At 65.1% G+C, this 55594-nt stretch carries 53 protein-coding genes and 1 tRNA gene (1 of these 54 cut by a window edge); 24 read left to right on the top strand and 30 right to left on the bottom strand.

The window, feature by feature from the left end:
• The coding region (locus OJJ21_RS05610; protein ID WP_297683991.1) for a methyl-accepting chemotaxis protein at window positions 1-1678 on the bottom strand (1678 nt) is incomplete at its 3' end.
• A gap of 546 nt (window positions 1679-2224) precedes the next feature.
• Here OJJ21_RS05610 and OJJ21_RS05615 point away from each other — a divergent pair.
• Window positions 2225-2683, top strand: coding sequence for a helix-turn-helix domain-containing protein (locus OJJ21_RS05615; RefSeq protein ID WP_297683994.1), 459 nt, complete (start codon window positions 2225-2227; stop codon window positions 2681-2683).
• A gap of 193 nt (window positions 2684-2876) precedes the next feature.
• Complete coding sequence (locus OJJ21_RS05620; RefSeq protein ID WP_297683996.1) at window positions 2877-3695, top strand: hypothetical protein; 819 nt, start codon at window positions 2877-2879, stop codon at window positions 3693-3695.
• Window positions 3696-3756: 61 nt separating this feature from the next.
• On the opposite strand, the gene OJJ21_RS05625 is transcribed toward OJJ21_RS05620, so the two are convergent.
• On the bottom strand, window positions 3757-4632 hold the full coding sequence (locus OJJ21_RS05625) for a hypothetical protein (protein WP_297683998.1): 876 nt from the start codon (window positions 4630-4632) through the stop codon (window positions 3757-3759).
• A gap of 258 nt (window positions 4633-4890) precedes the next feature.
• Here OJJ21_RS05625 and hslV point away from each other — a divergent pair, with 258 nt between their 5' ends.
• Complete coding sequence (gene hslV / locus OJJ21_RS05630) at window positions 4891-5427, top strand: ATP-dependent protease subunit HslV (protein WP_297684000.1); 537 nt, start codon at window positions 4891-4893, stop codon at window positions 5425-5427.
• Window positions 5424-6740 (top strand): ATP-dependent protease ATPase subunit HslU, encoded by a 1317-nt coding sequence (gene hslU / locus OJJ21_RS05635; protein WP_297684002.1) that lies wholly within the window; start codon window positions 5424-5426, stop codon window positions 6738-6740. The genes hslV and hslU overlap by 4 nt, the downstream gene beginning before the upstream one ends.
• 3 nt (window positions 6741-6743) lie before the next feature.
• On the opposite strand, the gene OJJ21_RS05640 is transcribed toward hslU, so the two are convergent.
• Entirely contained in the window at window positions 6744-7889 is a 1146-nt protein-coding gene (locus OJJ21_RS05640) for a PepSY-associated TM helix domain-containing protein (protein WP_297684004.1), read from the bottom strand.
• Window positions 7890-7897: 8 nt separating this feature from the next.
• A complete protein-coding gene (locus tag OJJ21_RS05645; protein ID WP_297684006.1) occupies window positions 7898-10021 on the bottom strand; it encodes a TonB-dependent siderophore receptor in 2124 nt (707 codons plus the stop codon).
• A 216-nt stretch (window positions 10022-10237) separates the two neighbouring features.
• Here OJJ21_RS05645 and OJJ21_RS05650 point away from each other — a divergent pair, with 216 nt between their 5' ends.
• Window positions 10238-11026, top strand: a complete 789-nt coding sequence (locus tag OJJ21_RS05650; RefSeq protein WP_297684008.1) for an SDR family NAD(P)-dependent oxidoreductase — start codon at window positions 10238-10240, stop codon at window positions 11024-11026.
• A 96-nt stretch (window positions 11027-11122) separates the two neighbouring features.
• Here OJJ21_RS05650 and OJJ21_RS05655 read toward each other — a convergent pair whose 3' ends face one another.
• From OJJ21_RS05655 to OJJ21_RS05665, 3 genes are all read right to left on the bottom strand, one after another.
• Window positions 11123-11902, bottom strand: coding sequence for an endonuclease/exonuclease/phosphatase family protein (locus tag OJJ21_RS05655; RefSeq protein ID WP_297684010.1), 780 nt, complete (start codon window positions 11900-11902; stop codon window positions 11123-11125).
• A complete protein-coding gene (locus tag OJJ21_RS05660; protein ID WP_297684012.1) occupies window positions 11883-14090 on the bottom strand; it encodes a VTT domain-containing protein in 2208 nt (735 codons plus the stop codon). The genes OJJ21_RS05655 and OJJ21_RS05660 overlap by 20 nt, the downstream gene beginning before the upstream one ends.
• A 135-nt stretch (window positions 14091-14225) precedes the next feature.
• Complete coding sequence (locus OJJ21_RS05665) at window positions 14226-14576, bottom strand: helix-turn-helix domain-containing protein (RefSeq protein ID WP_297684014.1); 351 nt, start codon at window positions 14574-14576, stop codon at window positions 14226-14228.
• A gap of 88 nt (window positions 14577-14664) precedes the next feature.
• Between OJJ21_RS05665 and OJJ21_RS05670 the strand changes: the two genes are divergently transcribed.
• The gene (locus tag OJJ21_RS05670; protein WP_297684016.1) at window positions 14665-15480 is read left to right on the top strand and encodes a transporter substrate-binding domain-containing protein; all 816 of its coding nucleotides are present in this window, start codon (window positions 14665-14667) and stop codon (window positions 15478-15480) included.
• Between the two features lie 12 nt (window positions 15481-15492).
• Here the strand turns inward: OJJ21_RS05670 and OJJ21_RS05675 are convergent, their stop codons facing one another.
• The 7 genes from OJJ21_RS05675 to OJJ21_RS05705 form a co-directional block, all read right to left on the bottom strand.
• Window positions 15493-16581, bottom strand: coding sequence for a M14 family metallopeptidase (locus OJJ21_RS05675; RefSeq protein WP_297684018.1), 1089 nt, complete (start codon window positions 16579-16581; stop codon window positions 15493-15495).
• An 88-nt stretch (window positions 16582-16669) separates the two neighbouring features.
• On the bottom strand, window positions 16670-17272 hold the full coding sequence (locus OJJ21_RS05680) for a Smr/MutS family protein (protein ID WP_297684020.1): 603 nt from the start codon (window positions 17270-17272) through the stop codon (window positions 16670-16672).
• Entirely contained in the window at window positions 17262-17963 is a 702-nt protein-coding gene (locus OJJ21_RS05685) for an LUD domain-containing protein (protein WP_297684022.1), read from the bottom strand. The genes OJJ21_RS05680 and OJJ21_RS05685 overlap by 11 nt, the downstream gene beginning before the upstream one ends.
• A gap of 1 nt (window position 17964) precedes the next feature.
• Complete coding sequence (locus OJJ21_RS05690; protein ID WP_366092459.1) at window positions 17965-19404, bottom strand: LutB/LldF family L-lactate oxidation iron-sulfur protein; 1440 nt, start codon at window positions 19402-19404, stop codon at window positions 17965-17967.
• Window positions 19405-19414: 10 nt separating this feature from the next.
• On the bottom strand, window positions 19415-20185 hold the full coding sequence (locus OJJ21_RS05695) for a (Fe-S)-binding protein (RefSeq protein ID WP_297684024.1): 771 nt from the start codon (window positions 20183-20185) through the stop codon (window positions 19415-19417).
• A 20-nt stretch (window positions 20186-20205) separates the two neighbouring features.
• Entirely contained in the window at window positions 20206-20892 is a 687-nt protein-coding gene (locus tag OJJ21_RS05700; RefSeq protein ID WP_297684026.1) for a FadR/GntR family transcriptional regulator, read from the bottom strand.
• Between the two features lie 74 nt (window positions 20893-20966).
• Window positions 20967-21863: a LysR substrate-binding domain-containing protein gene (locus tag OJJ21_RS05705; RefSeq protein WP_297684028.1), complete on the bottom strand. Its 897-nt coding sequence runs from the start codon at window positions 21861-21863 to the stop codon at window positions 20967-20969.
• A gap of 105 nt (window positions 21864-21968) precedes the next feature.
• Here OJJ21_RS05705 and OJJ21_RS05710 point away from each other — a divergent pair, with 105 nt between their 5' ends.
• Window positions 21969-22172, top strand: a complete 204-nt coding sequence (locus tag OJJ21_RS05710; RefSeq protein WP_297684030.1) for a DUF1127 domain-containing protein — start codon at window positions 21969-21971, stop codon at window positions 22170-22172.
• 6 nt (window positions 22173-22178) lie between these two features.
• Here OJJ21_RS05710 and OJJ21_RS05715 read toward each other — a convergent pair whose 3' ends face one another.
• Window positions 22179-22745 (bottom strand): GNAT family N-acetyltransferase, encoded by a 567-nt coding sequence (locus OJJ21_RS05715; protein WP_297684032.1) that lies wholly within the window; start codon window positions 22743-22745, stop codon window positions 22179-22181.
• A gap of 156 nt (window positions 22746-22901) precedes the next feature.
• Here OJJ21_RS05715 and OJJ21_RS05720 point away from each other — a divergent pair, with 156 nt between their 5' ends.
• A complete protein-coding gene (locus tag OJJ21_RS05720) occupies window positions 22902-23426 on the top strand; it encodes a PAS domain-containing protein (RefSeq protein ID WP_297684034.1) in 525 nt (174 codons plus the stop codon).
• 6 nt (window positions 23427-23432) lie between these two features.
• Here the strand turns inward: OJJ21_RS05720 and OJJ21_RS05725 are convergent, their stop codons facing one another.
• Complete coding sequence (locus tag OJJ21_RS05725) at window positions 23433-24638, bottom strand: MltA domain-containing protein (protein WP_297684036.1); 1206 nt, start codon at window positions 24636-24638, stop codon at window positions 23433-23435.
• 11 nt (window positions 24639-24649) lie between these two features.
• Window positions 24650-25318: a Tim44/TimA family putative adaptor protein gene (locus tag OJJ21_RS05730; protein ID WP_297684038.1), complete on the bottom strand. Its 669-nt coding sequence runs from the start codon at window positions 25316-25318 to the stop codon at window positions 24650-24652.
• Between the two features lie 258 nt (window positions 25319-25576).
• Here OJJ21_RS05730 and secB point away from each other — a divergent pair, with 258 nt between their 5' ends.
• Together secB and OJJ21_RS05740 are read left to right on the top strand one after the other, a co-directional pair.
• Window positions 25577-26053, top strand: coding sequence for a protein-export chaperone SecB (gene secB, locus OJJ21_RS05735; RefSeq protein WP_297684040.1), 477 nt, complete (start codon window positions 25577-25579; stop codon window positions 26051-26053).
• Window positions 26054-26161: 108 nt separating this feature from the next.
• Entirely contained in the window at window positions 26162-26695 is a 534-nt protein-coding gene (locus OJJ21_RS05740) for a PAS domain-containing protein (RefSeq protein ID WP_297684042.1), read from the top strand.
• On the opposite strand, the gene OJJ21_RS05745 is transcribed toward OJJ21_RS05740, so the two are convergent.
• From OJJ21_RS05745 to OJJ21_RS05770, 6 genes are all read right to left on the bottom strand, one after another.
• Window positions 26692-28806: a hybrid sensor histidine kinase/response regulator gene (locus OJJ21_RS05745; protein ID WP_297684044.1), complete on the bottom strand. Its 2115-nt coding sequence runs from the start codon at window positions 28804-28806 to the stop codon at window positions 26692-26694. The two genes, OJJ21_RS05740 and OJJ21_RS05745, sit on opposite strands and share 4 nt — an antisense overlap.
• 127 nt (window positions 28807-28933) lie before the next feature.
• Window positions 28934-29620 (bottom strand): DNA polymerase III subunit epsilon, encoded by a 687-nt coding sequence (gene dnaQ, locus OJJ21_RS05750; RefSeq protein WP_297684046.1) that lies wholly within the window; start codon window positions 29618-29620, stop codon window positions 28934-28936.
• Window positions 29620-30222 carry a dephospho-CoA kinase gene (gene coaE / locus OJJ21_RS05755; protein WP_297684048.1) on the bottom strand — a complete coding sequence of 201 codons (603 nt, stop codon included), beginning with the start codon at window positions 30220-30222 and terminating at the stop codon, window positions 29620-29622. Before coaE ends, dnaQ begins: the two co-directional genes overlap by 1 nt.
• Window positions 30223-30229: 7 nt before the next feature.
• Window positions 30230-31099 carry a shikimate dehydrogenase gene (locus OJJ21_RS05760; RefSeq protein ID WP_297684050.1) on the bottom strand — a complete coding sequence of 290 codons (870 nt, stop codon included), beginning with the start codon at window positions 31097-31099 and terminating at the stop codon, window positions 30230-30232.
• 10 nt (window positions 31100-31109) lie between these two features.
• Window positions 31110-31703: a Maf family protein gene (locus OJJ21_RS05765; protein WP_297684052.1), complete on the bottom strand. Its 594-nt coding sequence runs from the start codon at window positions 31701-31703 to the stop codon at window positions 31110-31112.
• Window positions 31704-31728: 25 nt separating this feature from the next.
• On the bottom strand, window positions 31729-32595 hold the full coding sequence (locus tag OJJ21_RS05770; protein WP_297684054.1) for a pyruvate, water dikinase regulatory protein: 867 nt from the start codon (window positions 32593-32595) through the stop codon (window positions 31729-31731).
• A gap of 394 nt (window positions 32596-32989) precedes the next feature.
• On the opposite strand from OJJ21_RS05770, the gene hemE reads away from it, so the two are divergent.
• Together hemE and OJJ21_RS05780 are read left to right on the top strand one after the other, a co-directional pair.
• On the top strand, window positions 32990-34075 hold the full coding sequence (hemE, locus tag OJJ21_RS05775) for a uroporphyrinogen decarboxylase (protein ID WP_297684056.1): 1086 nt from the start codon (window positions 32990-32992) through the stop codon (window positions 34073-34075).
• An 81-nt stretch (window positions 34076-34156) separates the two neighbouring features.
• Window positions 34157-34942: an alpha/beta hydrolase gene (locus tag OJJ21_RS05780; protein ID WP_297684058.1), complete on the top strand. Its 786-nt coding sequence runs from the start codon at window positions 34157-34159 to the stop codon at window positions 34940-34942.
• Between the two features lie 7 nt (window positions 34943-34949).
• Here the strand turns inward: OJJ21_RS05780 and OJJ21_RS05785 are convergent, their stop codons facing one another.
• Entirely contained in the window at window positions 34950-35444 is a 495-nt protein-coding gene (locus tag OJJ21_RS05785; RefSeq protein WP_297684060.1) for a hypothetical protein, read from the bottom strand.
• Between the two features lie 150 nt (window positions 35445-35594).
• Here OJJ21_RS05785 and hemH point away from each other — a divergent pair, with 150 nt between their 5' ends.
• The 4 genes from hemH to OJJ21_RS05805 all read left to right on the top strand — a co-directional run bounded on the left by hemH (window position 35595) and on the right by OJJ21_RS05805 (window position 41754).
• Window positions 35595-36635 carry a ferrochelatase gene (gene hemH, locus OJJ21_RS05790; RefSeq protein ID WP_297684062.1) on the top strand — a complete coding sequence of 347 codons (1041 nt, stop codon included), beginning with the start codon at window positions 35595-35597 and terminating at the stop codon, window positions 36633-36635.
• Between the two features lie 15 nt (window positions 36636-36650).
• Window positions 36651-37076 (top strand): protoporphyrinogen oxidase HemJ, encoded by a 426-nt coding sequence (gene hemJ, locus OJJ21_RS05795; RefSeq protein ID WP_297684064.1) that lies wholly within the window; start codon window positions 36651-36653, stop codon window positions 37074-37076.
• A 234-nt stretch (window positions 37077-37310) separates the two neighbouring features.
• Window positions 37311-38531: an efflux RND transporter periplasmic adaptor subunit gene (locus tag OJJ21_RS05800; RefSeq protein ID WP_297684066.1), complete on the top strand. Its 1221-nt coding sequence runs from the start codon at window positions 37311-37313 to the stop codon at window positions 38529-38531.
• A gap of 43 nt (window positions 38532-38574) precedes the next feature.
• Window positions 38575-41754, top strand: coding sequence for a multidrug efflux RND transporter permease subunit (locus OJJ21_RS05805; protein WP_297684068.1), 3180 nt, complete (start codon window positions 38575-38577; stop codon window positions 41752-41754).
• A gap of 78 nt (window positions 41755-41832) precedes the next feature.
• On the opposite strand, the gene OJJ21_RS05810 is transcribed toward OJJ21_RS05805, so the two are convergent.
• Together OJJ21_RS05810 and OJJ21_RS05815 are read right to left on the bottom strand one after the other, a co-directional pair.
• The gene (locus OJJ21_RS05810; RefSeq protein ID WP_297684070.1) at window positions 41833-43050 is read right to left on the bottom strand and encodes an adenylate/guanylate cyclase domain-containing protein; all 1218 of its coding nucleotides are present in this window, start codon (window positions 43048-43050) and stop codon (window positions 41833-41835) included.
• An 88-nt stretch (window positions 43051-43138) separates the two neighbouring features.
• Complete coding sequence (locus OJJ21_RS05815; protein WP_297684072.1) at window positions 43139-44197, bottom strand: DUF2332 family protein; 1059 nt, start codon at window positions 44195-44197, stop codon at window positions 43139-43141.
• Window positions 44198-44321: 124 nt separating this feature from the next.
• On the opposite strand from OJJ21_RS05815, the gene OJJ21_RS05820 reads away from it, so the two are divergent.
• From OJJ21_RS05820 to OJJ21_RS05830, 3 genes are all read left to right on the top strand, one after another.
• Window positions 44322-44408 (top strand) — tRNA-Leu (locus OJJ21_RS05820).
• Window positions 44409-44521: 113 nt separating this feature from the next.
• Entirely contained in the window at window positions 44522-45208 is a 687-nt protein-coding gene (locus tag OJJ21_RS05825; protein WP_297684074.1) for a PadR family transcriptional regulator, read from the top strand.
• A gap of 31 nt (window positions 45209-45239) precedes the next feature.
• Entirely contained in the window at window positions 45240-45596 is a 357-nt protein-coding gene (locus OJJ21_RS05830; protein ID WP_297684076.1) for a DUF3861 domain-containing protein, read from the top strand.
• A gap of 117 nt (window positions 45597-45713) precedes the next feature.
• Here the strand turns inward: OJJ21_RS05830 and OJJ21_RS05835 are convergent, their stop codons facing one another.
• The gene (locus OJJ21_RS05835; protein ID WP_297684078.1) at window positions 45714-46283 is read right to left on the bottom strand and encodes a PAS domain-containing protein; all 570 of its coding nucleotides are present in this window, start codon (window positions 46281-46283) and stop codon (window positions 45714-45716) included.
• A gap of 171 nt (window positions 46284-46454) precedes the next feature.
• Between OJJ21_RS05835 and OJJ21_RS05840 the strand changes: the two genes are divergently transcribed.
• The 3 genes from OJJ21_RS05840 to OJJ21_RS05850 are packed head-to-tail and all read left to right on the top strand — an operon-like array spanning window position 46455 to window position 51324.
• Complete coding sequence (locus tag OJJ21_RS05840) at window positions 46455-47441, top strand: HlyD family efflux transporter periplasmic adaptor subunit (protein ID WP_297684080.1); 987 nt, start codon at window positions 46455-46457, stop codon at window positions 47439-47441.
• Window positions 47438-50197, top strand: a complete 2760-nt coding sequence (gene rbbA / locus OJJ21_RS05845; protein WP_297684082.1) for a ribosome-associated ATPase/putative transporter RbbA — start codon at window positions 47438-47440, stop codon at window positions 50195-50197. Before OJJ21_RS05840 ends, rbbA begins: the two co-directional genes overlap by 4 nt.
• 2 nt (window positions 50198-50199) lie before the next feature.
• A complete protein-coding gene (locus OJJ21_RS05850) occupies window positions 50200-51324 on the top strand; it encodes an ABC transporter permease (RefSeq protein ID WP_297684084.1) in 1125 nt (374 codons plus the stop codon).
• Here the strand turns inward: OJJ21_RS05850 and egtD are convergent, their stop codons facing one another.
• Window positions 51325-52314, bottom strand: a complete 990-nt coding sequence (egtD, locus tag OJJ21_RS05855; RefSeq protein ID WP_297684086.1) for an L-histidine N(alpha)-methyltransferase — start codon at window positions 52312-52314, stop codon at window positions 51325-51327. It lies immediately after the preceding gene.
• Window positions 52311-53711 carry an ergothioneine biosynthesis protein EgtB gene (gene egtB / locus OJJ21_RS05860; protein WP_297684088.1) on the bottom strand — a complete coding sequence of 467 codons (1401 nt, stop codon included), beginning with the start codon at window positions 53709-53711 and terminating at the stop codon, window positions 52311-52313. Before egtB ends, egtD begins: the two co-directional genes overlap by 4 nt.
• Before the next feature lie 337 nt (window positions 53712-54048).
• On the opposite strand from egtB, the gene OJJ21_RS05865 reads away from it, so the two are divergent.
• Window positions 54049-54495, top strand: a complete 447-nt coding sequence (locus OJJ21_RS05865) for a cupin domain-containing protein (protein ID WP_297684090.1) — start codon at window positions 54049-54051, stop codon at window positions 54493-54495.
• A gap of 6 nt (window positions 54496-54501) precedes the next feature.
• On the opposite strand, the gene OJJ21_RS05870 is transcribed toward OJJ21_RS05865, so the two are convergent.
• Window positions 54502-55143 carry a TetR/AcrR family transcriptional regulator gene (locus OJJ21_RS05870; protein WP_297684092.1) on the bottom strand — a complete coding sequence of 214 codons (642 nt, stop codon included), beginning with the start codon at window positions 55141-55143 and terminating at the stop codon, window positions 54502-54504.
• A gap of 111 nt (window positions 55144-55254) precedes the next feature.
• On the opposite strand from OJJ21_RS05870, the gene OJJ21_RS05875 reads away from it, so the two are divergent.
• Window positions 55255-55594: the start of an MFS transporter gene (locus OJJ21_RS05875; RefSeq protein WP_366092473.1), read on the top strand. The gene runs 911 nt beyond the window's last position; 340 of the gene's 1251 nt are visible here — the first part of the coding sequence; it begins with the start codon at window positions 55255-55257; its stop codon lies beyond the right edge, outside the window.

Below are 55594 nucleotides of genomic sequence, written 5' to 3' on the forward strand. Positions count from 1 at the left end.
CCGTCTGCTCCAGCGCCGCCGCCTGGCTCTCCGTCCGCTGCGCCAGATCCTGGCTTCCCGTCGAGATCTCCGCAGACGCATCCCGCACCGTGCTGGCGCTCTGTGCAATCTGCCGCATCGTGTCGGCCAGCGTCTCGCCGGCCAGATTCACATCGCGCTGCAGTTTGGCGAAGACACCGCTGTAATCGCCCGCCACGCGGTGGGTGAGATCGCCGGCCGCAAGGCCCGCCAGCACGCCGCCGACCTCGCCGATGGCGCCGCCGATCGTATCGAGCAGACGATTGATGCCGCTGCCGAGCTTGACCGCCACGCCGCTGAGCGGCGCCGTATCAATACGCTGGCCGAGATCGCCGGCCACTGCCGCAGCGACGATTTCGCCGACCGCCCGGTCGAGCAGCGCTTCCTGTTCGCTGCGCGTCTGCTCGGCGCTGCGACGTTCCTGGTCCACGGCGGTACGCAGCTGTTCATTCTCGGTGCCATTCTGCTTGAAAACGGCAACGGCCGAGGCCATGCGGCCGATCTCGTCGCCGCGCTGCAGCCCCGGCACGGCGGCGGAGAAATCGCCTTTCGCCAGTATGCCCATCGCCTCGGTGAGCGCGGCGATCGGATTGGCAATATTGCGGCCGATCAGCCAGGCGAAGACGATGCCAACCGCCAGGGCGGCCAGCGAAACCGCCAGCACGGTGATGAAAGTGGTGGCGAAGGCCCGGATCGCCTCCTCGCGCTGTTGCGCCAGCGTGGCGGCCTGGCTGGTTTTCACCTGATCCAGCTTCTCCACGATCTGGGCGATGTCCTGCTCCATCTCCTGATAGACCAGACGGTTGATATCGCCGGCGGCCGCAGCGGCGGCGAGAATGCCGGCCTCATACTGCTTGGCGAAGTTTTCCGATTCCGCGGCCAGTTTGCGCAGGTCTTCTTCCTCCAGCATGATCTTGAGGTCTTCGATCATGTCGACGAAGGTGCCGACCTTGCCGCGCGCCTCGTTGGCCATGGCCATGTCGCCCATGCCGATGAAGCGGGTGGCCGCGACGCGGATTTCCGAGAAGGCGTCGAGCACCAGGCCGGCTTCGGTGGCGGCGATGAAATTCTGCCGCCTGTTGGCTGCCTTGATCAGCTGGATCAGGCTGTCGCGGGCGCGCGGGCCATAGACATCGAGCTGGTTGCCGTTAACGGCCTTCAGGGCATTGCGGGCGGCAATCGCCTGCGCCAGCTTGCCGAAGGTGCTTTTCAGCAGCGGTGCGGCTTCGGCCAGCATGGCCTGGCGCTGCGGATCCCGCACATTCCGGATCAGGCTGTCGAGAGTTTCCGTCATCTGCGGCTCCAGCCGGCGCGTCGCCAGCAGGCCGCGCGGATCGTCGCGTTCGATGAACAGCAGCAGATTGCGGCGCAGATCGACCATGTCGCGTTCGAACTGCTGCAGCTGCTGATTGTTGCCGGCGATGCGGTCGTAGGTGCCGAAGGCAGCCTGGCCGCTCTGGATGCCGTAAACCGCCGCTGAGGCAACAACCACCAGCAGCAGCAATGCGACGCCGAAGCCGAAGGCGATGCGTGCGCGGATGCCGCGCCGGCCGAACCAGGCGATCAGGGGCGGCACGCGACGCGGACTTTGCTGCTGCAGGACCCGATCCTCGATGCCGGGCTCAAACGCGGGATCGGATACAGCTTCGGAAACGGCCATCGACGGACTCCATGAAACGCAAACCGGCGCGGCCGGCACTGACGGGCAGGAATTAAGGACGGGTGGCGGGGATCAGGCGGCGGGTGAATCGCTGCGACGCTTCCTGTGACCGCTGGGCTTACGGCCCTCTGGCGGCGAGAAAATGCATCTGGGGTAGCGCATACCGGGAAACTCCTTCACTCCGCTGCATGGCGACAACCTGTCTTGGCAGGCCTTGATGCCCTGTCCGGCGTTTCCCGTGCCACCACCCTCGTGACTGCCGATGCAGCGGTCAAGCTGCATCGCCGGAGCAAAGGTTATCAAAATTTTAGAATTCGCCGAGGCCCTGAAAGATGCAGGATTCATGACGTGACGTAATGGTTGTCCTGCGCCATAAGCCATTCTCGCACAAGGCGGATTTGGCCGGCATCGGAAAGCTGTAAGTCGAGGAAATGGGCGGAGATTAGTCCGGAATACCAGTCTGCAACCAGGTAGCAGCGGCCGGCAACTAATGGTAAAAACACTACATCAATTCCTTGTAGGACGATACCTGTGATGGAGAAGTCGATGCGTAAACCGAACCCATACGACGCCCATGTGGGAGCCCGGCTGCGCGCGTGCCGCACCCTGGCCGGTTTCAGCCAGGAGCGCCTCGGCGCCTCGGTCAGCCTGAGCTTTCAGCAAATCCAGAAATACGAGAAGGGCCTGAACCGCATCGGCGCCAGCCGCCTGCAGCAGTTCGCCCAGATCCTGAACGTGCCGCCCTCCTACTTCTTCGAGGACATGCCCGGCATCGAGCAGCAGCCGACGGCACGGCCCGAGCACGCCGTGGTCTCGGAGATCGAGCAGGACAAGAGCCCGGTCTCGCGGCGCCAGGCGCTCGAACTGGTGCGCAATTTCGGCAAGATCACCGATCCGATGGTGCGCGACCGCATCTTCCAGCTGATCAAGGCCGCCGCCGCCTCCTATAGCGGCAAGCCCGAAGAAGAAGAGAGTGCAGTCGCGACGCCCGCCGTCGAGGCATAGCAACTCATCTTTCGCAGAACTGCAGGAAGCCGGACCCATCACAGGGTCCGGCTTTTTTTTGCCTGCGCCACAGCAGTCGCAGCGCTACGGGTATCGCGCCGCCACAGCTACAACCACAGAGTAGTGTCCCGTCGGCTTCTTTAACCTGCGGTGTATAGTCTGCCTCCGTTAACCATGAGCCACGGAGGCAACAATGACCTATCATGCGCGTATCGCTGCGACTTCCACCCGGCGCCTGCCGGATCAGATCACCCTGCAGCACGGCCCGCGACCCGAACTGGGCCAGTTCTTCCTCACCGCCGACAAAGCTGCACGGGATCGCGGCGTCACGCTCAGCCTGAATGCCGATTTCGATTATCTGCGGATCGTCAACAATGCCAACAAAGACAGCTGGGACAGTCTCGCGCCCAGCTTCAACAACGCGTTCAACGCGATCGACGAGCGCAACGGCTTCTGCATCATCGGACGCAATGAAGCCGGCGATGTGGTTTCGACCCAGGCGGCGCGCGTCTACGATCTGACCGGCAGTTCGCTGGCGGACTGCGTGTCGAGTTTCCGCTTCTTCTATGCCGATCCGGACAAGATGTGCGAAGCCGGCGAGACCTGCAGTTTCACGTCGCCGAGTGCGGCAAAGCTGAGCGGTCGCATCGTCTTCTCCGGATCGACCTGGATCCATCCCGACTATCGCAAGCGCGGATTGCCGGCCATCCTGCCGCGCATCTCGCGCGCGCTCGCACTGACGAAATGGAACACCGATTACACGATCAGCTTCGTGAAGTTCATCCTGGTCGAGAAAGGCGTCGCCAAGGCCTATGGCTACAGCAATGTCGAACCGGCGCTGGAATGGCGCGCGCCCGATGGCAGGATGCGCTATCAGGGTGCCCTGATCTGGATGAACCGCGGCGAACTGCTGGCCGACATGCAGCGCTTCCCGGCGCTGATCGCACCGAGCGACGCCGATGCACCGAGCCTACCGCGCGAGCAGGGCGAAAACCGTCCTTCGCTGAACTGACGGCGTGAAAGTCTGAAGCCGGCCAAGAAGTGGCCGGCCAGGACTGCGGCATCGTGTCGGCTTACTTGCTGCCCGGCGTGCTGGAATCGACAGACAGCGGAATGGCGAGCTGCGCGTTCAGCAGCGAACTGCCGGTCAGCATGCGGCTGCCATCGGCCTGCTGCCAGGGCAGGATCATCCGCTGATAGCGGCGACGCCGCGGATCGTGATCGGGCTCTTCGATAATGGCATCGACATCGTCCATCGCCGGCCGGCCGCTGTCGAAGCAGGTGCGATAGCTCGCCTCCACCCAACTGCCATAGGCGCGATCCGGCTGGTCGGAGATTCTGCGCCCGGCAACGCGGTTCATCTGAAAACTGTCGTAGATGGTGAAGCCGCTGCCGCTCGCCGTCACATACAGTTCGTTATCGCGCGGCGTGATGAAGACGGTACGCTCGATCAGGCCGCTGTTGTCCAGATAGCGCTGCACCGGCTTCGAAAAAACGCCGCCTTCGAAACGCCACAGCTCGAACAGGCTGCTGAGATGCTGATGCGCGTGATACAGCCATTCGCGCGGCTGATGCGACAGCGCGATGAACTGGTCGCGCATGCGCGGCTCAGCCAGCGGTGCCAGCTCGTCCAGCCGCGCCAGCAGCGGCGCGGCCTTGATAAAGGCTTCCTCGAGCCAGCCGCTGGCGTAAAACACCAGCGCCACCGGCTTGGCCGCCACCGCCTTGCGCAGATAGGGTTTGAGCGAACTGACCGCCGCCGGGCTGACCATGCCGGCGCGGAACTGCATGAGCGTGACCTGCTCCTCGACGATCAGCCAGACATAACCGAGGTTTCGCACGGCATAGCCGGCGAGATCGAAATCCGGATCGGCATGGCCAAGCCGCTCGGCCAAAGTCGCCGATGGCCAACGCCACCAATGCCCTTGCGGGTCGATCAGATAATTCATTCAATACCCCAGCCGGGCCTGCCATGGCCGGCTGGCAAATTTTAAGGTAGCCCCCGTCACGAGTCGAGGGGATAGTCCACAACCCTTCGTGCCCGGTCTTCGCCTTTGGCCGCAGGTTGCATAGACTGCCGGTTGTGGCGACCGTCACAGCACGCGCCGGTATCGCCAAACGTGTTGCCTTGCAGTGCAGCACCCGTGTTCCTACATGAAAGGCCATTCCGATGCCGAGGTTCTCTTCCCAAGAGCAATGACGACCGCGTGCCGACCTGGCACGGCACCACCATTCTGGCCGTCCGCAAGGGCACCGATATCGTGCTGGCCGGCGACGGCCAGGTCAGCCTGGGCCAGACCGTGATCAAGTCGAATGCGCGCAAGGTGCGCCGCATCGGCGACGGCTCGGTGCTGGCCGGTTTCGCCGGCGCCACCGCCGATGCCTTCACGCTGTTCGAGCGGCTGGAGGCCAAGCTTGAGCGTTATCCCGGGCAGCTGGCGCGTGCCTGTGTCGAGCTGGCCAAGGACTGGCGCACCGACCGTTACCTGCGCCGCCTGGAAGCGATGATGGCGGTGGCCGACAAATCCGTATCGCTGGTGCTGACCGGCACCGGCGATGTACTGGAGCCCGAAGACGGCCTGATCGGTATCGGCTCGGGCGGCAATTACGCGCTCGCCGCCGCGCGCGCGCTGGTCGACCGCAGCGACATGGATGCCGAGGCGATTGCACGCCGAAGCCTGGAGATCGCCGCCGATATCTGCGTCTACACCAACCGCAACATCATTGTCGAAAAACTGTCATGACCTCCTTCTCGCCCCGCGAAATCGTTTCCGAACTCGATCGCTATATCGTCGGCCAGCATGATGCCAAGAAGGCGGTGGCCGTTGCGCTGCGCAACCGCTGGCGCCGCCAGCAGCTGCCCGAAGCCCTGCGCGAGGAAGTGCTACCGAAGAATATCCTGATGATCGGGCCGACCGGCGTGGGCAAGACCGAGATTTCACGTCGTCTCGCCAAGCTGGCCAATGCGCCATTCCTGAAGGTGGAAGCCACCAAGTTCACCGAGGTGGGCTATGTCGGCCGCGATGTCGAGCAGATCGTGCGCGACCTGCTGGACGGTGCGCTGACCATGATCCGCGAGCGCAAACGCAAGGAAGTGTCCGCCCGCGCCGAACTGGCGGCGGAAGAGCGCCTGCTCGACGCCCTGGTGGGCGACAAGGCCAGCGTCGAGACGCGGCAGAAATTCCGCAAGATGCTGCGCGAGGGCGAGATCGACAAGCGCGAGATCGAGATCGAGCTGAAAGATGCCGGCAGCGGCGGCATGCCGATGTTCGAGATTCCCGGTATGCCCGGCGCGCAGATGGGCATGGCCAACCTGCAGGACATGCTGGGCAAGGCCTTCGGCGGCATGCGCGGCAAGCCGCGCAAGACCACCGTGGTCGACGCCATGAAGGCGCTGATCCAGGAGGAAAGCGACAAGCTGGTCGACCAGGACAATCTGGTGAAGGAAGCCATCGAGGCGGTGGAGCAGAACGGCATCGTCTTCATTGATGAGATCGACAAGATCTGCGCCCGCAGCGAATACCGCGGCGGCGGCGACGTGTCGCGCGAGGGCGTGCAGCGCGACCTGCTGCCGCTGATCGAGGGCACCGTGGTCAACACCAAGCATGGCGCGGTGAAGACCGACCATATCCTGTTCATCGCCTCGGGCGCCTTTTCGGTGGCCAAGCCGAGCGACTTGCTGCCGGAACTGCAGGGCCGCCTGCCGATCCGCGTCGAGCTGAAGGGCCTGACGCGCGAGGATTTCAGGCGCATCCTGACCGAACCGGAGGCCAGCCTGCTGAAGCAGTATACCGCGCTGATGGGCACCGAGCAGGTGACGCTGAATTTCAGCGACGACGCCATCGATGCGCTGGCGCAGATCGCCGCCGATGTGAACGAGGGCGTGGAGAATATCGGCGCGCGCCGGCTGCACACGATCCTGGAACGCGTGCTGGAAGAGATCAGCTATGCGGCGGCCGACCATTCCGGCCAGACCATCAGCATCGATGCGGCCTATGTGCAGCAGCGCGTCGGCGATCTGGCGAAGAACAGCGACCTCAGCAAGTATATTCTGTAAGCCTCACGCAGAGGCGTGCCTGCGTGCCCGCCGCCGCCGGGCGAGATCGCGCTGCTGGCGCAAGGCCCGCCAGTACATCCAGGCACCGCTGAAGACCAGTGCGGTCAGCCCGCCGCCGAAGAGAAACCAGACCAGCCGCGACCAGATTCCGGCGAAATCGCCGAAATGCAGCGGATTGACGGTCGCGCGCCACCGCGGCCAGAAGCCCTGGCCGGCGATGCGTTCGACGCCCAGCACGGCGCCGGTTTTCGGATCGAGATACACCTTGTTGGCGCGATCGCGCACCATCAGGTTGCCGGCCTGGCCGTCGAAACGCAGCGCATCGCCGTTGCGGCGCGGAAAATACACCGCAGCGATCCTCAGTTCCGGAAATGCCGCCTGCGTCAGCGCCGTCAGTTCGTCGAGCGGCAGCGCCGCTGCTGCCGACAGCGTGGCTTTCGGCGCCGGCGGCTCCAGCGATGTGCCGAGATCGTAGAGCAGCCGTTCGGCGAAATACCACATGCCGGTCAGCGAAATCGCCAGCAGAAACCATAGCGACCATCCGGCCACCAGGCGATGCAGATCGTTGAGCAGCGGCCCGATGCCATGGCGCAGCCGCAAACGGAACAGGCCGCGCCAGAACTGCGGATAGATCACCAGGCCGCTCACCAGCATGAACAGAAGGATCAGTGCGAAGGGCGTGCTGAGATAGATGCCGACATTCACATCGCCGACATTGGGCAGGTGGAACTGCCGGTGCAGCTGGCGCAGCGTGGACTGGATAGTGTCGCGACCGCCATCGCCTGTGACGATGGCGCGGTAAGGATCGATATAGACCAGCCGCGGCTGCCCCTGCGCCGCAATCATCCGCGCCTCGGCCGCAAACCGGCTGCCCTGCGGCAGGGTGATGCGCTGCAAGGTCCAGTCCGGATAGCGGTCGCGGATCGTCGCTTCCATGCGGCCCCAGCTGACATAGGTGCCGGGCACCACACCATCCGGCACCCCGACGCGCAGCGCCGGCCGGACAAGCCAGTCGAGCTCATGGCCGATGGTGGTCAGCGTGCCGAACAGGCAGAGCCAGCCCAGCACCAGGCAGAGCCAGAAGCCCAGCAGACCATGCAGGCGCCGCATCGCGCGCCGGTCGACCAGGGCTTTCAGGCGCGCTGCCATGGCCGCCGCTAGTATTTCGCGCTGATACGCGCCAGTACGGTGAGCGGCGCGCCGGCATAGATCTCGGTGCGGCCGACCGGCGTCTCGATATAATCGGCATCGAACAGGTTCTTCGCCGCGAGCGACAGGCGGATACGCTCGTTCAGGTCATAGAAAACCGTGGCATCGACCCGCGCATAGCCGGGTACCGCAAAGGTATTGCCGATCTCGCCGACCCGATCGTCGACCGCGATCAGGCCGCCGCCAAACCCGAAGCCGCGCAGCGGACCGCTGAGAAACTGGTAGGTCGACCACAGGCTGCCGCTCCAGCGCGGGGCGCCGGCCAGGCTGTTGCCCTGATACAGGCTGTCCTTCGTCACCTTGGTGTTGAGATAGGCACCGCCGAGCATGACCTGCCAGCCCGGCAGGATTGTGCCGGTGACGTCGAGTTCGACGCCGCGCGAGCGCTGTTCGCCGGTGGCAACCGAAAAATCGTCGTTGGCCGGATCCTCGGTCGCCACATTCTGGCGGGTCAGGTTGAACACAGCGAGCGTGGTCGACAGACGATCTGGAATGATATCGAGCTTGGCGCCAACCTCGTATTGCTGGCCGGTTTCGGCGGCCAGCGCCTGGCCGCTGGAATCGGTTGCCGTCTGCGGCTTGAAGGATTCGGTGTAGCTGGCATAGAGCGCCAGCGGCTGGACTGGCTGGTAGACGATACCGGCACGCGGACTGAAGGCGCTGTCGGATTGCGCGGTGCGCGTATTCGTGGTGGCTGTGGTCTGCGTATCGACCTGGCTGAAACTGTCGAAACGGCCGCCGACGATCAGCTTGACCTGCTCGGTCAGGGCGATCTGGTCCTGCAGATAGGCAGCATACATATCCACGTCATGGGTCTGCGCCGTGGCGCTGATGAAGCTGCCCGGTGTCGCACCGTAGACGGGATTGTAGATGTTGATGCTGCCGAGGTTATACAGCCGCCAGTCGAGATCGCGCACCGCCTTGCTGTATTCGCCGCCCATCAGCAGGGTGTGCGCGACCGGTCCGGTATCGAATCGTGCCGTGGCGTCCAGGATGATGTCGCCATAGCGCGTGTCGTCGTTCTGAATACGCGCGCGGCGGGTCAGCACACCGGTGGTGGCATTCACTGCCTGCGGATCGGCGCTGTAACGGTAGGAATCGCCGCGGTCCAGTCGCGTGATCTGGCGCAGCGTGAGCCAGTCGTTGACGTCATGCTCGAAACGGTATTGCAGCATCGTCTTTTCGGATTCGAAAACCGAAAAGCGCTCGCCGAGATAGCGGCTGGTGGGGAGTGGAGCAACGCGCGTGCCGATGGCGACCAGGCCGCGGTCGAAAGGCTGGGTCTGGTCGGTATAATCGAGACCGAAGGTCAGGCGGCTGCGATCATTCGGAGTCCAGAGAAACACCGGCGATACCGTCTTGCGTTCGGAATCGGTGAAGAAATCACGGAAGCTGTCGCTTTCCTGGTAGGCCGCGGTGATGCGCGCCGCCAGGGTCTTGCCATCATCCAGCGCCGAAGTGGCATCGGCTTCGGCGCGGCGAAAATCATAGGAGCCGATTTCCAGCGAACCGCCGACGGCCGGTGCCGACTGCGGTTTCCTGGTCACGATATTGATCAGGCCGCCGGGATCGCCCTGGCCGAACAGCACCGAAGCCGGGCCTTTCAGCACTTCCACCCGCTCGACATTCGACAGATCAAGGAAGGTCTCGCTGGTGAAGAGCGGATTGTTGACCACGCCGTCGCGCGCATAGGTCTCGGAACGGAAACCGCGAATGGTGAAATTCTCGGCGCGATTGCCGATGGTGGAGCCGGGCTGCACATTCGGCACATTGAGCAGCACGTCCACCAGGCGGTTCGCCTGCTGGTCCTCGATCGCCTGGCGCGGGATCACGTTGACCGCCTGCGGCACCTCTTTCAGCGGCGTGTCGGTCTTGGTGCCGGTGGCCGAGCGCGTGGCGCGATAGCCCTCGACCGGCCCATCGGCCTGTTCGGCCGGACGCTGGCCTTCGACCTGCAGCGCCGGCAATTGCGCCGGCGGCGGATTGTCCGTCGCGGTTTGCGCCAGAGCCGGGGCGGCCAGGAAGAAAAGGGCGAAACGGGCGGTGGACAGCAACAGGCGGCGCGCGGCCATAGGAGATGCTCCAGCAAGAAAGTCGGGGCCCTGGCTGGCGCTTTGCTGGCTAATCCCCACAGAAGGCGGCTGGGTAGCATCGATTGGCTGGCGGGTCAATGCGACTCATTCTTAATAATAATCCTAACGCATTGTTACAGTAGTATAAATTTTAGGCATTCTGGCGCTGCCCGGCGGCATCGGCGCAGGCTAGCATGCCGTAAACGGAGGAAACCGATGAGTGATCTAAAAGGCCGCGTGGCGCTGATTACCGGGGGCTCCAGCGGCATCGGCGCGGCCACCGCGCGGCTGCTGGCCGGGCGCGGCTGTGCCGTGGCGATCAATTTTTCCAAGAGCCGGGCTGCCGCCGACAAGGTAGCGGCCGAATGCCAAAAGCTGGGCGGTGAAACGCTGCTGGTGCAGGGCAATGTGGCCGACGATGCCGACTGCCGCCGCGTAGTGGACGAGACCCTCGCCCGCTTCGGCCATCTCGACTATCTGGTCAACAATGCCGGCACCACGAAGTTCGTGAACCATCGCAATCTCGCCGGGCTTTCCGCCCAGGATTTCCACGACATCTTCGCGGTCAACACCATCGCGCCGTTCCAGATGGTGCGCGCCGCCGAATCCTATCTGCGTGCCACGCGCGGCGCGGTGGTGAATGTCTCCTCCATCGCCGGCGTCTACGGCACCGGATCGTCGATTGCCTATGTCGCCTCGAAGGCGGCGCTGAACGGCATGACGCTGAGCCTGGCCCGCGTGCTCGGCCCGGAAGTGCGCATCAATGCGGTCTGCCCCGGTTTCGTCGAGGGCGAATGGCTGCAGCAGGGCATGGGCGAGGCGGCCTACAAGGCGGCGCAGGAAACCTGGCAGGGTGCGGCGCCGCTCGGCACCACCAACAAGCCGGACGACATCGCCCATAGCATCGCCTTCTTCCTCACCGCCGCGGTCAATGTCACCGGCGAAACCCTGCTCATCGACAGCGGCATGCACCTGGCGCAGCCCCGCGCGCCAAAGGCGCGGTAGAGTAGGCCCGCGCGCCAAAGGCGCGGTAGAGTAAGCCCGCGCGCCAAAGGCGCGGTAGAGTAAGCCCGCGCGCCGTACATACCGACAGCCTGAACCCTAGGCCGGATCGCCGGCCGCGTCCTGCGCCATCGCCTCGGGCAGGCTGAAGGGCTGCGGTCCCGGCGGCGCCTGTTCGAGGCGGATATCGGCGATCACCGGCAGGTGGTCCGAGACGCGGCGGGCCAGCGGATCGGTCCAGCTGCGCAGCAGCGCATGGCGCGGCCGGCAGTAGATGCGGTCGAGCATGAAGAGCGGCCAGCGCGCCGGGAAACTGCGCTGTCTGGTGCGGCCGGGCAGGATGGTGGCCAATGCGCGCCGCACCGTGCCGTAGATGAACCAGTCGTTGAAGTCGCCCAGCATCACCGTGGTTTGCCGCGCCGTGCCGGCGATGGCCGACAGCATCGCCGCCTGCTGGCGCCGTTCGCGCAGACTTAAACCCAGATGCACCGAGGCCAGGTGCAGCGGCCCGCCCGGTGTCAGCACCGTGGTTTCGATGGCGCGGCGCGGCTCGCGCCGGCTGACCGAAAGATCGTGGATGGCAACATCCGTCATCGGCCAGCGGCTGATCAGCGCATGACCGTAATCGCCGTCCGGCGTGACAATGGTTTTCGCCTCTGCCGCGTGGCTGCCGAGCGACCTGGCGAGATAAGCGAAGGCGTTGTCGTTGCGGCCGCGGGAATCGATTTCCTGCAACGCGACGATGTCGGGTTCGTGACGCCGCACCAGGGCGGCGATGCGCGGCAGATCGTAGCGTCCGTCCGGACCGATGCCGGCATGCACATTCCAGGTCAGGACGCGGATGACGGCCGGATCCGGTCTAGGCGGAGTCTGTCGCACCGAATTTATCCCGCAGGCGGGCCACGGCCAGTTGCAGCAGATAGGACATGCCGCCCCAGAGCAGCAGGAAGCCGATGACCAGCCCCACATCCAGCAGCGTCGGCTGCGTCATCATCTCCAGCAGCCGGCCGCCCAGCACCGACATGATGACGATGCCGGGCGCCAGGCCGAGGAAAGTGCCGATGGTGTAATCGAGCAGGCGGATGCGCGTGGCGCCAGCCACCAGGTTGACCAGCATGAAGGGTGCGGTCGGCATCACCCGCATCGTCGTCACCGCAAGGATGCCGTTGCTTTTCACTTTGCGCGCCACGCGGTTGATGCGCGGACCCATCACCCGGCGCAGCAGGTCGGCGCCGAGCCAGCGGCCGGCGCCGTAGGTGGCCAGCGCGCTGGACATCGAGCCGGTCAGCGCCACCGACAGACCTTCCCAGGTGCCGAAGGTGATGGCGGTGGCGGCGATCAGCAGTGTGACCGGAAAGGCGATGAAGCCGGCGGCGATAAAAATGCCGACCACCAGCGGGAAAGACAGCGGGCTGGCGGCAACGGTACGGAAGGCGGCGGCCAGCTTGTGCGGCGAGGCCCAGTCCGCCAGCGGCGTATAGCGCCAGGCCAGCACCAGGGCGATCACCACGATCACGCCGAGCCCGATCACCAGCAGCGATGAAAAGCGGCGCTGGCTGGGCGGCTCGTTGCTCGGGTCGGGCAGGTAGCGGTCGGCTTCCAGCGGACGCACCGGATCGGCCATGGCGCCGATCAGGTCGAGGCCGACCGGCAGCGTATCCTCGATCGGGCAGAGCCGGTGCGCGCGGCCCTGCAGGGCATCCAGCGCGGCGAACAGCGAGCCGCCCTGCTCCAGCAGTCCGGCCACTTCCGCTTCGGTGGCGCCGCAATGTTCGGCGATCAGGCGGTTGCGCGCTTTGACAATGCCGGCCCGCTGGTCGGGCGTGTTCGCCTCGATCACCAGGTCGCATTCGGTATCGACGGCAATCGAGCGGTTGCACAGATTGGCGGAGCCGATGCGCAGCAGGCGATCGTCGACGATCATCACCTTGGAATGCACCATCACCTCGGCATCGCGGTCTTTCACGCTGCCATCATGGCGCAGACAGGGATAGGCGAAGCGCACGCGTGCGGCCAGCCCGGCATCACCGATCACCGCCATGAAGCGGATGCGCCCGGCCAGCATGCTCTGCTGTTCCAGCCAGGTGTGGTGCGTTTTCGGCGCGACGACCAGGACTTCGAGATCCGGCTGCTGCTGCAGCCGCTCGACCAGCCGGCGCGCCAGCGCCATGCAGGTCAGGAACTGGTTCTCGACATAGAGAATGCGCTCGGCCGCATCGATCATGTCGTGGAACAGCGCCTCGACCTCGCGCACGTCCGGTTCGGGCCCGTAGCGCGGTTCGGTGCGGGCGATGCCGACGGCGATATCGCCGGTGAAGTCCGGCGTCACCGCGAGCGGCCAGGGATCGCAGCCGGCCTGCCCGTAGAACGGAGGAGCCGGCGCCAGCAATTCATGGGTGACGCGATACCAGCGGCCGCGCACCAGCTGGCCCAGCGCGGCCGCAGCCGCGCCATCCACCATCATCTGCACATCGTGGAACGGTGCATAGGGCTTGCCGGCCGGATCGACGCGCAGGGCGTTGTGCAGCTCATGCGATTCGGTATCCCAGCGGCGGATGGTGAGATCCAGCCCGCCGGAAAACGCCACGGCATCGTCCACCACCACGATCTTCTGGTGATGCGAGGCACCGATGGGAAGCACATCGTCGAGGCAGAGTTCGATCTGACGCGGCGTGTTCCATTGCAGCGACAGCGCCGGCATCAGCTCGCGCTCCAGCGAATAGACCGCTGAGTAATAATCCCACAGCAGGAGCTTTATGGAGAGTTGCGGCCGGCGCCGCACCAGTTCGGTGAGAAAGGCACCGAAGGTGATCGGCAGGTCGTCGCCGGGCTTGCCATCGGGGCCGACCAGCGGCGTGCGGCTGTCGATATCCCAGCCGGTGACGAGAATGGAATGGCGCGCATTGCGCAACGTCTGGCGCAGCGCGCCGAAATAGGCGGCGGCATCGACCAGCATGGCGGCACGACCGGCGGTTTCGCGACGCCAGACATTCTGTCCGGGGCGCAGAACGCCCGCGCGGGTCGCCTCCGGCGTGGCTATGGCATGTCTGATCCGCGCGGCCTGCACCCGCCACCCTCCTCATACTGATGAGGGAGTAACGCAGCAGGTGCAAGTTGGTGCCATGAAGAGGGCGGCAGGCCGCGCCGGAATGCGGCGGTTTTTTGCGCGATTTTGATTGACCGCCGGATAGCGGGCAGGCAATCAGCCGCGCAGCAGCCTGAGCATCTGCTCCAGTTTGGCCTCGTCCAGGCTGCCGATCCGGCGACCCAGTTCGTTGGCCAGCAGCGTTGCCTTCGGCGTCAGGCCCGCGGTGTCGATGGTGATACGCGGATGCGACAGCTTGGCCAGCTCGGCCAGTTCCTCGGCATCATCCCAGATGATGTTGAGATAGCCGCAGATGCGTTGCAGCAGCAGCCAGGAGGGCCGGCCGCGATGGCCATGCTCCAGCGCCGAAAGATAGGCCGAGGAGACGCCGAGATCGGCGGCCATCTGCTTCAGCGCGATGCCGCGCGCCTGACGCAAGGCACGGATGCGGGCACCGAACGGCGTCATGGGTCTGCCCGTCCCGGCGTGCAATCCGGGACCTGTGCTCGCGGGGAGGTGCATTGCCGATGCATGGCCGGCATCCTAGTATCCGGACGTGCCGTCACGCCACCTCTTTGCCATCCGCCTTGGCCTCATCATGGCCTGCCTGCTGCTCGGCAGCGGCGCCGCGCTGGCGCAGGCCGCGCGGCCCTCGCTGGCGGTCGGCTTCCGCCCCCCCGCGCCCGATGTCATGCAGCAGCCCGACGGCACGCTGACCGGCCTGGAATACGACCTGGTGATGCTGGCGGCCGGCGCCGCCGGCCAGCGCCTGCGGCCGCAACTCGCGCCCTACGGCCGGCTGCCCGAGGATTTCCGCCGCCAGGCCATCGATGCCTTCGCGCCAGCCAATCCGGCCATGGCCCTGCCGGGCTGCATCAGCGACACCGTGCTGGTCTACCGCAACCTGGCCTTCAGCCTGCAGAGCCGCGGCCTGACGATTGCCGCGCCGGCCGATCTCGCCGGCCTGGACGTCACCGGTTTCCAGAATGCCCATGTGATGCTGGGACCTGCCATCGCCGCGCTGCAGGGCAATCCGGGACGCTATCGCGAGGTGGCCAACCAGATGCTGCAGGTGCGGGCGCTGTTTGCCGGGCGCACCGACGTAGTGCTGGCCGAACGTCGCATCTTCCGTCACCTGATGCGCAGTGCCGAGGCCGGCATCGACACCAGCGCGGCGCTGACCGAACATGAAATCTTTCCACCCACGCCCTATGGCGTCGCCTTCCAGCAGGCAGAAGACTGCATCGCCTTCAATCGCGGCCTGGCAACGATACGGCGCAATGGTGTCTATGACGAAGTGCTGCGCCGCTGGGATACGGCGCCGCAGGCGAAAAGCGGCGCAGACACGCGCGCGCCACCGCCCTTCGGTTAAGCCCTCGCCAGCTTAGGAAGACGCCAGCCCGGCCAGCGCCTGCTGCTGGATCTGCACGGCGCGCGGATAGCACAGGCCGCGCCATTCATCGTTGTCGGCATAGAAGGCGGCGCGGATTTGCGCCTTGATCTGGCGACCGAGCGGCGAGAACACATCGCCGCGCAGATGCAGCCAGTTATCGGCGATCACCGAGAGCCGCACTTCCTCCGAACTCAGCGTGCCGACCTCGATGGCGCTCGCCACCACGGTGGCCTGCGCGCAGAAGCGCGCGATGCCCATGCGCAGGTTGCCTTCGATCACCGGCGAATCCGACTGGCCCATGGCCGGCGAGGTGACGGCATCGCCGAACCAGGCGCGTGCCAGTTTCAGCGACTCAGACTCCACCGGATGGCGGCAGATCATTTCCGAATAGCCGAAGGGGCCGAGGCCGGTGTGATAATCCAGCACGCAGATGCGTTTTGCGGTTCCGAGATATTTTTCGGCGATGCCCTTGATCGTTTTGTGCGACCAGCAGGCCTCGGTGCCGCCGTAGAAGATACCGTCGGCATGGCTGTGCTGGCCGCCGACGATGGCCGCCGTCGCAGCCTTCGCGCCGACGCGGGCATAGTAGTCGGCAATCTTCGTCTGGATGTTAGCTGCGATCTCGTCGCTCCAGCCCTGCGGCACCAGCCAGTCATGCACCTCGGCATAGGCTGGATTGGCCGGCGGCGCCTTGACGGCGAAATCGATGAAGTTGCGGTTGATGTCCATGTTGTCTTCGTTGACCCGGCGGCCCCAGGAAAAGCCGTAGGGGTTGCTGGCATGGATCGACAGCATGGCGGTACCGGCCGGCAGCTTCGCCGCATGGCCTTCGCTGAGCCAGCCGACCTGGCAGCCCGAGCCGTAATAGCCTTCGATGCCATGGGTGCCCGACACGGTGACCAGCACGGCCTTCGCATCGCGCGGTCCGAGCCAGGCGATATCGGTGTACAGGTCCTCCCCGGCGATGCCGGTCAGCGGATGCCGGATATGCTCCAGCGCAGCGCCGGCATTTTTTGCGGCGGCGAGGAATGTCTGGCGCGCGGTGGCGTAATCGGGCGAGAAATACTGGTGGATCGACATGACGGAGACCTGTGGGGCGATGAAATCGCCGCCACTTTCCGCCTGTCACCTGCGCTTGGCAAGCGTGACGGAATTGGTCCGGATTGGCTCAGCGTTTCAGTGGCGTCTCTTCCCGCTGGCGACGCAGCAGCACGTAGAAAGCGCCGGCGCCGCCCATTTCCTGCCGCGCCGGCGTCACACCGAGAATCTGGTCGCGCCACGGCCCACGCCGCAGATATTCCGGCAGCCAGGCACGCAGCACGCCACGGCCCTGGAAGGGTCCGGTTTCGATATCCCGTGACGTGCCCTTGCCGGTGATCACCAGCAGGCAGCGCTTCTGCTGCGCCACGCAGTCGCGGATCAGCTTGCTGATCGCGCGTTCGGCATTGGCCAGGGTGAGACCATGCAGGTCGAGGCGGGCATCGATCGGCAGGTCGCCGCGCTGGAAGCGCTGCTTGAGCCGCTTGTCCATCTGCGGCGCCGGCTTTTCCGAATGCCGTCCATGCGGCAGCGGCGCCTTCTGCCTGGCCTCGGCCTTTGCGTAAGCGGCGGCGCCGGCACCTTCGGGCTTATAGACCCTGGGCAGCGGCGCCAGCGGCTGCGGCACCACATTGGCCGGCTTTTTCAGCGGGCGCGCGGCCTGCGCCACCTGTTGCCAGGCGTCGGAGTCCGGAACCAGCGGGGCTGGCTTTATCGTGGTCTTACGCACCATCGGCGATGAGTACGATATGCAGGCGCCGCGGTCCATGGGCCCCGAGCACCGGCACGCCCTCGATATCGGCGGTGCGCGACGGCCCGGTGACGAAATTGACCGTGCGGGGCCAGTTCTCCACCCAGTCTTTATCTGACTTGGCCAACTTGTCGCGCAGGCGCTGGAACGCCTCTTCCAGCGTGCCGGTGACCTGGCTCTCCTTCAGCACCACGATATGGTGGTCGGGCACGAAATGCAGCGTGGTCGGCGTGGTGGACGACGACTGCAGCATCAGCGTTCCCGTTTCGGCGATGGCGGCGAAGGCCGGCGTCACGCTGACCAGATCCTGGCTGCGGCCGCCGCCGTAATCGATCTGCAGCATCGGCCGCTCCGACCACGGCAGGCTCTGCAGCAGCGGATCGGGCGCGACGCGCAGCCGGGACGGCAGGTTATGCCGCGCCAGATAATCGGCGATCCTGCCCGGCACATCGGCCACCCCCGCCACACTGTCGACCGTGACGGTGAGCGCTTCCACCTTGGCGGTGAACAGCGCCACCTGTTCGGCATGCGGCAGCTGGGCGCGCTGGGGCAGCAGGTTGCGCGGATGGCTGGCGATGCGTTCGGCCACGGCGGCCGGCCGTGCCGGATCATCCACCGTGTGTTTCAGGCCGGCGCGCAATGTGGCGAAGATGCGGTCGCGGGAGCTGCTCATCTCAGTGGCTCCGTTTCTTGTACTGGCTCATGAAGGTGTCCGCCGATTGCGGCGCCGGGAAGTCGCGCCCGTCGGTCCAGCCCGAGGCCAGCGGCAGGCTGGCAATGCGGCCCTTGTCCTTGCCCAGCAGCTTCAGCGCGGCGATGGCCACGCGCGCGCCGAGCCGGTAGAGCCAGGGATGTTTCGCCGCAAAGGCCCAGGCCTCGATGCCCCAGCGCTGCAGCGGCGGCGTGATCTGCTGCTCATGTGCCAGTTCGCGCCAGTGCCGCATGATATCGGGCAGCGGAATGCGCATCGGGCAGACTTCCTCGCATTTGCCGCAGAAGGTGGAGGCATTGGGCAGATGCCGCGCCGTCTCCAGCCCGATCATATGCGGATCGAGGGCCGCGCCGATCGGGCCGGGATAGACCCAGCCATAGGCATGGCCGCCGACCGAATGATAGACCGGGCAGTTGTTCATGCAGGCACCGCAGCGGATGCAACGCAGCAAAGGTTGAAGCGCCGTACCGAGCATTTCGCTGCGCCCATTATCGACCAGCACGACATGGAATTCTTCCGGGCCGTCGATATCCTCGGCCCGTTTCGGGCCGCAGCTGAGCGTGGTGTAGCAGCTCATCTCCTGGCCGGTGGCCGAGCGCGCCAGCACGCGCAGGATGGTGGACAGGTCTTCCAGAGTGGGAATCACCTTCTCGATGCTGGAGACCGCGATATGCATTTTCGGCAGCGATTGCGTCAGGTCGCCGTTGCCCTCGTTGGTGACGATCACGGTGGCGCCGGTTTCGGCGATCAGGAAATTGGCGCCGGTGATGCCGACATCGGCCCTGAAATAGGTGTCGCGCAACACACTGCGCGCTTCGGTGACCAGCACCTGCGGCTCGGTCGAGCGCGTGCCGGCTTTTTTGCCGTTCAGCTCATAGTCCGGATGATGTTCCTCGAACAGGTCGGCGATCTGCTCGCGCGTCTTGTGCAGGGCCGGGCCGATGATGTGGCTGGGCGGTTCATGCGCCAGCTGGATGATGTATTCGCCGAGATCGGTTTCCACCGGCGTGATGCCGTGTTCGAGCAGGAAATCGTTCAGGCCGATTTCCTCGGTCACCATCGACTTGCCCTTGGTGACGATCTTGGCATCGCGCGAGCGGCACAGCGCCAGCACGGTTTCGCGCGCCTCGCGCGGCGTGCGGCACCAGTGCAGCTTGCCGCCACGCGCGGTCAGCTGCTGCTCGAATTTCTCCAGATAGAGATCGATATGCTGCAGCACGTGATTCTTGATCTTCACGCCTTCGTCGCGCAAAGCCTCGAATTCGGGCAGCTCGCGGGCGGTTTCGACGCGGCGGCTCGCCATCGGCCCGCTGATGATGCCCATCGCCTTGCGCAGGTTGGGGTCACGCAAGGCCTTGGCGGCATTGGCTTCGAAATTCTGGGCCGTGACTTCCATGCTCATGGTGCGGCCCTCACTTGCTTTCGCCGATGGCGGGCATGTCGGTCATGCCAGCCAGCACTTCGGCGACATGGCGCACCTGAATGCTGCTGCCCTCGCGTTTCAGCCTGCCGGCCATGTTGAGCAGGCAGCCCATGTCGCCGGCCAAGAGCATATCGGCCCCGGTACCTGCAATATCTGCGGTCTTGCGGGTGACGATGTCGGTGGAGACTTCGCCGTATTTGACGCAGAAGGTGCCGCCGAAGCCGCAGCAGGTTTCCGGCGTCTGCATTTCCACCAGCTCGACACCCTCCACGCTGCCGAGCAGGGCGCGCGGCTGCGCCTTCACGCCGAGTTCGCGCAGGCCGGAGCAGGAATCGTGATAGGTAACCTTCGCCTCCAGTTTCGCCGCCACCGGATCGGCTTTCAGCACATCGACCAGGAAACTGGTGAGTTCGAACATGCGCGCTGACAGGTCCTCGGCGCGGCGCTGCCAGTCGGGTTCGGCGGCGAACAGCGCCGGATAGTGATCCTTGATCATGCCGCCGCAGGACCCGCTCGGCGCCACCACGTAATCGTAATCCTCAAACGCCTCGATCACCTGCCTGGCAATCGCCACCGTATCCTTGCGATCGCCAGAATTATAGGCCGGCTGGCCGCAGCAGACCTGCGCCTCGGGCACGCTGACGACGCAGCCGGCGTCTTCCAGCAGCTTGAGGGTGGCGAAGCCGACACTGGGCCGGAACAGGTCGACCAGACAGGTGACGAAGAGGGCGACGCGAGGTTTGGAATCAATGGACGACATGCTGGTCTCCGGGGCGATAACTACAGGCCATGGCGGCGCAGGCCGCTGGCAATATGGTTCTGCACGGCCGTGCGGGCGGCGGCGGGATCACGCGACGCAACAGCCGCGATGATGGCGCCATGCTCGGCCTCGATTTCGGCCAGACGGTTCTGTTCGCGCAACTGCGACAGCCGGGCGAGCTGCATCGCCTCGCGCGCATGGCGGCCGACGAAAGCGGCAAAGCGGCGCAAGGCCGGATTATGTGCGGCCTCGGCCAGCACATCATGGAAGCGGATGTCTTCGGCCAGGCCCAGGCCGCCGGCCGCCACCGCATCGCGCATTGCCGCCTGGGCCGCACGCAGATTGTGCAGGTCGCGCTCGGTATGGCGTTCAGCGGCGAGCGCTGCGCAGTCCGCCTCGATCAGCATGCGCAGCTCCAGCAGATGGTCGTCATCGGCCGCCATATCGAGACGGAAGGCATTGCCGCCGGGCGCGGCGGCGACGAAGGCACCCTTGCCCTGGCGCGTCTCGACATAGCCGTCGGATTTCAGCCGGGCGATGGCTTCGCGCACCACGGCGCGGCTGACGCCATGAGTTTCGGCCAGTGCGTGTTCCGAGGGCAGCCGGTCATGCGGCCGCCAGGCGCCGGCCAGGATCGGCTGCAGCAGGGCGTCGGCGACAGTCTCGGCGCGCGAGGCAGGCAGGCGGATGTCAGATAAGACGGTCATATCGGGCCGGGGCTAAACCTGCCTGACAAGCTAGACAAATTATACAGTAATTTCAATGTGAGAACTATTCTCAATCAGGCCGGCGCCGCCTCCTGCGCCCCCTGTTCCAGCAGCCATGCGACGAACTGCATCACGCTGCCCTTGCTGCGGTTGGCCGGATAGAGCACGTGATAACCGTCTGACAGGGCAATCGGCCCTGCGAGCGGCGCCACCAGCCGGCCGGCCTTCAGGTCATCGTCGATCAGCGGCAGCGCGCCGACGGCAAAGCCCAGGCCGCGCGCCGCCGCTTCCAGCGTGAAATAGTAATTCTCGAAGCGCGGGCCGGCCGTAGGCACCTGGCTGCGCCTGATGCCGGCAGCACTGAACCATTCGTTCCAGGCGAAGGGTTTGGAATCGCAGTGCAGCAGCGGCGCGGTGAGCAGATCGCGCGGCGCGGTGATCGGATGCTTCTGCAGCAGGGCCGGCGCCGCCACCGGCAGGTTGCGTTCGATCAGGAACTGCTGGCAGGCAAAGCCCGGCCGGTGCATCTGGTGCCGGCGGATCACCACGTCGAATTCACCATCGACCTGCTCGGATGGATTGGCCGAGGTCATCAACCGCACCTCCACCTGCGGATGCGCCAGCTGGAACGCCGACAGCCGCGGGATCAGCCAGCGCATGGCAAAGGTGGCCAGGGTGGAGACGCGCAGCACCCGCATCGCCGCCGGTTCGCGCATGCGCTCGGTGGCGCCGGCGAGGCGATCGAGCGAGGCATGCACATCGGCGAAATAGGTGGCGGCACGCGGCGTCGGTACCCGGCCGCGACCCGAGGGCTGGAACAGCTTGATGCCGAGAAAACCCTCCAGCGTCTGGATATGCCGGCTGATCGCACCATGGGTGACGCCAAGCTCCTCGGCCGCCCTGGTCAGGCTGCCGAGGCGGACGGTGGCCTCGAAGGCGCGCAGAGCATTGAGTGGAGGGAGCGGGCGCATCTGTGAGTTTTCCTGACAGACAGGTGAGCAGAAAGCGGCTGGTCCGGCAAGCTCATATCCGTACAATCCGCCCGAAAGCAGCTCTGTTTAGCGAGGTTTCTCGTGGTGGACCGTTTATCCCTGCCGGCGCGGATGGCGCTCGGCAGCGCGCATTTTCTTTGCCGTTTGATCACCGGTCTGTGGCAGGCCCATAAAGTCCGGGCAGCCTATGCACGCAGCCTGGCCGACCTGCGCGACCTGGATGAAGCGCTGTTGCGCGATGTCGGCCTGACCCGGGCCGACCAGCGCCGCGGCTATCCGGAATACTGAGCCGGACTATTTGTCCGGCCGGCTCTGCTGGTTCGGCAGGCTGCTGTCGCCCGGACCGAGCGGGCGCTGCATGAACACGCTGTCGACCCAGCGGCCATGCTTGAAGCCGATGGACGGCAGCGTGCCGACGACGCGGAAGCCAAGCGCGGCATGCAGACCGATCGAGCCGAGATTCTGCGTATCGCCGATCACCGCCACCATCTGGCGATAGCCCTGGCCGCTGCAATGCGCGATCAGGCTTTCGAGCAGCGCGCGCCCGATGCCGCGGCGCGGCGCATCGGGCGACACATAAATGGAATCCTCGACCGAGAAGCGGTAGGCGACACGCGGCCGGTAGGCGCTGGCATAGGCATAGCCCATCACGCGGCCATCCAGCTCGGCCACCAGATAGGGAAAGCCTTTGGTCAGGATTTCGCCGCGCCGGCGGCCGATCTCGGTCGCATCGGGCGGCACCTCCTCGAAACTGCCGAAGCCATGTTTCACATGATGGCCGTAGATGGCGACGAGGGCGGCAATGTCGCGCTCTTCCGAGGCGCGGATGATGACGGGATTGGCAGGCGGGGCAGCAGACATGGCAGATCCGGCAAAAAGATGATGCGGTCTATTATGGCATGCCAGGCGCGGCAACGGAATCCGCAGCAGCGCCTAAACCATTGAGAAACCATTGATTACAGTGACATATCCGGAAAATCACTTGTTCCCCCGCGGGGCCGGACCCAGATTGGGGCGATGATCGAGCACGCCACGCCGCTGGATGCGGCAACCTTGCGATTCAATGGCACCGGCGCAGCCGACGCACCGATGCCGCAGGCTCCGGTGCTGCAGGACCTGCTACGCTACTGGCAGTCCAAGCTTGGCGGCGACGGAAGCCTGCCCGGACGGGCCGCTCTCGATCCGCTCGAACTGCGCGGCCTGCTGCCGCATATCTACCTGATTGACGTCCTTCCCGGCACCGTACCTGACCGGCTGCGCTTCCGCGTCCGCCTGCTGGGCGACCGGCATGTCGAGGTCTATGGCCTGGGCCTGGTCGGCAGGGTGATCGATGACGTGTTTCCGCCCACCGTCGCCGCCGAATTCAACCGGCTTTACGGCGCCGTGGTGCGGCGGCGCATGCCGATCGTCAACCGCGGCCAGGTCAGCTGGATCCGCAACAAGGAATGGCTGCATTACGAGGGCCTGCATGCGCCGCTGGCGGCCGATGGCAAAACCATCGACACGATTTTCGGCGCCGGCGCCTTTATCGGCCTGGACTGAGTGCGATTACGAAACAGCGGCGAGCTTCGCCGCCACAGTTTTCGGCAGCAGCAGCCAGAAACGGCCCGGATGCTTCATGCGGCCGGCCACGCTTTCGGCCTGCACCCCGGCACCCCAGAACACATCACCGCGCACCGCGCCGCGAATGGCGCCGCCGGTATCCTGCGCCACCATCAGTCGCTGCAGCGGCTTATCGCCCGTGGGCAGCGCCGGCTGCTGGGCATCGAGCCAGACCGGCAGGCCCAGCGCGAAATGGCTGCGGTCCACCGCCAGGCTGCGGCCGGGCACCAGGGCCACGCCCTGGGCGCCGGGCGGACCATCGAGATCGTCTTTCGGCGCCGGCAGTTCGCGGAAAAACACGTAGGACGGATTCTGCCGCAGCAGATCGGGCGCCGCATCCGGGTTGGCGCGCAGCCAGGCGCGGATCGCCTGCATCGAGACGTCCTCGCGGCTCAGCGTGCCGCGATCGATCATCACCCGGCCGATCGCCACATAGGGATGGCCGTTCTGCGCCGCAAAGCCGACCCGGGTTTTCGCGCCGCTGTCGAGCTGCACCAGGCCAGAGCCCTGCACCTGCAGGAAAAAGGCATCGGACGCATCGTCGAGCCAGACCAGCTCCAGATTCCTGTTGGCGAGCGCTCCGGCCTCGATGGCGCCGCGATCCTCGTAGGGCCGCAGGCGGCCGTCGCGCACCCGGCCGGCAATGCGCTGGCCTTTCAGACTGTCGCGGAATTCGCCGAGATCGACCTGCACCAGATCTGGCGGCTGGCGATACAGCGGCACGGTGTAGCGGCCCTGTTTCTGGCGGCTGCCGCGCACCAGCGGTTCGTAATAGCCCGTGAAAAGCCCTTCGGCTTTGCCGTCGCCAATCACCGCGACCGGCTGCAATTCGCTTTCGACCAGGCGGCGCAGGGCGCTGTCATCGCCCGGCGGCAAGGCCGCCAGTGCCGTGCAGAACGGCTTCCAGTCATTCCCGGTGCCGTAGCGGTCGTGACTGTCGAGGCCGCGGTCGTTGCGCGGCATCATGCGCGCGCAGCTGCGGTTCAACGCCGGCAGTGCTTCTGTCACGCGGTCGGCGCTGTAACCGGGCAGGTCGGCAAAGCGGGCGGGCTGGAAGGCGATGGCCGGCGGCGCGGGCGGCGGCTTGGGAGCGCAGGCGGCGGCGGCCAACAGAACGAGGAGTGCGAGACTGCGCCGCCCCAGACGAACCACCGGTCCGCGCCTCAGTTCGGCGCAGAGGTGGCGATCAGCGTCCAGTTCGGATCGCGCGAGCGGGTGTCACGGGCGAAGGTCCAGATATCGGTGACCTGCTCGACGCTGTTGGCATGGCCGCTGATCACATGGCCCTGGGCATCCTTGGTGACGCTGATCAGCTCGGACTCGAACTTCACCGTCACTTCGGCAATGCGGTTGTTCACCTGGGTCTCGATGATCGTGGCGCCACGCAGACCCACGAAGGTGGTCTCCATGGTTTCATTGCGCTTGGCGCGCTCGTCGATGGCACCGGCGAAATCGCTGAAGACATCGCGCGACAACAGCGGTCGCAGGGCCTCCTTGTCGCCGGCGGCAAAGGCGGTCACCACCATTTCATAGGCGGCCTTGGCGCCGCCAAGGAATTCGGCGGCGTCGAAATTGGGTTCGACCGCGCGCAGCGGCGCCAGGACGGCCTCCTGCGCTGCATCAACCGGCGCGGGGCGCGGCGGCAGGGCGACCACATTATCGTCGGCGGCATCGTCAGGGCCTGCCGCGTCCTCTTTCTCGGCATAGGGCGGCCGGCGGCGTTTCTGCTCATGGCCGGTGCGCTGGCCCAGCACGGCACGCAGGCGCAGCGCTATGAAGCCGGCGATGGCGCCGAGCAGAAGAATGTCTAGAAACTGGAAACCATCGCCCATCGGATGCCTGATACCTTCTTTTCGCGAATTTTACCCCTACCGCAGAGGGCGGTCCAGCCATGCCGCCCCGGAAGCCGCCCTATGCCGGGGAAATAAGAGTAAATCATGGCAAGACAAGCGCAACCGGGGTGTATTCTGCGCCGTAAACTGCAGGGGTGCCCGGGTCACCGTCTTGTCGATATCCGCCAAAGCATGCTAGGGACAGCCCGCCCTCACGCGACAGACAGTCTGGAATAAGACGGAAAGACAGAGCCGGCCATGACCGATACCGCCAATCCGCCGCCGGGTTTCGACCCCAACAGTGCGCCGCATTTCGGCCTGAATGCGCAATATACCAAGGATCTGTCTTTCGAGCATCCGATGGCGCCGCGCACCTTCAGCATCCAGGCTGCGCCGCAGATTTCGGTCAATGTCGGCACCGCCGCCGAGCGCGTCAACGACAGCCTGTTCGAGGTGACACTGCGCATCCTGTGCGAAGCCAAGCATGGCGAGGAAGTCGCCTTCGTGGTCGACCTGCATTATGCCGGTCTGTTCACGCTGTCGAACATTCCGGCCGAGCATGTCGAGCCGCTGCTGCTGGTCGAGGCCCCGCGCCTGCTGTTTCCGTTTGCCCGCCGCATCGTCGCCGATGCAACCCGCGACGGCGGCATGCCGCCGCTGATGCTGGATCCGATCGATTTCGTGCAGCAGTATCAGCGCAGCAAGCAGACCGAAGCGCAGGCCGGCACCGCGTAATACAGCCGGGTAACACAGCCGGTTTTCCTTGCCATCCCCGGTGGCTGCCACCAAGCTGATCATCGCCTGGGGCGACGGCAAAAAAAACAGGGGGAAGGTCGGGTAATCATGTCGCTGGACGACGAGATCCGCAATTCGGCGTATCCGCGCCTGATCGGCACTGCGTTTCTCGATCGCTGCTCGCCCAAAATCCGGCGCTTCTGGGAATACTGGGACAGCCGGCGCGGCGGCAAGCCGATGCCCGGCCGGCACGACATCGATCCGCTGGATATTCCCAGCGATCTGCTGCCCGGCATCCTGCTCACCGAGGTTCTGCGCCAGCCGCCCTGGCTGCGTTATCGCCTGGTCGGTACCGCCCAGGTGGCGCTGCGCGGTCGCGACCCGACCGGCCAGCCGGTGCAGGGCAATTACATGGGCTCCCATCTGGGTGTCGCCGGCGACGATGTGATGCTGAACTACCGCATTGTCATCGAGAAGCGGACGCCGGTTTACACCTACAATCCCGTGGTCGGTGCCCTGCCGGATGGCAGCTCGCTGCGGGCGTCCTCACTGCGGGCGAACAGCTCGCTGCTGATGCCGCTGTCGCCCGATGGCGAGACCGTCGACATGGTCTTCTGTTTCAGCGATCTGGAGGACCCTTAAGCGACCGCCGCTGGCTGCACGCCGATGGCGCGCAGCAGTTTCTCCAATTCGACCGGTTTGGCAACGATGGCGTCGAAACCGGCGATTTCATAGCGCGCCACGGCTTCCGGCACGACATCGGCGGTGAGCGCAATGATACGCTGCTTGCGGCCATGCGGCAGACTGCGCAGCCGGTGATGCGTTTCGATACCGTCCATTTCCGGCATGTGGATATCGAGCAGCACGATATCGAAAACCTGTGTCTCGGCCGCCCGTATCGCCGCCATACCGCTATCGACCAGCACCAGGGCTTTACAGAACGGCGTCAGCAGGGTTTCCACGATACGGCGATTGACGTGATTGTCGTCGACGCAGAGCACGCGCGGCGGTCCGGCCGAGCCAGGATACGGCATTGCCGCCGATAGGGTCTCGTCGTCGTCGTCCGGCAGCTCGGCCGGAATCTCGATCCAGAACAGCGCACCGCGGCCCAGCTGGCTCTGGCAGCCGATCTCGCCGCCGAGCAGGTGAGACAGCCGGCGGCAGATCGCCAGGCCGAGGCCGGTGCCGCCGAAACGCCGCGAGGTGGAGGCATCCGCCTGGGCAAAGCGTTCGAAAATGGTGGCCTGGACCGCCGGCGAAATGCCGGAACCGGTATCCTCGACCTCGAAACGAATGCCTGCAACATCGCCGGGCAGTCGCACCGGCCGGGCACGCAGAATGATCTGGCCGGCAGACGTGAACTTCACCGCATTGCCGATCAGGTTGACCAGGATCTGCCGCAGGCGCATCGGATCGCTTTCGATGCTTGCCGGGGCGGCCGGATCGATCTCGATGCGGAAAGCCAGTTTCTTCTGGGCGCAGGCGGATGAGAACAGCGAGGACATGGTATCCATCAGCACCGGCAGGCGGATCGCACTCGGCGCGACTTTCAGCTTGCCCGCTTCAAGCCGGGAATAATCGAGAATGTCGTTGATGATCGTGAGCAGGCTTTCCGCCGATTCACGGATCACGCCGACATAGTCGCGCGCCGTGGCTTCCAGCGGCAGCCCTTCCAGCGCCTGGGCCATGCCCAGCACGCCGTTCATCGGCGTGCGGATTTCATGGCTCATGGTGGCAAGGAATTCGCTTTTCACTGTGGCCAGCCGTTCGGCGCGCGCGGTCTGATCCTGCAGATCGCTGTTGAGCGCGGCCAGCGTGCGCGCCTTGCCCTCGCGGTCCGCCAGCATGTGCAGGCCGAGGACAAGCGCGATAAGACCGCCGATCATGACCAGCAGCGAGATCACGCTGATGATGGTCGCGAGCGATTGCCAGTTGGCGATGCCGGTCGCCAGCGAACGCGATGTCGACAGCACCAGTTGATCGTTGAACAGCCGCCGCACCGCGACAATGCGCTGCTCGCCGGTAAAAGGATTGGTATAAACGCCGCTATGGGCGTTTTGTCCGCTGGCAGCAAACCCTTGATAAGCGATCACGAGTGCCTGCGATTTGCCGATCTCGTTTTCGCGCCAGGGCGAGCGCGCGATCATCACGAAATCCCGATTCAGCAAAGTGACGTAATCGCCTTCCGCAACCGCAGTCTCAAACGCACGCGCATAGGCATGAGGGTCGATAATGGCGCCGATGACGCCCTTGAAGTTTCCCTCATTGTCGCGCACCGCCATGCTGAGATTCAGCTGCCAGTCTCCGTCGACGCTGTTTTTGCTCGGGCCGGTGAACAGGAATCCGCCCGCCGTGCTGCCGCGCAGTCTGGCGAAGGATTCGGTGGCGGCGGCGTTGTAGGGCCGGATCGGATGCGACCGCGAGGAAAACAGGCCTTCGCCCCTGGCATCGACCACACCGAGCGCGCGCGCATAGGCAAGCTGTTTTTCGAGCTGCGCAAGATGGTTGTGCATCATGGCCGGATCATGGCCATCGAACTGCCACAGCAGCTCGATCTTCTCGAGCACGAAGCCCGCGCTTTGCAGGGCATTCTCGATTTCCTGGGCGCGGATTTCGCCCTGCCGCTCCAGGTCGCCGGTCTCTTCCATGATCGCGGCGTCGCGCAGCGACGTATGGACATAGTGGTTCAGTCCGGCCAGCGGCATAAAAATCGCGCCGAGATAGACGATGCAAAGGATGATGACGCGACGCATCGCTGGGCGGCTCGGGCTGGCTTTTGACCGGGTTGTCTGGACTTGCAGATTAGTTTGGCCGGCCGCCGCGGCGATATTGGGTTGTGATAAGGTTACCGGAAAATTACCTGTCCCGGTGTCGCCGGCTTCACTCCACTTTGAGCCAGATCGCGTCCTTCAGTTTGCCGACAAACGCGGCATGGGCCGCCAGCTCCTCGGCGCTGGCGGCGTGCGGCCGCGGCGGCCGGGCCGGGCCGCGCTGCTGCAGTGTCGCCATCAAACTCTCGCCCGCCTCGCTGCCGGCAAGGCCGAGGCCCTGCTGCCGGCCGCCGATCAGTTCCAGATAGACCTCGGCGAGCAGTTCGGCATCGAGCAGGGCGCCGTGCTTGATGCGCGCCGAATTGTCGATGCTGAAGCGTTTGCACAGTGCATCGAGGCTGACCTGGGCGCCGGGGAATTTCTGGCGTGCCAGCCGCACCGTATCGATGGCGCGTTCCATGGCGATATGCGGGAAGCCGTTGAGCCGCGCCAGTTCGGCATTCAGGAAGCTGAGGTCGAAGGCCGCGTTATGGATCACCAGCGGATCCTCGCCGATGAAGGCGCAGAATTCCGCGGCGACAGCGGAGAAGAGCGGCTTGTCCTTGAGGAATTCATCGGACAGGCCGTGCACCTTGAAGGCGTCTTCCGGCATCGACCGCTCGGGATTGATGTAGACGTGGTAATGCTGGCCGGTCGGGATGTGGTTGACCAGTTCGATACAGCCGATTTCGACCAGCCGGTCGCCCTCATTGGCCTTGAAGCCGGTGGTTTCGGTATCGAGCACGATCTCGCGCATCAGCTGTTTCCTGCCTTGTGCCGCAATGTGGCGATCAGTGCCTCGACCTGTTTTTCGGTCTCGGCCAGACTGACGCCGGTATCGATGACATAATCCGCCCGCGCGCGTTTTTCAGCATCGGGCATCTGGTTGGACAATATGCCGGCAAGTTTTTCCGCCGACATGCCGGGCCGCGCCAGCGCGCGGTCGCGCTGCATCGCCTCCGGCGCGCTCACCACCACGATGACATCCAGGTTCCTGGCGCTGCTGCCTTCCAGCAGCATCTGGATTTCCAGCACCACCATCGGCTCGCCGCGCTGTTCGGCCGCGCGCAGGAAGGCTTCGCGCAGGCCGGCCACCAGCGGATGCACGATGGCCTCCAGCCGTTTGATCTCGGCCGGCTTGCCGACCACCAGCCGCGACAGCGCGGCGCGGTCGACCGCACCATCATGCAGGCTGCCTGGGAAGGCCTCCCCGACCGGGTCGACGGCCGCGCCGCCGCGTTCATAAAGCGTGTGGACGGCGGCATCGGCATCGAAGACCGGGATACCGCGGGCCGCGAACATCTTCGCCACCGTGGTCTTGCCCATGCCGATGGAGCCGGTGAGGCCGATTTTCAGCATGCGCGCCTCATGCCAGCACTGCGGCCCGCAGTTGCGGCGTCACCGCCGGCGCCACGCCGAACCAGGCCTGAAAGCCCGGCCGGCCCTGGTGCAGCAGCATGCCCAGGCCATCCACCGCCGGGTTGCCGCGCGCCCGGGCCCGGGCCAGCAGGTCGGTTTCCAGCGGGGTATAGACGATGTCGCTGACCAGCGCGGCGCGCGGCAGGTCGTCGAGCGGCAGGTCCAGCGCCGGCTGGCCGGTCATCCCGAGGCTGGTGGTATTGACCAGCAGGCCGGCGCCGCCAAGCGCGGCAGCCCGTTCTTCCCAGTCGAGCGCGGTAATGGCCGGGCCGAATTCCGCCGCCAGCGATTCAGCCTTGTCGAAACTGCGATTGACCAGACGCAGCTCGGAGACGCCGGCATCGAGCAGGGCAACGATAATGGCCCGGGCAGCCCCGCCGGCGCCCAGCACGACGGCCGGTGCGGCCGCGACCTGCCAGCCTGCCATGTTTTCGTTTTCACCGGCAGCGGCCCTCAGGCTTTCGAAAAAACCGAAGGCATCGGTATTGCTGCCGAACAGGCTGCCATCGGGCTGCACAACAATCGTGTTCACCGCGCCGATGCGCCGGGCCACCGGATCGATCTGCGCCAGATACGGCAGTACCGCGACCTTGTGCGGAATCGTGACGTTCACGCCGCGGAAGCCCGGCTCCCTGGGCAGGGCGGCCATAAAGGCCGCCAGATTCTCGGGTGGCACCGGCAGTCTGTCGTAGCGGCCGGTCAGGCCGTGCTGCTGCAGCCAGAAGCCGTGCAGCTTCGGCGAGCGCGAATGATCGACCGGCCAGCCGATCACGCCGGCGCGCGGAATGATGTCGTCTCCGGTATCGAAGGCCGTCATGCGCCCATACTCATGAACGGAGCACCTTGTTCTCGCGCAGGATGGCGAGCAGTGGCAGCAGCGGCAGGCCGAGAATGGAGAAGAAGTCACCCTGGATGCGGCTGAACAGCTGCACGCCGAGGCCTTCGAGCTGGTAACAGCCGACACTGTGCAGCACGGCGTCGCCGGCCTGGGCCAGGTAGGCATCGAGGAAGCCATCGGAGAAATCGCGCATGGTCAGCTTCGCACTTTCGACATGACGCCAGATCACGCTGCCACCGCGCGCCAGCACCACGGCGCTGACCAGATCATGCGTCTTGCCGCGCAGGGACTGCAGCTGTTGGCGCGCCGCCTCCATGTCGGCGGGCTTGTCATACCAGCGGCCGCCGCAGTCGAGCATGGAATCGGCGGCGATGACGAAATCCTGCGTGGCACCATGGCTGACGCGATGCGCCTTCAGCTCGGCCAGCGCCGTGGCGGCATCGCGCACGCCGGCGCCGTCCGCCTTCAGCGCCAGCTTGATTTCCTCTTCATCGACCCGCACCGGCACGATATCGAAATCGAGACCGGCGGCGCGCAGCATGGCCGCACGCGACGCACTGGCAGACGCAAGAATCAGACTCACGATATCGATCTCACGGTATCAATCTTCACTGGGCGGATCCTTCAAGATCGAGATCCTGCTGCCGGCGCTGTTCCTCGCGACGCGTATGCAGGTTGAGGATCGCCGCGGCGGTTTCCTCGATCGAGCGGCGGGTGACGTCGATCACCGGCCAGTTATGCTTGGTGCAGAGCTTGCGCGCGATGCTGAGTTCCTCGCGCACGCGTTCGTCGTCCACATAGGCCGTCTCGGTTGTCTGGTTCATCGAGATCAGCCGGCTGCGGCGGATCGAGACCAGGCGGTCGGGCGAGGTGGTCAGGCCGACCACCAGGGGATTTTTCAGCAGCTCGACCTCATTCGGAATGACCAGGCCAGGCACGATCGGCACATTGGCGGTCTTGAAGCCGCGGTTTGCCAGATAGATCGAGGTCGGGGTCTTGGAGGTACGCGACACGCCGACCAGCACGATATCGGCCTTGTCGATATCCTCCAGATGCTGGCCGTCGTCATGGGCGATGGTGAAATGCATCGCATCGATGCGATGGAAATATTCCGCATCCATTTCATGCTGGCGGCCCGGCAGGTTGACCGCCTTTTCGCCGAGATACTTGCCAAAGGCCATGATCACCGGATCGAGCACCGGCACGATCGGCAGTTTCGCCTTGGCGCAACCCTTGATCAGGATTTCGCGCAGCTCCTGGTCGACGATGGTGAACAGCACCAGTCCGCCCATGGCGGCGATGGCTTCCACCACGCGTTCCATCTGCAGCGGCTTGCGCACCAGTGCCCAGGTGTGGGTTTCGACCTCTTCCTGGGACTTCTGGAACTGCACCAACGCCGCCTTCGCCACCGATTTGAGCGTTTCGCCGGTGGCGTCGGAAACCAGGTGAATATGCGGCCGGGCGGTTTTCGGCATCAGTCTTTCGCAGGTCGAATCATGGGGATAAAGGGCATAAGGCAGGGGTTTTCCCCAATCGGTTCAATTTCATGCCCGGAAGCAGGATTCCATGCAACCGGCCTGTCACCGCTGGATCGATTTTGTGACGCCCCTGTGGAAAGTGGGGAGGAACTGCAATTCCGTCACAATGCTTACCCATCCCCGTTATCCCCATAATTCCATATTGGGATCCGGCGCCATTCTGTGCGGGTTTTGACGCGCTTATCCCCGGACAGGCGGAATCCGCTGCTCGATCCGGGAATTTGGATAGAATCCGGGATTGCCGCCGGATGACCGATTATCCCCGACTCTCACCGCACTACTGCCTCCACTATCTCTTTTAATTTAAATTAAAATAGAAGAGGAATAAGGCATGAGCCCTGTTCCTGCGGCCCCGAGCATGGGGCAAAAAGCCATCCAGCCGACCAAACCCCTGTTGCGTACGCTGGCTGGCCTGCCGAGCCATCGCCCGCCGCTGTGGCTGATGCGCCAGGCCGGCCGTTACCTGCCGGAATATCGCCAGACCCGCGCCCAGGCCGGCAGTTTCCTCGAGCTTTGCTACAATCCGGAACTGGCCGCCGAAGTCACCCTGCAGCCGATCCGGCGGTTTGGCTTCGATGCCGCCATCCTGTTCGCCGACATCTTGCTGATCCCGCAGGCGCTGGGCCAGCATCTGGCCTTCAGGGAAAACGAAGGGCCGGTGCTGGATGCAATCCGCACCTCGGGTGAACTGGCTCGCCTGAACCCCGGTGGCATCCACAAGACGCTGGGACCGGTCTACGAGGCGGTCGGGCGCATCAAGGCGGCGCTGCCCCCTGACTGCACCCTGATCGGCTTTGCCGGGGCGCCCTGGACGGTTGCGACCTATATGCTGGAAGGCAAGGGATCGAAGGAGTTTGCCGCCGCCAAGACCTGGGCCTTCGGCAATCCGCTCGGCCTGCAGACGCTGATGGAAATCCTGATCGAGGCCACGGTGGCCTATCTGGACCGCCAGGTGCAGGCCGGCGCCGAGGTGGTGCAGCTGTTCGATACCTGGGCCGGTGTGCTGCCGGAACAGGAATTCCGCAAATTCTGCATCGAACCGGTGCGTCGGATCATTGCTGCGCTGAAGGAGAAATATCCCGCGCTGCCGGTGATCGCCTTCCCGCGCGGCGCCGGTGCCCTGTACGAAGGCTATGCCCAGGCCACCGGGGCCGATGCGCTGGGGCTGGATTACACCATGCCGCTGGGCTGGACACGCGATCATCTCTGGAACAAGACCGTGGTGCAGGGCAATCTCGATCCGCGCCTCCTGGTGGTCGGCGGTTCGGCCATGGCCGAAGCCGTGCATCGCCTGCTCGCCACCTTCCAGGGCCGCAACCACATCTTCAACCTCGGCCATGGCATCGTGCCGGAAACGCCGGTCGGCCATGTCGAGGAACTGGTCAGACTGGTGAAGGGTACGGCAACGGAAGCCTAAGGGGGCAGATTGCGGGGGGAAGTCATGCGACGCTGGTCAGTGTGGATTGTTCTTGCGATTCTATGTCTGGCATCTGGCGCGATGACGCCATGGGCTGCGGCCCAGGTGCTGCCGGCCCATTACGGCCAGAGCGAATTGCCGCCGCTGGACAATCCGGGCAAAACCATTCTTCTGCTGTTCAGTCATGGCTCCGGGCAGGAGTTCGTCAACGACCCCTGCGAAATGCAGAAATACAACGCCGCCTACGGCGTGCCGGCCATCGTGCATGACCTCTATGGGCAGGCGGTTGGCGATCTGAAGATCGTCGTTGATGGATATTGCACACCGACCCGGCGCGGCTATTACAATATGAACGACCACAGTGGCGATCCGAAGGTGATGCTGCGTGCCAATGATATCGAGGCACGGGCCAGAAGCTTCATTGCGGCCGGCGTGCCGGCGAAACAGATTTTCCTGGTCGGTCATTCAGCCGGCGGCTGGGCATCGCTGATGCTGAAGGCGCGCAATCCCGAGCTTGCCAACAGCGTGATTGCCTTTGCGCCGGCCTTTGCCGGTCAGCGCAAAGGCCGCAAGCCAGGGTGGGAGTGGCTGCACGAAAAATATGCCGGTGAAATTCAGAAGGCGACGCGGCTCGATGCCATGGTCTTCGCCATCGAGAACGATGCCTTTGAAACGCCGGAACACCTGAAGTTTCTCAGTGCCATCCCCGGCGTGACGCAGGTTGTGGTGCCGGACAACAAGATCGAACAGGTGGCGTGCGACAGTTCGACCTCAAGTCATGCACTGGTGCGCAATCCCTGTTTCCGCCACACTCAGTTTGACCGGCTGAAACAATACATCGAACAGCGTCTGCAGGACGCGCAGTGATGCGGGATCACATCCGCGCGAGATCCTCGATGGCGGCAGCGACCATGCCGGTGCCGGCCGCGATCATCAGGATATCGCCGGCCACGCGCACGTATTTGTGGCCGGCTGGTGGTGTGCTCATGCGGATCATCAGTTCGGGCGGCAGGCTGTAAAAGATCACGTCGTGCGGCAGTGGCCGGCCCATCATCCATTTCTTCGCCTGACCCGGCGGCAGGCAGCCGTTGTTCTTCTTGGCCAGGCCGGGCGGGCAGCGACCGCCCGGGGGCGGGCCACCGAAATACTCGCGCACCGCCATACGGTCATTGTCGTTGAAGCTGATATTGATCGAGACGCCGCCGCCGGAGCCGCCGGGGCCCCTGTCGGGCTTGCCGCGACCCGGACCTGCCTCCTTCTTGCCGCCAGGCGGATCGGCATAGGCCGTCAGCGGCGCGGCCAGGCCAGTGGCCGCGATTGCCAGCGCCAGGACAGTTGCGGTGACGCGGAAAGGAGAGGTGGTGGGCATGGGGATATCATCCTGAAATTGGCCCGGGTTTGGGCGCTATGATCCTTTCCAACGATTGCGGCGTATCTTTGTTACAAAAACCACCGGATTCAGGCCGGGTTCCCCTGCCGGACTTTGCTCTGTGCCCATCCCTCCTTTAAGTCTAGGACCATGTCCCAGCCTGCCTCATCGTCCAAAACCGCAGTTGTCCTGTTCAATCTCGGCGGCCCCGACAGCCCGCAGGCGGTGCAGCCTTTCCTGTTCAACCTGTTCAACGATCCGGCGATCATCCGGCTGCCCAATCCGTTCCGCTGGCTGGTGGCGAAACTGATCTCCACGCGGCGCGCGCCGGTGGCGGCCGAAATCTATGGCAAGATGGGCGGGCGCTCGCCGATCCTGCCGCAGACCGAGGCGCAGGCCGCCGCATTGCAGACGGCACTTGGCGATCATCACCGCGTCTTCATCGCCATGCGCTACTGGCATCCCTTCGCGCAGGAGACGGCACGCGCGGTGAAGGCCTGGGGCGCCGAGCGCGTCGTGCTGCTGCCGCTCTATCCGCAATTTTCCACCACCACGACGGCGTCTTCCTTCACCGACTGGCAGCGCGCCGCACAGGCGGCGGGCCTGGCCGTGCCGACAGCGGCGATCGGCTGCTATGCCGATGAACCGGGGTTCGTCGCCGCGCAGGCCGCCCTGCTGCGCGACCGCCTGCCGGAAGCGGAAACCAAAGGCCCGGTGCGAATCCTGTTCTCAGCGCATGGCCTACCGAAAAAGATCGTCACCGATGGCGATCCCTATCAGATGCAGGTCGAACGCAGTGTCGCCGCGATTCTGCAGCAGCTGAACCGCCCCGATCTCGACAGCCGCATCTGTTTCCAGAGCCGGGTCGGTCCGCTGGAATGGATCGGGCCGGCCACCGATGCCGAGATCACCCAGGCAGCAAAGGATGGCTGCTCCATCGTCGTCGTACCGGTGGCTTTCGTGTCGGAGCATTCCGAAACGCTGGTCGAACTGGATATCGAATATGCCGAACTGGCGCACCACAACGGTGCCAGAGGCTACAGCCGTGTGCCGACCGTCGGCGCGCAGCCCGCATTCATTGCCGGGCTGGCACAGATGATCCATGCCGCGCGGTTCGATGCGATCCCGCATTGCGGCTTCGGCCCGCGGCCCTGCGGCACGGCCTGGCGCCGTTGCGCCTGTACCGAGTAACGTGGAAGAAGCGACATGCTTTACGAATGGCTGAAAGCTCTGCACATCATTTCGATCATCGCCTGGATGGCGGGGATGCTGTATCTGCCGCGCCTGTTCGTTTACCACGCTGCCGCCGAACCCGGCTCGAAGGAATCCGAAACCTTCAAGCTGATGGAACGCCGGCTGCTCAAAGCCATCATCAATCCGGCGATGGGCGCGGCCTGGATCTTCGGCGGCACCATGGTCTGGCTCGGCCACCACTGGGACCAGCCCTGGTTCTGGGCCAAGTTCGCCCTGGTGCTGGGCATGCAGGCGGTCCACGGCAATATGGTGGGCTGGCAGCGGGCCTTTGAAGAGGATCGCAATACACGCAGCCAGCGCTTCTACCGCATGGTCAATGAAATCCCGACCGTGCTGATGATCGGCATCGTGCTGCTGGTGATCCTGAAGCCTTTCTGATCCTGACAGCGGCTGTCAGCAGTGACATTGTCAGCCGACAACGTTCCCTTTGTGTACTAATTAACCTGATGGTATTAGACGCCCAAACCATCCGATGATGTCCACACACCGGCGACATCGCTAAGGTGCCGCTACGTCAGTCTTTCGTGTCATATGTCACACAGGATTGGCTTGTCGGCTGTGCGATAGCCGCATACTTCTTCGCGCATGCAAAAAATAAGTGGGGGTCTCCCAATGTCTTTCGGTAAGTTCCGCAACGGCGCTCTGGCGATTGCCGTTTTGACTGGTATCGGCTCGCTGGCACAGGCCCTTCTGGCACCGGCCGCCCTGGCCCAGGGCGGCCCGCCGCCGGTGACGGTGGCCAAGCCGGTGGTCCGCGCCGTCGTCGAAATGGATGAATATACCGGCCGCTTCGATGCCATCGGTGCGGTGGAAATCCGCGCCCGCGTGAACGGTTATCTCGACACCGTGCATTTCCAGGACGGCGCCATGGTGAACCAGGGCGACCTGCTGTTCACCATCGACCGCCGCACCTACCAGGCCGCTTTCAACCAAGCCCAGGCCACGCTGAACAGCCGCCAGACCGAGTTCGATCTCGCCAAGCTGGAATTCGAACGCTACCAGAAACTGACGCAGACCGGCGCGGCGGCGGCGGCGACACTCGACCAGCGCCGCCAGACTTTCCTGGCCGCGCAGGCCAATATCGCCGGTGCGCGGGCCGCCGCCGAGACCACTCGCCTGCAGCTCAGCTTTACCGAAGTGCGCGCACCGATCGCCGGCCGCATCTCGCGCAAGCTGGTGACCGAAGGCAACCTGGTGCGTGAGAACGAGACGCTGCTGACCACCGTCGTGCAGGTCGATCCGGTGCATTTCTATTTCGACATCGACGAGCGGTCGTATCTGTCCTACCAGCGTATCGCCAAGCAGGGCGGCCAGAGCAGCAGCGGCGGCAGCAACGGCCGCGGCCTGCAGGTTTCGGTGATGCTGACCGACGAGAAGACCTTTGTGCATCAGGGCGTGCTCGACTTCACCGACAATCGTTTGGATTCCGCCACAGGAACCATGCGTCTGCGCGCCGTCTTCCAGAACAAGGACCAGTTCCTGACGCCGGGCCTGTTCGGCCGCATCGCCGTGCCGGGCAGCCCGGAATACCAGGCGGTGATGCTGCCCGACGAAGCGATCCTGACCGATCTGGACCGGCGCTATGTCTATGTCGTCGGCGACGGCGGCGCGGTGCAGCAGCGGCCGGTGCGGGTGGGATCGCGCACCGACAACTACCGCATCATCCGCGAAGGCCTGAAGGGCGACGAGACCGTGGTGATCAACGGCCTGCAGCGCGTGCGTCTGGGCGGCGGCAAGGTGACGCCGCAGCCGGTGGAACTGCCCAAGGTCTGGGCCGGCCTGATGGCGCTGCCGCAGCCCCAGGCCGCCCAGCAGCCGGCGCCGGCCAAGTAATTCCACAGATTATAGCCAGAGTCTTTTTCGCCGCGAGGGCGTCATGAAATTCGGACATTTCTTTGTCGACCGGCCGATCTTTGCCGCCGTGATCTCCATCGTGACGGTGATCATCGGGGCGATCGCCTTCCTCAATCTGCCGGTTTCGGAATATCCCGAAATCGCGCCGCCGCAGATCAACGTGACCGCCAGCTATCCCGGCGCCGATGCCGAGACGCTGGCGCGCACGGTGGCGACGCCGATCGAGCAGGAAATCACCGGTATCGAAAACCTGCTCTACATGTCGTCCTATTCCACCGCCGACGGCCTGATGCAGCTGACCGTCACCTTCAAGCCGGGCACCGATCTCGATATCGCCCAGGTGCAGGTGCAGAACCGCGTCACCATCGCCGAGCCGCGCCTGCCCGAAGAAGTGCGCCGCCAGGGCATCACCACGCGCAAGCAGGCGGGCGACTTCCTCATGGTCGTGCATCTGCTGTCGCCCGATAAGCGCTACGACCAGCTCTACATCGCCAACTACATGCAGCTGCGCATCCGCGACCAGCTGCTGCGCCTGGAAGGCGTGGGCAACGTCACCATCTTTGGCGGCAGCGAATATGCCATCCGCATCTGGCTGGATCCCAACCGCATGTCGTCTTTCGGCCTGTCCGGCTCGGATGTGGTCGCCGCGCTGCAGGCGCAGAACGTGCAGGTCTCCGGCGGCGCGCTCGGCCAGCAGCCGTCGCCAGACAGCAACGCGCTGCAGGCGATCGTCACCACGCAGGGCCGCTTCGAGGATATTCGCCAGTTCCGCAACGTGATCGTCAAGGCGAGCGCCGACGGCCGCCTGGTGCGGCTGGAGGATGTCGCCCGCGTCGAGCTGGGCGCCAAGGACTATAACAGCCGCAGCTATCTCGACAGCCAGACTGCGATTGCCATGGGCGTGTTCCAGCGCCCGGGCACCAACGCGCTGGAAACCTCGGAAGCCGTCATCAAGCGGATGGACGAGCTGAAGAAGGATTTCCCGGAAGGGCTGGAATACACCATCATCTACAACCCGACCGAATTCATCGCCGAGTCGGTGAACGAGGTGTACAAGACGCTGATCGAGGCGATCATCCTGGTCGCCCTGGTGGTGCTGATCTTCCTGCAGAACTGGCGCGCCGCGCTGATCCCGATTCTGGCCATCCCGGTTTCGCTGGTCGGCACCTTCGCCGTCATGCTGGCCTTCGGCTTCACGCTGAATGTGCTCAGCCTGTTCGGCCTTGTGCTGGCCATCGGCATCGTGGTCGACGACGCCATCGTGGTGGTCGAGAATATCGAACGCAACATCGCGCTCGGCATGAGTCCCCGGGATGCCGCGCATGAAACCATGGACGAGGTGGGCACGGCGGTGATCGCCATCGCCGTGGTGCTGTCGGCGGTGTTCATCCCGACCGCCTTCATCCCCGGCATCACCGGCCAGTTCTACAAGCAGTTCGCACTGACCATTTCGGTGGCGACGATCCTGTCGGCCTTCAACTCGCTGACGCTGTCGCCGGCCCTGGGCGCCGTGCTGCTGCGCAGGCACGAGCATGGCCATGAGTCGAAATTCCCGCCGCTGCGCTGGCTGCAGTTTGCTGCCGGCAAGTTCAATTCCGGCTTCGACAGCATGAGCAACGGCTATGCCAAAAGCGTGAGCAGGATCGTCACCCGCCGGGTGCTGATGCTGGGCGTCTACGGCCTGCTGGTGGCGGCGACCTTCTTCATGTTCCGCACCGTGCCGCCGGGCTTCATCCCGCCGCTCGACCGCGGCTATGCCATCGTCGTGATCCAGCTGCCCGACGGCGCATCGCTCAGCCGTACCGATGAGGTGACGCAGAAAGCCACCAAGATGGTCGAGAGCGTGCCCGGTGTGGCCCATGTCGTCGCCATTCCCGGCTTCAACGGCGCCACCTTCACCAACGCCACCAACGCCTCGGTGATGTTCACCCCCTTCACGCCTTTCCACGAGCGCCTGCCGAACGGCCTGACCGCCGACAAGATCATCGGCCAGATGATCGGCAAGCTGCAGGGCATCGAGGAAGCCTTCGTGATCGCGGTGCCGCCGCCGGCGGTGCCCGGCATCGGTTCGGGCGGCGGCTTCAAGATGCAGCTGCAGAACCGCACCGGCGACGATGTGCGACCGCTGCTCGCGGCCGCCTATCAGATGATGGGCATGGCGGCGCAGACGCCGGGCGTGACCGGCGTGTTCACCACTTTCTCGGCCGCCTCGCCGCAGGTGTTCCTCAACATCGACCGCACCAAGGCGCAGATGCTGAACGTGCCGCTGTCCAACGTGTTCGAGGCGCTGCAGGTCAATCTCGGTTCGGCCTATGTGAACGACTTCAACGCCTTCGGCCGCATCTTCCAGGTGCGCGCCCAGGCCGATGCGCAGTTCCGCCTCAACAAGGAGGATATCTCGCGTCTGAAGGTGCGTTCGGCCACCGGCGACCTCGTTCCGCTCGGCACCCTGGTCGAGATCAAGGAAACCTCGGGTCCGGATCTGCTGCAGCGCTACAACACCTATGTCTCGGTGCCGCTGCAGGGCAACACGCCGCCCGGCGTCTCGACCGGCCAGGCCCTCAGCATCATGGAAGGCCTCGCCGCCCAGGTGCTGCAGCCGGGCCAGAGTTTCGAATGGACCGAGATCGCGCTGCAGGAACGCTCGACCGGCAACACCGCCACCTACGTGTTCATCCTGGCGGTGGTGTTCGTCTTCCTGGCGCTGGCGGCCCAGTATGAAAGCTGGGTGCTGCCGCTGGCGATCATGCTGATCGTGCCGATGAGCGTGCTGTTCGCGCTGTTCGGCGTCTGGGTCGCCGGCATCGACAACAACGTGCTGGTGCAGATCGGCCTGGTGGTGCTGATCGGCCTGGCGGCGAAGAACGCGATCCTGATCGTGGAATTCGCCCGCCAGCTGGAAGCGGAAGGCAAATCGGCCGCCGATGCGGTGATCGAGGCCTGCCGCCTGCGCCTGCGCCCGATCCTGATGACGGCATTCGCCTTCATCCTCGGCGTGCTGCCGCTGGTCACCTCGATCGGCGCCGGCGCGGAGATGCGCCGCGCGCTGGGCACGGCGGTGTTCTCCGGCATGATCGGCGTCACGCTGGTCGGCCTGTTCCTCACCCCGGTCTTCTACGTGGTGCTGCGCGCCTTCGTGAAGGGCCGTGTCGCCAAGCGGCAGGTGCCGCACCAGGAGCAGCCCAATCCGGCGGGCGAATAAATCGCCAGCACAGGCTGAAACAGGAAAGGGCCCGGTCGCAAACCGGGCCCTTTTCATTGCAGGCGAAACGCCGGGGTCTCAGCGCAAGAGCGCCGGGTCGAGCGTGAAGAGTTCGGAGGGATTCTCGACGCCGCGCAATGCAAAGCGGCCGAGCGAGATGGCATGGTCCTTGAGCCCGCCGGCGGCCGACTTGAAAGCAGCGGAATAGATCGCGCGCTGGTCGACCGAGCGGGCGAGGCCGGAAATGCGCGACAGTTCGTTCACCGCGGGGCCGACCACGGTGAAATCCAGCCGGTCCTCGCCGCCGAAATTGCCATACAGCACCTCGCCGACATGCAGCGCGACGGACATGTCGGTCACCGGCAGACCCGCATTGGCGCGGCGGTTGCGCACCTCGCGCAGCTCTTTCATGCAGGCTTTGAGCGCGCGCAGCGACTGCATGCAGGCATTTTCCAGATTGCCGTCGTCGCGGAAGATGGCGAGCACGCCGTCGCCGACGAATTTCAGCACCTCGCCGCCATGGGCATGCACGGCCGAGACGGCGGCGCCGGCATAATCGTTCAGCAGCGGCATGATCAGTTCGGGCGAAACGGTATCGACCAGGCGGGTGAAGCCGCGCAGGTCGCTGAACCACAGCGCCGCGGTGATGCGCTCGGCCTCGCCGCGGCCGATGGTGCCGCTGAGCACGCGCTGCGCGGCGTTGCGGCCGAGATAGGTTTCCGCCAGCGTCTCGGCGATCCGGCGCACGCTGGCCGAGCGCACGGCGGCGGCGGCAAACGGGATCAGCGCATTCAGCGTCTCAAGCTGCTTTTCGCTAAAGCCCTCGTCATGCGCCGTGGTCCAGGAGGCATAGATCGAGTCGAGCTGGCCGATGATGGCGCGCTCGCCGAAGCGGGTCATGGTGACGAGGTAGTCGGTATAACCCTGCTCGGCCAGTTCGGTCAGCACCGGGAAGGGGTAGTCGCCGTTATGGCCGACCATGCGGAAGCGCAGATGCGGCTCGCCGTTTTCCTCCAGGTGGTAGAACGGGCTTTCGCGCCATTTGCGTTCGCCCTCCGCTGTCTTGGAGCGGCCGAATTCATGCAGCGCCACCTGCTCCTGGTCGGCATGCCAGGCGAAGATGCGGCCGGCCAGCACCGGATGCAGCGTGTCGGCGCCGAGCAGGGCGCGCTTCACCGGAATGCCGGCCTTGTTCAGGTTGGCGCAGAAGTCGCCGAGAATTTCGCCTTCGGAATGGCCGTTCAGCGAGGCATCGGCGATGGCGCGGGCAATATTGGTAAATACCTGGGGATCCATGGCCGCCAAGATAGGGTCGGGGGGCGCAAAAATCGATGGGGAGGCCGGCTGATTCCGGACGGTTGCTGACGGATCTGTGCAGCCGCAATCAATTCCGTTCCCAGCGCATCCAGCGGCCGTGATAATCGCCGGTGCCGAGCCGTTCGGTCGCGCCGCCGGGCATCTCGCCTGTCCATAGCGTCAGGGTCAGGTCGGCACCGTCTTTCGCCAGTCCCGGTTCGAAACGCAGCCAGGCCAGCGGCGCCGTGGCGGTAACCTGCTTACCGGCCTGCTGCATCAGGGCGGCGATGCGCTGCTGTTCGGCCGCTGCCACATACTGCCAGACGATGGAATGGTAGAGCACGAAGACGGCATCGCGCCGGCGGTTTTCCAGCTGCCGTGCCACGAAATCGGCGGCATGGGCCTGCGTCACCCGGATGCCGGCGGTTTCGGCATGGTCGAGCGCCCGCAGCACGCGCTGCAGCCGTTCGGGCTGATCGGCCCAGATATACGACAGCAGCCGCTGGCGGTCGGCGGCTTTGGCCGCATCGAGCGGCGCCACATCGCAGCCGGCGCGCGCGATCACCTGCGGTCTGCTGTCCGCAGGCCGATTGCCGCCCCAGCGGCTGTGCAGCATGAGCGGCGCGGTTGCCGTATCGCCATGCTGCCAGCTGCCATAATCGTAGGCGTAAGCATCCCAAGACAGGTTGAGCCCGGCACTGGCGCCGATCTCGCAGGTCTGCAGCGCCAGGCCGGGACAGTGCTGCGCAATGCTGAGGAAGCCGCCGAGCAGCACGGCGGAGCGCTGCGGATCGTTGGTCTGCGGCGGGCTTTGCAGATACTGCGTCAGCAGCGCGCCATGCCGCAGCAGCGCGGCATCGAGCGCGGGCGCATCGATCTGCCGCGCCGCATAAGCGGCGGCCAGCGCGTCATCGCCATCCAGCACGGCGCGATGCAGCGCGCCGGCCACGCGCAACGCCAAGGCACCTTCCCGGGCATCGGCCTTGGCATCGCCGGGCCAGGCGAGGACCGGCGCCGTCCAGGTCGCGCGGTCCGCCAGCCGTTCGGCCGCAAGATCGAGCAGGGTGCCGGTGAAGGGCGACCCAAGCTGGCGGCAGTAATTCGCCTGGTCGCGGAAGGCGGCGATGATGCTGGCGGGATCGGACATGGTCCATCTTGTCGGCTGCAGTTCGCCAGCGTCCAGCACGGGATTGCAGCGGGACAATCCTCCGGCGCCGGCGCGCCGGGGCAATTGACCCGACGCCGGCCCGCCGCGTAGAGAGAAGGCGCCTGCCCGCTTGGCGGAATTGGTAGACGCACGGGACTTAAAATCCCGAGGCCGCAAGGCCGTGCCGGTTCGAGTCCGGCAGCGGGCACCAGCCATCAGTCCTGGAAAACCGCGAGAATCCCTGCCGGCGACGGCTGTGGAAAATTCTGCTTGACCTGCGATATCGCAAACTATATCTTACGATATGTCAAACGAGGTTATCTTATGAGCGAGTATCTCATGCATCCCAATATTATCAATGCCTTCCGCGAACATCGCTGCATGCACAAGGGCGGCGGTCGCCGGCATTTCCGCGGCCGGCTGGCCGCGGCCCTGTTCAGCTCCGGCGACGACAGCCTGGGCGGCCACGGCTTCCGCGCCAGCCGCGTGGTGTCGGCCGCCGATCTGCAGCTGCTGATCCTGGTCCTGCTGGAAGACCGGCCGCGCCATGGCTACGAGATCATCAAGGCGCTGGAGGAACACACCTCCGGCTTTTATGCGCCGAGCCCCGGCGTGATCTATCCGGCGCTGACCTATCTGGAAGAGATCGGCCATACCAGCGTGGCGGCCGAAGGCGCCAAGAAGCTCTACAGCCTGACCCAGGCCGGCCGCGACTATCTGGCAGAGCATCGCGTCAATGCCGACACCATGATGGCGCAGCTCGCCAAGATCGGCGAACGCATTGCCCGGGCCAAGCAGTTCTTCCGTGGCGGCAGTGCGGCCGAGGATGACGACGACATGCGCCATGGTCGTCATGGCCGGCATGGCGACAACGATCCGTCCTCCTCGATGCGGGCCGCGCGCCACAACCTGAAGGCCGCGCTCTACGAGAAGGAGGAGGCCTCGCCCGAGGAGCAGCGCCGCATCATCGACATCCTGGTGCGTGCCGCCAAAGACATCCGCGGCCAGTAATTCACCGCACCATTCCAATACGGGGGCGCCGATGGGCACCGTTGCAGCCGGCGATATTGCCTGGAAAGGACATGTCATGAAGGGTCATCGTTACCGTGTCACCATCGAGCATGTCGGCACGCCGCGCGAGGGCGTTGAAACCCGGCCGGCACTGACATTCGAAACGGTGAATCACGACGAGATCATTGCCATCGTCGAGCGCATCCGCGCCAGCGGGCAGTATGCCGAGGACGAGGCGGCCTCGCTCGGCATCGGGCTGAAGCTGTTTTCCGAAGTGATGCTGAAGCGGCGCGACGACCCGCTGTTCGCCGCCCTGCAGCCGGCAATCCGCGCCTTCATCGGCGGGCTGAAGGCGCGCAGCCGCGCCGTCAGCGGTGCCCAGGCATGATACAGCTGGCATGATACAGCCGACGTGAAATTACGCTGCGAATAAAGCGGCGTCCGGGGCGGCGCCGCACCGCTGCCTCAGCATTGCGGCGCCAGCACCCGGTGCCCCCCTCGGCAACTATTGCGCAGCCTGCGGCGCGGCCGTGCGCCAGGCCTGATCGGGTTTGTACGGCACGGTGATGCCCAGCAGGGAATCGACCGTGACGCCGTCGCAGGCCAGCGGCAGAATCAGATTTTCCACATCGCATTCACCGCAAGATGCAGGAACATCGGCTTCCAACGGCAGCGGACCGCGACTCCAGGTCGGCAGGCCGTTGCGGGCCGTGGTGATCAGGCGTCTGCGGTTGGCGATCCAGGCCAGTGGGCGCAGCTCGTCATACCAGCCGGTGCCGACCTCGCGGCCGATCGCGGCGGTGAATTCGGCACCGGCCATCCGGTAGCGGAAGCGCCAGGGAGTCCGCTCGACATCCAGCATCCACAGCGAAGGCAGCAGATTGTCGAGCCCGGGGTGATTGATGGTGGTGCGGCCCGGCAACTGGCCGTCGCTGCCGCAGGCCCGCATCCAGTGGAACAGAAGTTGCCGTGCCTGCGGATGCCAGTCCTCGCCGCTTTCGGCGGCGCGGACGATATGCCAATGCTCGCCGGAGGCGGCGGGAAAGATGGCAGAGTATGATGGAGGCTGGATCATGGGCAGGCGCGGACCCTACAGGCGCGAACCACGCGCGCCCCATTACTTTCCGGTTACATCATTACACGATGTGCCGGCCGGACCGCTTGATTTATCGCAATGCCGGTTTCAGTGCACCGCACCATGCTGCGGCACGGCTGGCGGGATGCCGGCCTGCGATGAGGACGGGCGATGCGTCGAGTGAGTCTGGCCATTCTTGTGATCGCGGCAATGGCCGCCGGCACCTGGTGGTATCTGCAGCGCAACCGTGCGGTTTTGCCGCCCGGCTTTGCCGCCGGCAACGGCCGCATCGAGGCCAACGAGATCGATATCGCCACCAAATATGCCGCACGTATCCTGGAAATCCGCGTCGATGAGGGCGACCTGGTGCGGGCCGGGCAGATTGTGGCGCTGCTCGATACGCGCGATCTCGCGGCCCAGCTTCGCTCGGCCGAAGCGCAGGTCGTGCAGGCCCAGCAGCAGCGCAACCAGGTGCTGGCGGAAATCCGTCAGCGCCAGAGCGAACTCAGCCTGGCCGACAAGGAGCTGCAGCGGACCCTTGTTCTCTCGGGCAAGAACTTCGTCTCCGAGCAGAAGGTCGACCAGCAGCGCAATATCCGGCGAACCGCAGAGGCGGTACTGGCCGCGGCCGAGAGCCGGCGCGGCAGCGCCGATGCGGCGATCCAGGTGGCCCAGGCCGAGGCCGAGCGCATCCGCGATCTGCTGCAGGACGGCACGCTGACCGCCCCGAAAGCCGGCCGCATCCTGTTTCGCCTGGCCGAGACCGGCGAAGTGCTCGGTGCCGGCGGCAAGGTGGCGACACTGCTCGATCTCTCCGATGTCTACATGACCTTCTTCCTGCCGGCCTCTGCGGCCGGCCGGGTCGCGCTCGGCGCCGAGGCGCGGCTGCTGCTGGATGCCGCACCGGCCCGGGCGGTGCCGGCACAGGTCTCCTTCGTTTCGGCCCAGGCGCAGTTCACGCCGAAGCAGGTGGAGACGCGCAGCGAACGCGAACGCATGATGTTCCGCGTCAAGGCGCGCGTGCCGCCGGCCCTGGTGCAGCAGCATCTCGAACAGGTGAAAACCGGTCTGACCGGCATGGCCTATGTCCGCCTCGACCCGCAGGCGGTCTGGCCTGACTGGCTGGAGTCGGACCTGATCCGACAGCCGGCCCAATGAATGCCGAAGCGGCGGCTGGGGCGTTGTATGGCGGGCTGCGGATCGATCATGTCAGCCATCGTTACGGCAAGACCGTTGCGCTGGAGGATGTAAGCCTCGCGCTGGCGCCGGGTGCCGCCCTGGCGCTGGTCGGCCCCGATGGCGTCGGCAAATCCACCCTGCTGGCACTGGCCGCCGGTGCCAAGACGCTGCAGCAGGGCGGCATCGCCGCACTGGGGGCGGCGTTCGCCGATCGCCGTGCCCGCGAATCCGTGCAACCGCGCATCGCCTATATGCCGCAGGGCCTTGGCCGCAATCTCTATGCCAGCCTCACGGTGCGCGAGAATATCGCTTTCTTCGCCCGGCTGTTCGGCCATGACCGGGCCGAGGAGGCGCGGCGCATTCCGGCGCTGCTGGAGGCCACCGGCCTGATGCCTTTCGCCGACCGGCCGATGCAGAAACTGTCCGGCGGCATGAAGCAGAAACTCGGACTGTGCTGCGCGCTGGTGCACGATCCCGACCTGCTGATCCTGGATGAGCCGACCACCGGCGTCGATCCGCTGTCGCGCCGCCAGTTCTGGGACCTGGTCGACTCGATCCGGCAGAGCCGGCCGCAGCTTGCCCTGCTGGTGGCGACCTCGACGATGGACGAAGCCGAACGCTTCGGCCAGGTCGTGATGCTGGATCAGGGCCGCATCCTGGCCGCCGGCAGCCCGGCCGACCTGAAGCGGCAGAGCGGCACGACGACGCTGGAGCAGGCTTTCATCGCCCTGCTGCCGCCCGAACGGCGCGGCGGCCTGGACGGCGAACCGCCGGCGCCATCGCCGTATCTCGATGACACCGCCGAACCGGTAATCGCGGCGCGCGGGCTGACCCGGCGGTTCGGCGATTTCACCGCCGTCGATCATGTCGATCTGGCGATCCGGCGCGGCGAGATTTTCGGCTTCCTCGGCTCCAATGGCTGCGGCAAGACCACGACGATGAAAATGCTGACCGGCCTGCTGCCGGCATCCGAAGGTGAAGGTTTCCTGTTCGGGCAGCCGGTTTCAGCCGGCGATTTCGCCATCCGCCGCCGCATCGGCTACATGGCGCAGAGTTTCTCGCTCTATGGCGAGCTGACGGTGCGGCAGAATCTGGTGCTGCATGCCGCGCTCTACGGCCTGAGCGAAGCCGATGCCGTCACCCGCAGCAAGGCGATGGTGCAGCATTTCGATCTCAAACCCTATCTGGATGCCGTGGCCGACACCCTGCCGATGGGGGTGCGGCAGCGCCTGTCGCTGGCGGTGGCGATCATCCACGAGCCGGAAATCCTGATTCTGGACGAACCGACCTCGGGCGTCGATCCGGTGGCGCGCGAGGCCTTCTGGCGCGAGCTGGTGCGGCTGGCGCGCGCGCAGGGCGTCACCATTTTTATTTCCACGCATTACATGGCCGAGGCGACGCGCTGCGACCGCGTCGCCTTCATGCATGCAGGGCGCGTGATCGCCACCGGCACTCCCGCCGAGCTGCAGGCGGCGCAGGGTGCGGCGACGCTGGAAGAAGCCTTTATCGCCTATATGGAACTGGGCGGTCGCAGCACCGAGCCGGCACCGGCGATGGCGGTTGCGACAACCGTCGCGCCGGTCTCCCAGGGCTCTATCGGTGTGCCGCGCGGCCTGTTTTCCGGTCGCCGCTTCCGCGCCTATGCCTGGCGCGAAAGCATCGAATTGCTGCGCGATCCGATCCGGCTGGCTTTCGCCCTGTTCGGAACGGTCATGCTGATGCTGATCTTTGGCTACGGCATCACCTTCGATGTCGACAATATCAGTTTCACCGCACTGGATGGTGACGGCACGCCGGAAAGCCGCGCCTATATCGAAGCCTATGCCGGCTCGTCGTATTTCAAACGCGAGGCCGATGTGGTGGATGGTGCTGCCTTGCTGCAGCAGCTGCGCGGCAACCGGGTGGCTCTTGCCATCGAGATTCCACCCGGTTTCGGCGCCGATCTGCGTCGCGGCCGCAACACCGAGGTTTCCGTCTGGATCGATGGCGGCATGCCGTTCCGGGCCGAGACCATCGAGGGCTATGTCAGGGGTGCCCATAGCAGTTTTCTCGCCGAAGTGGTGCGCCAGCAGGGTCGGGAGGTTATCGCTTCTGCCAACCTGGTCATGCGGTATCGCTACAATCAGGCCTTCCGCAGTATCGACGCCATGGTGCCGGCGCTGTTTGCCATGATGCTGATGCTGATCCCGGCCATCCTCACGGCACTCGGCGTTGTCTCCGAGCGTGAACGCGGTTCGATCACCAATCTTTATGTCACACCGGTACGCAAGCTGGAATTCCTGCTCGGCAAGCAGATGCCCTATGTGGCGCTGGCCTATGTCAATGTGCTGTTGCTGATCGTTATGACGGTCTTCGTGTTTGGCGTGCCGCTGAAGGGCAGCCTGATCGGCCTGTTGCTTGGCGGCCTGTTCTATGTCCTGGCCAGTACCGGCATTGGCCTGCTGACCTCCTGCTTCACCCGCAGCCAGGTCGCTGCCCTGTTCGGTACCGCGGTATTGACCATCATGCCGACCGTGCACTTCTCCGGCCTTATGCAGCCGGTCTCTACCCTGCAGGGCGGGGCACGGCTGATCGGTGCATTCTTCCCCGCCACCTATTTCCTGCGCACCAGTGTAGGCGCCTTTACCAAGGGGCTGTCATTGGCCGACCTGATGCCCTTCATCCTGACCACCGCAGCCTTCTGGCCGGCCTTTCTGGCGCTGGCCTGGCTGTTCCTGCGCAAACAGGAGGCCTGAGCATGCCGTCCCTGCGCAATGTTCTGCGGCTTTGCGGCAAGGAACTGACCAGCCTGCTGCGTGACCGGGTGCTGTTCGTTTTCATGCTCTATGCCTTCAGCCTGATGGTCTATGCCCAGGCCACCGGGACCTCGCATGATCTGGTCCGCGCCTCGCTCGGCGTCGTGGACGAGGACCGCTCGGCCTTGTCGCAGCGCATCATCGATGGCTTTCTGCCGCCGCGGTTCCAGAAACCGGCGATGGTGTCGCCCGATGCGGTGGATCATGCCATGGACCAGGCGCGCTACACCTTTGTGCTGAATATCCCGCCGGATTTCCAGGCCGATGTGCTGGCTGGCCGGCATCCGGACGTGCAGCTGCTGATCGATGCCACTGCTGTCATGCAGGCCGGCATCGGTGCCAATTACATCCAGTCCATCGTCAGCGACGAGATCGGCCGTTTCCTGCGCCGCGATGCCGCGGCGACGCCGGACAGTGTCGAGCTCAGACTACGCATTGCCTTCAACCAGACACTGGAGTCGACCTGGTTCACCGGTGCCATGGCGCTGCTGCAGGTGATCAACATGCTGGCCATCCTGCTGACCGGGGCGGCGGTGATGCGCGAACGCGAGCATGGCACACTGGAACATCTGCTGGTCATGCCGGTGCGGGCCAGCGAGATCATGCTGGCCAAGATCATCGCCAATGGCGGCGTGATCCTGTGTCTGTCGCTGATCTCGCTGTATGTCGTCCTGGAAGCCGTGCTTGGCATGCAGATCGCCGGCTCGCTGTCGCTGTTCTTTGCCGCGACGGCGATCTACCTGTTCTTTGCCGCCGCACTGGGCATCGTGCTCGCCACCTTCGCCGGTTCGATGGCGCAATTCGCCCTGCTGTTCATTCTGGTACAGATGCCGATGTACATGCTGTCCGGCGCGCTGACGCCGCTGGAGGCGATGCCGGGCTGGCTGCAGACCGCCGTGCAGCTGCTGCCGACCAAGCATTACGTGGCGGTGACACAGGCGATCCTGTCGCGCGGTGCCGGACTGGAAACCGTCTGGCCGGAATTCCTCACCGTCTTCGCGATGGGCGCCGCGGCCTTCGCGGTCAGCCTGCTGCGCTTTCGCCGATTCCTCAGCCTGCAGCAGTGATCAGGCGTCGGGCAGCGTCAGCCAGTGCAGGCTGAACAGGCTGGCCTCGTCGGTCCACATCGCGGCGGGGCGGAAGCCGGCCTTTTCCGCCAGCGCGCGGAAGCCGGCAGGCGTGTATTTGTAGGAATTCTCGGTATGGATCGACTCGCCGGCGGCAAAAGCATAGCGCCGGTCGCAGATCGAAACGCTTTGCGCGCGCCGGCTGACCAGATGCATCTCGATGCGATGGGCGGCCGGCTGGTAGAAGGCGTAATGATTGAAGGCATCGAGATCGAAATCGCCGTTCAGTTCGCGATTGATCCGCTGCAGCAGGTTGAGATTGAAAGCGGCGGTGACGCCGGCGCTGTCGTTATAGGCGGCATGCAGCACGGCGGGATCTTTCACCATGTCGACACCGATCAGCAGACCGGCACCGCTTGAACCGCCGGTGCGCAGCACGGACGCGGCATTGCGCAGGAAACCGAGCGCTTCTTCGGGCGTGAAATTGCCGATGGTGGAACCGGGGAAGAAGCCGACACGGCAGCGCGCCTGCGGCAGCGGGGCCGGCAGCGCCAGCGCCTGGGTGAAATCGCCGGCCACCACGCGCACCGTCACGCCGGGATAGGCCTGGGCCAGCGGCGCCACGGCCGCCGAGAGATGCGGCCCGGAAATATCGATCGGCAGATAGCCGGCCGGACGCGGCAGCGCATCGAGCAGCAGCCGCACCTTTTCGGCGGCGCCGGCGCCGAATTCCACCACCTCGGCATCGGAGCCGATGATGGCGGCGATCTCGGCGGCGTTGTCGCGCAGGATTTTCCGTTCCGTGCGGGTCGGGTAATATTCCGGCAGGCGACAGATCTGCTCGAACAGTTCCGAGCCGCGCCGGTCATAGAAATACTTGGCCGGAATCGCCTTGGCATTCTGGCTCAGGCCGTGATGCACGTCCTGGCCGAAGGGGGTCGGACGGTGAAGCGGGCGCTGCTGGCGCTCGAGAATGGCAAGGTTATTCATGCGTCCTCCGCGAGACGGATGCCGGAAAATTGCCAGCGCGCGGCCGGCGGAAAGAAATTGCGATAGCTGGCGCGCACATGGCCCGGTGGCGTGACGCAGGAGCCGCCGCGCAGCACGATCTGGCTGACCATGAATTTGCCGTTGTATTCGCCCACCGCGCCGGCGGCGGGCTTGAAGCCCGGATAGGGTTCGTAGCCTGAGCGGGTCCATTCCCAGACCTCGCCGAACATCTGCAGGCGACCGGCCGGCGTGACCGAGGCGCGCGGATGCGGATGCGCGCGGTCGAGGAAGCTGCCGCGGAATTCGCAGCGGCCGGAATTGGCCGCATGCTCCCATTCGGCCTCGGTGGGCAGGCGCTTGCCGGCCCAGGTGGCGAAAGCCGCCGCCTCGTAGAAAGAGACATGGCAGACCGGTTCGGCCGGATCGATGGCGCGTTTGCCGTTCAGCGTGAAGATCTGCCAGCCGCCGTCACGTCTTGTATCCTGCGACCAGTAGAGCGGCGCCTGCCAGCCCTCGCGCTGCACCGTGGCCCAGCCATCCGACAGCCAGAGCTCGGCCTGGCTGTAGCCGCCGTCTTCCATGAACATCAGGTATTCGCCGCAGCTGATCGGCCGCGTGGCGATGCGATAGGGATTGAGCAGCACGCGATGGCGCGGCCCCTCGTTGTCGAAGGCGAAGCCGTGGCCGTCATGGCCGATCTCGACGATGCCGCCGGCAAAGGAGATGAAATCGAGCGGCGCCGCCGGCTCGCGCGTGAAGGCCTGCGGCGGCTGGTAGGCGAGCGACACCGGATTGCGCCAGAAGGCATGCTTGATATCAGTGAGCAGCAGTTCCTGGTGCTGCTGTTCATGTGCCAGGCCAAGCGCCAGCAGCGGTGCAATCGCGGTGAGTTCGGCATTGTCGATGCGGGCGATCAGCTCGGCCATCGCCGCATCGACATAGCGACGATACTGCGTGACGGTATCGGCGGTCGGGCGGCTCAGGATGCCGCGTTCGGGGCGCGGATGGCGCTCGCCGACGGCCTCGTAATAGGAATTGAACAGGTAGTTGTAATGCTCGTCGAAGACGCAGTAGCCGGGCTGGTGCGGCTGCAGCAGAAACGTCTCGAAGAACCAGGTGGTATGGGCGCGATGCCACTTCGCCGGACTGGCGTCGTCCATCGACTGCAGATTCTGGTCTTCAGGCGTCAGCGGTTCGGCCAGCCGCTCGGTCAGCGCGCGCACGGTGCGATAGCCATCCAGCAGCGCGTCGCGCGCGGCCTGGCTCTGCGCCGTAGAGAACACGCTTTTTACGGTCGTATCGTCGGCGGTATCGTAAATCGCGGCGGCGGCATCCGTGGTTCCGGAGTCTGTCGCGATACCGAAGGTGGTTTCTTCAAATGCGACGCTGCCGCTCATCTCTGGGCTCTCCCCTGCACGCGACCTGACAAACGCCCCCGGCAACGAGGCTGGACAACGAGGTATGCCATCATGACTGAAAGTCACGATGCCGGCGGCCTGATAAAACGCTTCCCCGGTCCCGTGGTTCCGACCCTGCGGTTCCGGTTTGCTCCCGGTTTGACCCGGTCGGTTCCCGTATTGCCACGTCACAACAGATTGGGCACTTTTGCCGCGCGATCCAGTGTCTGGCGATGACGTGCCCGTGACTGCTGACAGAATCTGGCAGGCCTGGCCCTGCGGCGCCGTTTCGGCACCGCACGCCGCCGTTCTATCCTGCCGCAGGGAGGCATGACACATGAATGAGGCGAAGGATTGGCGCTCAGGGGTCATCGTGCGGCGCGCGGCGGCGGTGACTGCCGGCAGAGCGGCCGGCGGCGGGCGGGCCACCGTTTTCGATTTCGCCGGCCCTGATGCCCGGACGGGGACTGGCGGCACCCGAACCTGGATCGGCAGCGTCAGCGTGTCGCCGCAGTCCAATACCGGACCGCATCATCACGGCCGCCACGAGGTGACGATCTATGTCGTGGCGGGCCGCAGCGAAATCCGCTGGGGCGAGCGGCTGGAATATGCCGCCGAGATCGGCCCGGGCGATGCGGTCTATTTCGCGCCCTTTGTGCCGCATCAGGAACGCAGCCTGGAAAGCGATGCACCGGTGGAATATCTGGTGGTGCGCAGCGACAACGAGAAAATCGCGATCAGGCGCGACGACATCACGCCGGTCGAACGCCCGGACCTGATGTAACGCGCGTTATTTTCCGAGATGGCTGTCGATCAGCCGCTCGGCCGCCGCGACCAGCATGCGGGCCGGCCCGCCGCCGGCATGGAAAATCTGGCCGGTGACGAAGGCGCCCTCGATCAGCAGCATCAGCCCGTCGCCGAGCTGTTTCGGATCGTCAGCACCCATATCGGCGGCGAGCTCGGCCAGCCGCAGCCGCAGCGCCTGCTTATGCTGCTCCGACACCTTGCGGGCCGGATGGTGGTCGTCGGGATATTCCACGGCGGTGTTCGACAGGCCGCAGCCGCGATAGTTCGGCCCGCCGGCGCGTTCGCCGAGATCGCGCAGGTAGCTGAGCAGGCCCTCGCGCGGATTGTCCTGGCCGGCCGTCTCCAGCCTGGCCTCGAAGCGCTGCCAGAATTCGGCGTCGTAGTCGCGCAGATAGGCCGCCGCCAGTTCGTCCTTGGACGGGAAGCTGCGATACAGGCTCGGCTTGGTGACGCCGGCCCGGGTGACGATCTCGTCCACCCCGACCGCGCGGATGCCCTCGCGATAGAACAGCTCGCGCGCGCTGCGCCGGATCTTGTCGGCGGCGCGCGGCGGATGGGTCTGCGGCGGGGCAGCCGTTTCAGGCGTCTCGGCGGCCGGGTCTCCGCTCACGATTTTGCGCGTCATGGAGATTGGTCCTTGACAATGTTACCGACCGGTACGCATATAAGCGCACCATAACACGTACCGGTAAGTCACATGAGCTTAGCACGCCCCGCCTTCCCAGGCAAAAAGATCTTGGGCCAGAAATATGCGTTCGTCGTCGTCGGCGTCATTTTCCTCTGCCTGCTGGTCGCCGCCGGCCTGCGCTCCACGCCCAGCGTGCTGCTGGTGCCATGGGAAAAGTCGTTCGGCTGGAGCCGCGACACCACCTCGCTGGCCGCCGCCATCGGCATCTTCCTCTACGGCCTGGTCGGACCCTTTGCCGCAGCATTGATGCAGAGTTTCGGCATCCGCCGCACGCTGCTGACCGCGCTGGCGCTGATGGCGGGCTCCACCGCGCTGTCCACCCTGATGACCGACTCCTGGCACCTGATCGCCAGCTGGGGCGTGATGTCCGGCCTGGGCTCGGGCGCCG

The sequence above is a fragment of the Ferrovibrio sp. genome, assembly GCF_025869515.1.
Taxonomy (GTDB): Bacteria; Pseudomonadota; Alphaproteobacteria; order Ferrovibrionales; family Ferrovibrionaceae; genus Ferrovibrio.

Excerpts from the sequence above, each read along its gene's own strand:
- OJJ21_RS05800 (WP_297684066.1), top strand. The coding sequence starts at position 37,311 with ATGTCTTTCGGTAAGTTCCGCAACGGCGCTCTGGCGATTGCCGTTTTG.
- egtD (WP_297684086.1), bottom strand. The coding sequence starts at position 52,314 with ATGAATAACCTTGCCATTCTCGAGCGCCAGCAGCGCCCGCTTCACCGT.
- OJJ21_RS05675 (WP_297684018.1), bottom strand. The coding sequence starts at position 16,581 with ATGTCGATCCACCAGTATTTCTCGCCCGATTACGCCACCGCGCGCCAG.
- OJJ21_RS05625 (WP_297683998.1), bottom strand. The coding sequence starts at position 4,632 with ATGAATTATCTGATCGACCCGCAAGGGCATTGGTGGCGTTGGCCATCG.
- OJJ21_RS05745 (WP_297684044.1), bottom strand. The coding sequence starts at position 28,806 with ATGCGTCGCGTCATCATCCTTTGCATCGTCTATCTCGGCGCGATTTTT.
- OJJ21_RS05645 (WP_297684006.1), bottom strand. The coding sequence starts at position 10,021 with ATGGCCGCGCGCCGCCTGTTGCTGTCCACCGCCCGTTTCGCCCTTTTC.
- OJJ21_RS05760 (WP_297684050.1), bottom strand. The coding sequence starts at position 31,099 with ATGACGGCCTTCGATACCGGAGACGACATCATTCCGCGCGCCGGCGTG.
- OJJ21_RS05850 (WP_297684084.1), top strand. The coding sequence starts at position 50,200 with ATGCCGTCCCTGCGCAATGTTCTGCGGCTTTGCGGCAAGGAACTGACC.
- OJJ21_RS05720 (WP_297684034.1), top strand. The coding sequence starts at position 22,902 with ATGATCGAGCACGCCACGCCGCTGGATGCGGCAACCTTGCGATTCAAT.
- OJJ21_RS05810 (WP_297684070.1), bottom strand. The coding sequence starts at position 43,050 with ATGGATCCCCAGGTATTTACCAATATTGCCCGCGCCATCGCCGATGCC.
- OJJ21_RS05615 (WP_297683994.1), top strand. The coding sequence starts at position 2,225 with ATGCGTAAACCGAACCCATACGACGCCCATGTGGGAGCCCGGCTGCGC.
- dnaQ (WP_297684046.1), bottom strand. The coding sequence starts at position 29,620 with ATGCGCGAGATCGTGCTCGATACCGAAACCACCGGCTTCAAGGCCAAT.
- OJJ21_RS05690 (WP_366092459.1), bottom strand. The coding sequence starts at position 19,404 with ATGAGCATGGAAGTCACGGCCCAGAATTTCGAAGCCAATGCCGCCAAG.
- rbbA (WP_297684082.1), top strand. The coding sequence starts at position 47,438 with ATGAATGCCGAAGCGGCGGCTGGGGCGTTGTATGGCGGGCTGCGGATC.
- OJJ21_RS05730 (WP_297684038.1), bottom strand. The coding sequence starts at position 25,318 with ATGGGCGATGGTTTCCAGTTTCTAGACATTCTTCTGCTCGGCGCCATC.
- OJJ21_RS05665 (WP_297684014.1), bottom strand. The coding sequence starts at position 14,576 with ATGACGCCGTTCGGTGCCCGCATCCGTGCCTTGCGTCAGGCGCGCGGC.
- secB (WP_297684040.1), top strand. The coding sequence starts at position 25,577 with ATGACCGATACCGCCAATCCGCCGCCGGGTTTCGACCCCAACAGTGCG.
- OJJ21_RS05780 (WP_297684058.1), top strand. The coding sequence starts at position 34,157 with ATGACGCCATGGGCTGCGGCCCAGGTGCTGCCGGCCCATTACGGCCAG.
- OJJ21_RS05870 (WP_297684092.1), bottom strand. The coding sequence starts at position 55,143 with ATGACGCGCAAAATCGTGAGCGGAGACCCGGCCGCCGAGACGCCTGAA.
- OJJ21_RS05695 (WP_297684024.1), bottom strand. The coding sequence starts at position 20,185 with ATGTCGTCCATTGATTCCAAACCTCGCGTCGCCCTCTTCGTCACCTGT.
- coaE (WP_297684048.1), bottom strand. The coding sequence starts at position 30,222 with ATGCTGAAAATCGGCCTCACCGGCTCCATCGGCATGGGCAAGACCACG.
- OJJ21_RS05740 (WP_297684042.1), top strand. The coding sequence starts at position 26,162 with ATGTCGCTGGACGACGAGATCCGCAATTCGGCGTATCCGCGCCTGATC.
- OJJ21_RS05830 (WP_297684076.1), top strand. The coding sequence starts at position 45,240 with ATGGGCACCGTTGCAGCCGGCGATATTGCCTGGAAAGGACATGTCATG.
- OJJ21_RS05825 (WP_297684074.1), top strand. The coding sequence starts at position 44,522 with ATGAGCGAGTATCTCATGCATCCCAATATTATCAATGCCTTCCGCGAA.
- OJJ21_RS05865 (WP_297684090.1), top strand. The coding sequence starts at position 54,049 with ATGAATGAGGCGAAGGATTGGCGCTCAGGGGTCATCGTGCGGCGCGCG.
- OJJ21_RS05840 (WP_297684080.1), top strand. The coding sequence starts at position 46,455 with ATGCGTCGAGTGAGTCTGGCCATTCTTGTGATCGCGGCAATGGCCGCC.
- hemE (WP_297684056.1), top strand. The coding sequence starts at position 32,990 with ATGAGCCCTGTTCCTGCGGCCCCGAGCATGGGGCAAAAAGCCATCCAG.
- egtB (WP_297684088.1), bottom strand. The coding sequence starts at position 53,711 with ATGAGCGGCAGCGTCGCATTTGAAGAAACCACCTTCGGTATCGCGACA.
- hemJ (WP_297684064.1), top strand. The coding sequence starts at position 36,651 with ATGCTTTACGAATGGCTGAAAGCTCTGCACATCATTTCGATCATCGCC.
- OJJ21_RS05620 (WP_297683996.1), top strand. The coding sequence starts at position 2,877 with ATGACCTATCATGCGCGTATCGCTGCGACTTCCACCCGGCGCCTGCCG.
- hemH (WP_297684062.1), top strand. The coding sequence starts at position 35,595 with ATGTCCCAGCCTGCCTCATCGTCCAAAACCGCAGTTGTCCTGTTCAAT.
- OJJ21_RS05650 (WP_297684008.1), top strand. The coding sequence starts at position 10,238 with ATGAGTGATCTAAAAGGCCGCGTGGCGCTGATTACCGGGGGCTCCAGC.
- OJJ21_RS05640 (WP_297684004.1), bottom strand. The coding sequence starts at position 7,889 with ATGGCAGCGCGCCTGAAAGCCCTGGTCGACCGGCGCGCGATGCGGCGC.
- OJJ21_RS05680 (WP_297684020.1), bottom strand. The coding sequence starts at position 17,272 with ATGGTGCGTAAGACCACGATAAAGCCAGCCCCGCTGGTTCCGGACTCC.
- OJJ21_RS05815 (WP_297684072.1), bottom strand. The coding sequence starts at position 44,197 with ATGTCCGATCCCGCCAGCATCATCGCCGCCTTCCGCGACCAGGCGAAT.
- OJJ21_RS05685 (WP_297684022.1), bottom strand. The coding sequence starts at position 17,963 with ATGAGCAGCTCCCGCGACCGCATCTTCGCCACATTGCGCGCCGGCCTG.
- OJJ21_RS05700 (WP_297684026.1), bottom strand. The coding sequence starts at position 20,892 with ATGACCGTCTTATCTGACATCCGCCTGCCTGCCTCGCGCGCCGAGACT.
- OJJ21_RS05805 (WP_297684068.1), top strand. The coding sequence starts at position 38,575 with ATGAAATTCGGACATTTCTTTGTCGACCGGCCGATCTTTGCCGCCGTG.
- OJJ21_RS05785 (WP_297684060.1), bottom strand. The coding sequence starts at position 35,444 with ATGCCCACCACCTCTCCTTTCCGCGTCACCGCAACTGTCCTGGCGCTG.
- OJJ21_RS05835 (WP_297684078.1), bottom strand. The coding sequence starts at position 46,283 with ATGATCCAGCCTCCATCATACTCTGCCATCTTTCCCGCCGCCTCCGGC.
- OJJ21_RS05705 (WP_297684028.1), bottom strand. The coding sequence starts at position 21,863 with ATGCGCCCGCTCCCTCCACTCAATGCTCTGCGCGCCTTCGAGGCCACC.
- OJJ21_RS05770 (WP_297684054.1), bottom strand. The coding sequence starts at position 32,595 with ATGCCGAAAACCGCCCGGCCGCATATTCACCTGGTTTCCGACGCCACC.
- hslU (WP_297684002.1), top strand. The coding sequence starts at position 5,424 with ATGACCTCCTTCTCGCCCCGCGAAATCGTTTCCGAACTCGATCGCTAT.
- OJJ21_RS05715 (WP_297684032.1), bottom strand. The coding sequence starts at position 22,745 with ATGTCTGCTGCCCCGCCTGCCAATCCCGTCATCATCCGCGCCTCGGAA.